This is a genomic window from Sphaerothrix gracilis Ecp01, from assembly GCF_030405905.1.
Taxonomy (GTDB): domain Bacteria; phylum Cyanobacteriota; class Cyanobacteriia; order Phormidesmidales; family Phormidesmidaceae; genus Sphaerothrix; species Sphaerothrix gracilis.
The window spans coordinates 111,801-164,061 of the sequence record NZ_JASATW010000001.1; the positions used below are offsets into that span (position 1 = coordinate 111,801).

Genomic DNA, 52,261 nt, shown 5'->3' on the forward strand with positions numbered 1-52,261 from the left:
GGAGGGCGTTCCTGCGATTGAGCAGGCCATCAGTGAGGGCATCAACGTCAACGTGACGCTGCTGTTTTCTGTGCAATCTTACAAAGACGCTGCCTGGGCCTATGTGCGCGGTCTAGAGAAGCGAGCCGAGCAGGGCAAAGACATCAGCAAGATTGCCTCAGTCGCCAGTTTCTTCCTCAGCCGGATTGACACTAAGGTAGACGATCGCGTCGATGAGCTGCTGGTAGGAGAAGACAACCTTAGCAAGAAAGCCAAGCTGCAGGAAGTCAAGGGCGAAGTGGCGATCGCCAATGCCAAGATTGCTTACCAGGAATACAAAAAGATTGTTGAGAGCGATCGCTGGCAGGCTCTGGCTAACCAAGGAGCCAACGTGCAGCGGCTGCTCTGGGCGAGCACCAGTACCAAAAATCCTGAGTACAGCGACGTGATGTATGTTGACGAGCTGATTGGCCCAGATACGGTCAATACGTTGCCGCCTGACACCATCGAAGCCTGCGCCGATCACTGCGATGTTGACAACCGGATTGAAACTAACGTCGATCAGGCATACCAGCTAATTGAGAGCCTGCCTGAACTCGGTATCGAGCTTGAGCAAATCATGGATGAACTCCTCGAAGAAGGCATCGATAAGTTTGTTCAACCCTTCGACAAGCTGATGGACTCACTGGTTACTAAAGTCAAGCAGCTATCGCCTGCTTAGACTTGAACTCACGAAAAGCGGGTTTGGAGAGAACTGATTATCACTTACAGATCTTCCATCCCGTTTTTGCCATTGTTCTTTTACCTGTGCCCTTTCCTAATTCCTCTTGTCTATGGTCACCCTACTCGAAAATCCGCTACGCGTTGGTTTGCAGCAGGATCCAATCCCCGATCCCCAAATTTTGGTTATTTTTGGTGCCTCAGGCGATTTAACCCATCGCAAATTGGTACCCGCCCTCTATCAGATGCGCCGCGAGCGACGGCTGCCGCCAGAAACAACCATTGTGGGGGTTTCTCGCCGCGATTGGAGCCACGACTACTTTCGCGAGCATCTCAAGGAAGGGGTGGATGAGTTCGGTGGCGGCATTGGCAGTCAAGAACTGTGGGATGACTTTGCCAAAGGGCTTTTTTATTGTCCGGGCAACATTGATCAGCCAGAAAGCTATCACAAGCTCAAGGCTTTTCTCTCAGAACTGGACGAAAAACGAGGAACTCGCGGCAACCGGGTCTTTTATCTGTCCGTAGCACCGCGCTTTTTTGGCGAAGCTGCTCAGCAGCTAGGGGGCGCTGGAATGCTGAACGATCCCAGTAAGCAAAGGCTAGTGATTGAAAAGCCCTTTGGTCGCGATTTATCCTCTGCCAGAGTCTTAAATCAAACCGTGCGCCAAGTCTGTGACGAAAGCCAGATTTATCGTATTGATCACTACTTAGGCAAAGAAACGGTACAGAACCTAATGGTTTTCCGTTTTGCGAACGCCATTTTTGAGCCGCTGTGGAACCGTCAGTTTGTCGATCATGTGCAAATCACGGTGGCGGAAACGGTAGGTTTAGAAGGACGGGCTGGCTATTACGAGACGGCGGGTGCCCTACGAGACATGGTGCAAAACCATCTAATGCAGCTCTTTTGTCTGACGGCGATGGAAGCCCCCAACTCTCTAGACGCTGACAGCATTCGCACCGAAAAGGTCAAGGTCATTCAGGCTACGCGCCTAGCTGACCTAAGTGAGCTAGAGCTATCGGCGGTGCGCGGCCAGTATTCTTCCGGCTGGATGAAGGGCAAGTCAGTGCCGGGCTACCGCGACGAGGAGGGAGCTAGCCCAGAGTCCACGACGCCAACCTACGCCGCTATCAAACTCAATATCGATAACTGGCGCTGGAAGGGCGTCCCTTTCTACATGCGTACGGGCAAGCGAATGCCCAAAAAGATTACCGAGATTTCTATTCACTTCAAGGAAGTGCCGTATCTGATGTTCCAATCCGCAGCCAAGCAGATGAACCATAACGTCCTGGCGCTGCGAATTCAGCCAGATGAAGGCATTTCTATGCGATTCGAGGTTAAAACGCCCGGCAATTCCCTGCGAACCCGCTCGGTTGACATGGATTTTCGCTATGATGCTGCTTTTGGTAAAGCGAATACAGACGCTTACAGCCGACTTTTGGTGGACTGTATGTTAGGCGATCAGACGCTCTTTACGCGGGGCGACGAAGTAGAAGCCTCTTGGCGAGTTTTAACGCCTCTGCTGCAGGCATGGGATGCCCCCGCACCGGCAGAATCTATTCCCATGTATGAAGCGGGTACTTGGGAACCTGTCGAGGCTGAACTGCTGCTCAACCGCGATGGTCGTCGCTGGCGTAGGTTATAATCCCGAACTTAATGGAGAGTCGATAGCATAGAGATAGCCTCAAATAGTTCAGCGATTCAGCTTCATAGCGAATAGCCCCAAATCTCTCCATTGCCTTGCTTTGATTTGTCCTTCACAACTTCCCCAAAGCCTAACCTTACGATCCCTTACTCTATAGACTCTATGACTACTACTCCCCTGGTTGCGCTGCAAAATCCCAAAGACATTTCTGTTGACGAGATTGAGGCCGAGCTGCGCCAAATCTGGCACAGTCAGGACTCAGGTAAGTCTGCTCCTGTGGTAACCCGGGCAACGACCTTCAGCATGGTAGTTTATGAACCGGAAGAATTTCAGCAGCTACTTGCGGCTTTAGGGTTCTATCAGGGGCCTATTGATGGTATTCATGGCCCTCTGACAAAAGAAGCTGTCAGAGAGGCGCAAACCGTTTACAAGCTATGGGTGACGGGGCGCGTCGGTCCGCACACGCTGCAGCGGCTGCGAGACGAGTACAAAGCGCTGCCAGCCGAGAAGCAGAGTATTTCTAATGAAGATCGGCGCGGATTTACCCTCAGTGATGCGATCGCCGCCCACAATCCTTGCCGCGTCATTACCCTCTCTCCCGTTCTAGGCGAGGACACTGGCGTCACTGCTCAGGTATCAGCCTACTGTCCGGTGCAAAAAAGCAGCGGTAGTAATTTGGTTTGCTCGGAGTACATCACCTTACAGGGCACCAAGGCAGCTTTAGAGCGCGTCGGCAATTTGGTTTCTTCTTTAATGATTGCTGATTTGCCCAAGTTTGTTTGGTGGAAGGCAACCCCCAATCCAGAACAGGCTCTGTTCAACCAGCTAGCAGCAACCTGTAACTGTATCGTGGTGGATTCTAGCTATTTCAGCGATGCTGAGTCTGAACTGCTGAAGATGCAGGAGCTAACTGAGAAAGGAACCTACATTGCCGATCTCAACTGGCACCGGCTTTCTCCCTGGCAAGAGCTGACCGCTGCCGCCTTTGATCCGCCGGAACGGCGAGCTAACCTGCTGGAAATTGACAATATCAGCATTGATTATGAAAAAGGTAATGCAGCTCAGGCGCTGATGTTTTTGGGTTGGTTTGCTAGCCGCTTAGAGTGGAAACCCAGCGAGTTTGTCGAGGAAGGCGGCGACTACGACATTAAGAAAGTCTATTTCACGGGAGCTAATAATAGAAAAATCGAAGCCGAGCTAGCGGCGATTCCCACTGCCGACTGGGGAGAAGTCACCGGCGACTTGACCGGGCTACGGCTGACCTCAAGCAATTTGGCCGCAGACTGCTGCACCATCCTTTGCTCAGAGACAACGGGCTGTATGCGTATGGAGGCAGGCGGCAGCGCTCAGTCCTGCCGGATTGAACAGGTGACGGCGCTTTCAGATCAAAAGGCGGAATTTATTCTGGGGCAGCAGCTACAGCGTTGGGGGCAGGATGTTCTCTACGAAGAGAGCTTGGCCATGACTACCCGCATCTTGAAGCTGAAAAAGTAGCGTTCCGATCTTTTTGTTCCTTTTGGACTCACCTGCATGAAAGTTCAGTATGACTCGGATGCTGACATTGTTCGCATCGTTTTTCAGGATGTCTATGTTGAAGAAACGGCTGAAGAAGTTCCTGGCATTGTGATGGAGTTCGATCAAGACGGCATTATTGTTGGCATTGAGATTCTCAAAGCTTCGCAGCGAATTGAAAACCCACACAGCATTGAGTATGCCTGCTTAAAGTCTTCTCAATAGCTCTAGGTAGGATTTGCCGCACACAAAGAAAAGGAGCAGGTTCACCTGCTCCTAAGTTGGCTATCCGACTGGGTTGAGAGAGGAGAAAACTGTTAGCTAAGGGCTTCTAGGTAATCGCGAATGCGGTTACGTCGCTTGGGCTGGCGCAGCTTTTGTAAGGCTTTAGATTCAATTTGGCGGACTCGCTCCCGCGAAAGCTCTAGAGCGCGGCCAATTTCAGCAAGAGAATAGGGAGTACCATCTCCAAGGCCGAACCGCATTTGGATCACTTCGCGCTCGCGGGTGGTCAAGTCGGAGAGGAGCTGCTGCAGATCGCGGCGGAGGGCTTCCCGCATCAGACTCTCTTCTGGCGAAATGCTGTCGGTTTCTAGCAAATCGCCTAGCTCTGTGTCTCGTTCCTTACCGACTTTGGTTTCCAGGGAAACAGAACGCGGCACCCGCAGCAGCACTTCCCGCACCTGCGGCGGCGTCATCTCTAGCTCTTTGGCGATGTCCTCAACGGTTGGCGTACGTCCTTGATCTTGGGAGAGCTTACGCTGGGCTTTCTTAATTTTGTTGAGCTTTTCGGTGATATGAACTGGCAGACGAATCGTCCGACTCTGAGTCGCGATCGCCCGCGTGATCCCCTGACGAATCCACCAGTAGGCATAGGTGCTAAAGCGATAGCCCTTGGTGGGATCAAACTTCTCCACGGCTCGCTCTAGTCCTAAAGTCCCTTCCTGGATTAGATCCAGCAGCTCTAAACCGCGATTTTGATACTTCTTGGCGACCGAAACAACCAGGCGCAGATTGGCCTTGATCATATGCTCTTTGGCCCGAATCCCTTCGGCGATCGCCTGATCCAGCTCCTTGGTATTGATCTCTACCAGCGCTGCCCACTCCTTTTTGCCCTGGGAGAGTAGCGGCTTTAAGTCTGCTGCTGACATTTCTGCTTCTCTCGCCCACCGCTCTAGAGAGGGCCGATGGCTAAGATGAGAGGTGAGGCGATCGCGGATTTCTATCAGCTCTACATAGGTTTTGAGCAAACCGCCTCGCTCCTCAGCCGCCTGATTGAGTAACTCAAGCAGTTGCATATAGCGCTGCACAAACTGAGCTTCTGAGACTTCTTCGTCCCGGCGTAGCAGTCTAACTCGGCCAATCTCTTGGAGGTATAAACGAACTAAATCTGTTGTGCGACGAGTACCTGCTTTGCTAGCAGCTAATTCCTCGGCAACCTGATTCAGTTCAGCATCATCGAAACTGTCGAAGGAAAGGTCTTCAGCAGTATCCTCAGGATCGGCTTTTTCTAAGTCAACAGCAGAGGGATCTTGGTTAATATCTAAACGCTCTGTGTCTTGAAAATAAGAGGTAGCTATCATAGCGACTGCTTTCAGTTGCTCCAGTTTGGCGAACAAAGGTCTAGCGAGGCTAGGCTCACGGTTAGAGTGCCCACGTATTTATTAGACTAGCGATCAAACGGCTAAAGTTCCGCCTGCAGTCGTAGCCTAAACAATTAATAGGGAAGAAGCCGAGAATAGATAAAGAGTCAATAAAGCGATATCCCTAATCTGCATAAGCCGTTAATGAGCAATTTTTCAGGTAGCCTCATTGACTACCCCGAAAAAGCGACTCGCAGCTTGAGCAGAGCAATTGTTTGCTGTAGACCTAATCAAGTGCTACAGGCAGTACCCGCAAAATTCCGGAGAAACTATATTTATTTACGCCTCATCAATAATGGCGCTACGGTCGAGCAGCAGCAAATTGCGCAACTGGTCTGAATCAAATTCAGTCAGCCACTGCTCGCCTGAACTAACGACCTGTTCCGAAAGCGCCTTCTTACTTTCAATTAGCTCGTGAATACGCTCTTCCAAAGTGCCGGTGCAGACAAACTTGTGAACCTGCACATTACGGGTTTGACCAATGCGGAAGGCTCGGTCGGTGGCCTGATTCTCCACGGCTGGGTTCCACCAGCGATCGAAATGGAAGACGTGATTGGCTCTAGTCAGGTTTAGGCCCACGCCACCAGCTTTGAGCGACAAGATGAAAATCTTGGGGGCATTGGGATCATGCTGGAATCGATCAACCATCGCCTCGCGCTGCTTCTGCGAAGTACTGCCGTAAAGAAACAGCGTTTCCTGCCCCAAATAGCTCTCCAAATGGGCCTTCAGCAGTTTGCCCCATTCCGAAAACTGGGTAAAGATCAAAGCGCGATCGCCTTCAGCAATTAGCTCCTCTAACATTTCATCTAGGCGCATTAGCTTAGCAGAGCGATTGACTTTGCCAAGACTCTTCTGCTTCAGGAACTGAGCCGGATGGTTGCAAATTTGCTTCAGCTTCACCAGCAGTGACAAAATGAGGCCGTGGCGCTGAATCCCTTCTGACTCTTCGATCGCGGCTAAGGAAGCGTCAACCGTTTCCTGATAAAGACTGGCTTGTTCAGCCGTCAAACCGCAGAAGACCGTCATTTCCTGCTTCTCTGGCAGCTCTTGAATAATGGTGCGATCGGTCTTGAGCCGTCGCAGAATGAAGGGCTGTACCAGCGATCGCAGGGTTTTGAGCGAAGCCGTATCGCCATAGCGCTCAATGGGAGTGGCAAAGCGACGCTGAAAGAAATTGCGTGGCCCCAAATAGCCCGGATTCAAAAAGTCTAAGATGGACCACAGTTCGGAAAGACGGTTTTCCACCGGGGTACCCGTGAGGGTGATGCGAAAATCGGCCTCAATTTCGCGGACAGCCTGAGACTGCTTGGCTTCCGGGTTCTTGATATTCTGAGCTTCATCGAGGACGATTCCCTGCCAGCTTACAGCTTTGAGGTCTTTAACATCTCGATGAACCAGGGCGTAGCTGGTAATCACCAAATCAACCTCAGCCGTTGCCTTGACCAAGGCTTTACCGTGAGGTCGTTTATCGCCGTGGTAGACCAGCGTTTTTAGCTTGGGACCGAACCGCCGCACTTCTCGCTGCCAGTTGCCAATCACAGAAGTAGGACAAACCAGCAGCGTCGGCTGCTCTAGCAAATTTTCTGCGCGCAGATAGAGCAAAAAGGCAATGAGCTGAATGGTTTTGCCCAAGCCCATATCATCAGCTAGGCAAGCGCCCAAACCCCACTGTTCTAGAAAGGCCAGCCAGGAAACCCCTCTAGCCTGATAGGGACGCAGCGTACCCGCAAATCCGTCCGGTTCGGGAATTGGCTCTAGGGTTTGATTACCTGTGGTCAGCGTATTAATCAGTTCTTTCAGTGCCCCGGAAGCCTCAAAACTGACCACGGGCAGCTTTTCAATCATCTGGGTATCGCCCGTGCTAATGCGCAAGGCGTCCTCTACTGAAAAGCTCATCTGCTCCGGTCGCTGCTTGAAGAAGGTTTGAGCTGCTTTTACGTCCTGAGGCCGCAGCTCCACCCATTTGCCATTGACCTCAACTAGGGGAGACTGCTGGGAAATGAGTTTTTGAAATTCTTTTTGTGACAGGGTTTCCCCGGCCAAAGTCAGCTCCCACTGAAAGTTAAGCAGGCTCTGCAAGCCTAGGCGCTGTCGCTGTCGGCGTTGGGGCGCTTCAGCTTGGATGCTCAGTCCCAGGCGGTTATCCAAATCGGCCTGCTGGCTCACCAGGCTGGGGGGCAAAATTACCCCAAAACCGCTATCTTGCAGTCGCCAAGCGGCAGCTTTAATGAACTCGAATGCCTGAATGGGGTCTAGGGAGCAGGCTTGCGGTCGCTGAGTTTGCAGACTGTCGTGAATGGGCTGGTAGAGCCGCGCAGCTCGTCCTAAACCGGCCAAAAAGTTTTCTTGGGGATTTTCGAGGACCCGATCTTGATACGTCAGTTCGTCTACCGGATTTTCCCAAATGGTGGCGGCCTCTAACAAAACAGTAGCTTTGTCAGTGGCCTGCATACAGTAGCGGAGCAGCCATGGCTGCTCCACTGAGGCAGGTGGCTCTAGGACAAAACAAGTCCGGAAGGCGGCTGTCTCGCCTGCCTGCAGATTTTGCAGCGGTGCGGTCCAGGTAGCGATCGCCTCGTGCAGTCTCAGCGCCGCTAGCAGATGGGTTTCAAAGCTACCCTCAGGACTACCCAATGCCGTCAGCCAGTCCTGAATCGGCATGTCGCTATCGAGCGGAATATTAGTGGGCAGCGGCTGGCTCTGAGCGATCGCCTTAACCTGAGAGTTAACCAAGGTGCTCAGAAAGCTCAGCAGCAGTTCTTGAGGCTCGGCCAGCAGGCTGATAGCGCTATCCGCTTCAGTCACTGAAGCCTGATAGGTCCGGCAGACAGCGGGCATCTGCTGCATGTAGTTGCGCAGTCTGCCTTGATCAACAGCGCTGTCGAGCAGCAGCTGCCAGGTGGCGATCGCGCCGTCAGCAGCCGGATGCACCTCCGGCAAAAACTTGGCGCGGGCCAGCAAATCTAGCACCCAGCGGGCAATATGCGACCAGTAGCAAAGATCAGAGCCAATCACGGTGGATTCTGCCTGTGCCTGTCCCAGCGGCAGTCCCTCAAAGAAGGTGATTGCCTCAGCAGGGCTAAGCTGCAGACCGTCTACCCGCCAGGGAAACAGGGCCAGGTCGCCCTGCTCGGCGTCATCCGTCTCCAGCGAGGCATTGGAGAGCTGAGGCAAAAAGGTGTCCGCCCGGTAGCAGGTTGGCAGCGCGATTACTTGCGATCGCCAATACTGAGCTGATACCGCTCGCGGGGGAAGCTGGGTTGCGGTCGACTTAGCGGAGCGGCGACGGCTAGGAGTTTTAGCGCTGGCCGTCGTCGCCTGCAAGACAGCCGCAGGCACCTGAAATAGGGGTTCTAGCTTGCCCGTCTGTTCTGAGCGGCTGGTAGAAGACTGCAAAAAAGCCACCAGTTCATCTGGGGTGAGGCCATAGGGATGCTGAGCAACGCCATCTGACTGAATCGGGTGAGTTTCGAGGTGTCGCCAGGTTTCCCCCCAAATCAAAAAGCAGCGGTCTTTTGCTATCCAGTTGCCGTGTAAAGTCGCCATGCGCAGTCAAATCGTTCAAAACAAAGAAAAGGGCTGATTTTGCCAGTTAGGTAGAGAATTTAGCTCTCTCAAGCCCTCCAGACAAACTTGCTGAGAAGAGACTGTTTGAGCAAAAGTCTCTCAGCCTGCCAAAAGACTCCATTATCTAGAATTTGGGGCAGGGTCTAGCTCAGGCATCCGAAATAGAGACATCAAAACACCGCCAGAAAGTCTTGACGCCCAACTCTTCTCCAGTCTTTCTAGGCGGATAGTCACGTCTGTGAATACTGGCCTCATTGTACCGCCTGGCTTGACGTAGAATATCTGCTCACAAGATAGTCTGATAAACTGAACGCGAATCCAGCGGCTAAACATAGAACCCATGGAAATCAATCTGCCTGAGGTTGTTGCTGAAGTCGAGGCGGCCTTTCAGCGCTACGAGACCGCCCTGATCAACAATGACGTAGCCGTTTTGAATCAGCTATTTTGGCAGCATCCAGCCACTATTCGCTACGGAGCTACTGAAAATTTATATGGCTACGAGGCGATCGCTGAATTTCGCGCCCGGCGATCGCCGCAAAACCTAGCCCGCAAGCTTACCCAAACGGTGATTACAACTTACGGGCAGAACTTTGCCACTGCCAACACAGAGTATGAAAAAGCGACTGGTATCCAAGGCCGTCAAAGTCAAACCTGGATGCGTACGCCTGCAGGCTGGCGCGTTGTCAGCGCTCATGTCTCATTTCTGGCTGACTAGTCCAGCTTATACCTGTGATAATTGAGGCAGAACTCACTATTGCCCTTCGTGAATTCCTGATATTTATCCCGCAGAATTTCAAAAGCTTCGTCGCAATTGCGCACTAAAAACAGGAGTTCGTAATCTTCTGGGTCGATTAGCTGCTTTTGCAACGGCCACTGTCGCACCCAGGCCAGCAGGTCGGCCCACATTTCGCCTACTAGAACAATGGGAATATCGCAAATATGTTCTACCTGCAAAAGCTGCCAAGTATAGACCAGCTCTAGCAATGTCCCGACCCCACCAGGGGCCACCACCACCGCATTTGACAAGTTCATAAAATGATCAAGGCGATCCGAAAAGCGATCAAACTCGCGCTTGATATCGACATGATCGTTCACGCCTTCTTCAAACGGCAGCTTAATACTCAGACCGTAGGATTTGCTGGCCGGATCGGCCCTGCCTTCCTTATGGCCTCGGTTTGCCGCCTCCATCAGACCAGGGCCCCCTCCCGTCACCACATCCATCCCTTCACGCCCTAGCAGCCGGGCTAGACGACGAACCTGTTCATAAATAGAATCTCCGGCATGAATACGAGCTGAGCCAAAAATAGCCACACGAAAGCGATCGGAGTCAAGCATAAACCTGAATGAATTGCTGATGGGTGTAAGCGCAAAACCAGCCTAATACAGACTAACTACACCCTACAGCGAAATGTTCCCCTGTTAAGCGTTATTCTTCGCACCGAGGTTTATATTTGGAGTTCTGACTTTCTATCAGCTAAAACACCTCAGGTCTGTTCTGCTAAAGTGCCTGCTTAGCGCTTGAATCTAGGCATCAGAAATAGCCAGCTGATGAAGAAGAAAGCGGCTGTAAAGAGTTGGGCAATATCGACGGCTGATAGATAACCGTCTGCAAACGCAGCCAAAGTGCGATCGCTAATACCAAACAGCCAAGCGGCATTACCGAAAGACCAAATACCGATTCTCAGGTAGTAAACAAAATCGTCTGATATTTCTGCAGACTTGACTGCTTGATTCGCTTGTGGATTCATTGCAAAGTTTAGAAGTTGAGGTATCAGAGTTTGGCAGTTTAAGCAGATTACAATCAGAGGTTTCGACTGCAGCTTTCGGCTAAGTCTAATTCAGATCGCGGTCCGAGCTGAAAAAACTGCCGCTGCTCAAATAAACATTTCGTTACTTTCTGTTGTAGCGAATTAAATTGTGTTATGCACTCTACCCCAGGCCTTATTCTTGACCGCAGCGCTGAGGGGATAAAAATAGTCTCTTCTCGAAATCTTCTCGTTTGCAGCCTAAGCTAGCTTCATTGCGAGGTGTTCCTGTCATCTTCAGCAGAGGGGTAGTTCATGACCGTTGAGTCGGCAAACAAAGGCGATCGCCAGCAGGAAACTCTAGCAAAAATGGCGATCGCCTTGGCTACAGTCAGGGAGGCAGTAGTTTGGGTCAATCAGGCCCATCAGGTTGAGTGGAGCAATCCGGCCTTTGACCGTTTAGTCCGGCGATCGCCGGCGGAGACACAGGGACAAAATTTTGATCACCTGCTAAAGCTGGTGGCAGCAGGCCAGCCCGTAACCGCCGAGCAGTCCCCCCCTCGGCGCATATTGCGGGAATGCTACGAGACAACAGAGTACCGGCTAGACTGCGATACGCTACATCGAGTTTTGCGGATTACAGGCACAGCCGTCTCTCCCGGAACCGCTACAGCTACGGCAGTGCTAACAATTCAAGAAATTAGCTCTGGCCCAACCGAGGAAAAGGTCAAGACGTCGGCTATGACCTCGCTGCTGCAGGCCACCCTAGAAGCCACTGCCGACGGCATTTTTGTGGTTTCGCCTCAGACCGGGCTGCTGACCTACAACCAAAAGTTTGCCCGCATGTGGGGCCTGCCAGAAGCGCTGCTGCAGTCCGAGACCGACTGCGCGGTTCGCTTTGATCTTATGGCCCAGCAAACAGCTGATCCAGAAAGCTTCAAGGCCCGGGTGCGAGAAATCTACAGCCAGTCCCCAGAGGCAGAGACATTTGACTTTGTAGAACTTAGGGATGGCCGCCTCTTCGAGCGCTATTCCCATCCACAGCAAATCGATGATCAAGTCGTAGCGCGGGTCTGGAGCTACCGGGACATCACTGCCCGCCGCCAGCAGGCCTATTTTCTCGAACAGCAGGCCGCCGCGATTCAGGCATCCATTGACGGAATTGCCATTTTAGATGCCCATCAGAAATATGTTTATCTCAATGAGGCCCATGTCCGTATCTATGGCTATGACAGCGCCGCAGAGCTGCTAGGCCACAACTGGCACCTGCTCTACGAGGCCGACGAGCTACAGCGATTTGAGCAGGAGGTACTGCCAGAATTTGCTCAGCATGGGCACTGGCGGGGAGAGGCTGTCGGGCGGAAGAAAGACGGCAGTTGTTTTGATCAAGAAGTTTCGCTGACGCGGTTGGACAACGGCGGGCTGATCTGCGTGGTACGCGATGTCAGCGATCGCAAGCGTCAGGAACAGGCACTGCGCCTGATTGTTGAGGGCACAGCCGCTAAAACAGGGGATGAGTTTTTTCAAGCCTGCGCTCGCTATCTGGCTGACGTGATGCAGACTCAGCACACGCTGATTGCAGAAAAGCTGGATGCCTCGGTGAAGCGATGTCGGATCCTAGCCGTTTGGAACGACTTTGGTTTTCATGCAGGCGAAATTTATGATCTCAGCGAAACCCCCTGCGATCGCGTCTTGCAGGGTGAGCTTTGCTATTTTGCCGAAGATACTAAGGGAGCGTTTCCAGCAGATGAACCGCTACAGGCTTCAACGATTGAGAGCTATTTGGGCATTCCCATGCGGGGGGCGGCAGGGCAAATCTTAGGCCACATTGCCGTTATGGACGATCAGCCGATGCGGCCTAATCCTCAGCGGGAACTCATTCTGCGGATCTTTGCGGCTAGGGCGGGGGCTGAGCTAGAACGGCTGCGGGCAGAAGCACATCTGCGACAGCAGCAGGATATTTTGCGGCTGGTCATTGACGCGGTGCCCAATCGCATTTTTGTCAAGGATTGGCAAGGCCGCTATCTAATTGCCAATCAGGCGGCGGCTGAGTTTTATGGTCAATCGGCTGATCAGGTAATCGGCAAGCGAGATACCGATTTACATCCTTCCCCTGCTGCGGCAGCTCAGTTTGTAGCTGAGAATCGACGCGTGATTGCAACAGGCCAAGATCTCTTCATTCCGGAAGAGAAAGTTGCTCTAGACACAGAATCGAATGAGTGGCTGCAGTGGCAAAAGCGGCGCATTCGGCTACCAGGTCGCTCAGACTACTGCGTACTAGGGGTAGGTGTCAGCATTACAGAGCGTAAGCGCATAGAAGCGGCGCTGCAGGAAAGCGAAGCCAAATTTCGCCAGATTGCGGATAATATCCGCGAGGTTTTCTTTCTGTTTACGCCAGATGGGACAGAGATTCTCTACATCAGCCCTGCTTTTGAAACCGTCTGGGGGCGAAGCTGCCAGGAAGTGCAGGCTCAAACGGCTGAAAATGACCTTTGGATGACCTGGATTTATGCGGCAGACCGCGATCGCGTCCGTACCAGCGTTCGCAATAGTCTGCATCTGGGCCAGAGCTATCAAATTGACTATCGGATTGTCCGGCCCGATGATTCAATCCGCTGGGTGCGAGAAAGCGCCTCACCCATTCGCAACTCGCAGGGCGACATCTATCGCTACGGCGGACTGGCTGAAGATATCACGGAGCAAAAGCAGGCTGAAGAAGCGCTACGCCGCAGTGAACTCAAGTTTCGCAACATTTTTGAAAATTCCTACGTGGGTATCTTTCGCTCCCGTCTGACCGACGGCCTGATTCTAGAGGCGAATCAGCGCTGCGCTGAAATTGTAGGCTATGCCTCCCCCAACGAAATGGTCGGAAAACGCTTTACCCGCGACTTCTATGTCGATGTGGCAGATCGAGAGCCGCTGGTGGAGCAGCTGATCAAGTACGGCAAAATTAGCAACTATGAGACTCGCTTTCGCCACCGCGACGGCTCAATCCACTGGGGCCTTTATTCCATGCGGCTGAATTTAGAGGAAAACTGCATTGAAGTGGTGCTGGCAGACATTAGCGATCGCAAGCAGGCAGAGGCTGAACTGCAGCAGGCTAAAGAAGCCGCTGAAGCCGCCAACCGAGCCAAAAGCATTTTTTTGGCCAACATGAGCCACGAACTGCGTACCCCCATGAACGCTATCTTAGGCTTTGCCCAACTGATGGAGCGCGATGATTCCCTCAGCCTGCGCCAGCGAGAATCGCTAGCCATCATTAACCGCAGCGGCGAGCACCTGCTGGATTTGATCAACGACGTTTTGGAAATGTCGAAAATTGAGGCAGGCCGTACCACCCTAAACGCAGATCCCTTCAACTTGCATCAGCTTCTGCAAACCCTCCAGGAAATGTTTCAGTTCCGCGCCGAGGCCAAGCAGCTCACCCTCCAAGTCCACATCGCGCCTGACGTGCCCCAGTGCATTGCCACCGACGAAGGCAAACTGCGTCAGGTTTTGATTAATCTGCTGGGCAATGCGATCAAGTTTACGCAACAGGGCGGGATAGAGGTGCGGGTACGGATCGCAAATCGAGACGGTAGAGGACAGAAAATAACGCTGCGCTTTGAAGTCACTGACACTGGCCCCGGCATTGCAGCAGCGGATTTGGACAAGATTTTTCAGCCGTTTGTGCAGACCGCGCGGGGGGTGCAAGCCGGGGGCGGTACGGGGCTGGGGTTGGCTATCAGCCGCCAGTTTACTCAGCTCTTGGGCGGCGATATTGCCATTGATACAGAGCTAGGCCGGGGATCGACCTTTGGCTTTGAAATTGCAGCCGCGATCGCTCTAGAGTCCTCTGCGTCAGCGCCCTACCGTCGAGTTTTGCGGCTGCTACCGGAACAGCCTACCTGCCGCGTACTGGTAGTTGACGATCAGCCGGAGAATCGGATGCCGCTGATGCAGCTTTTGATCTCAGCCGGATTTGCCACGCGGGCGGCGGCGCAGGGAGAAGACGCGATCGCCCTCTGGCGAACCTGGCAGCCGCACCTAATTTGGATGGATATGCGGATGCCCGTGATGGATGGCTACGAAGCCACCCGCCAGATTCGGCAGTTGGAACAAACCCGGCAAAGCGATCGCACAAACGCCGACTTTCGTTCTGATTCCCGCCCTTTTCCCGCCGCCACTAAAATCATCGCCATTACCGCCACCGCCTTTGACGAACAGCAGACGCAAATATTTGAAGCGGGCTGTGATGACTTCGTGCCCAAGCCATTTCGGGAAGACGTGATTTTCAACAAGATGGCTGAGCATTTAGGCGTGCAGTATCTCTATGCTGAGACGGCTCGCTCGGTTTCTCTTTCGCCCCAAGCGATCGCCCAGCGCTATCGACTTAGCCCGGAAAGCCTGGCTCAGCAGATGCCAGCCACCTGGATCGCAGACCTGAACCGCGCCGCTGTTCGGGTAGACGGAGATTTAATCAATCAGCTAATTGAGCAGATCCCGGCCGAGCAGACAGCACTCAGTACGGCCTTGAGAACCCTAGCTCAAAACTACGGCTTTGACGAGATTGCTGAACTTACCCAGTCCCCTGATTAGTGTCGTCGTCAGCAGGTCAACGCAGGTCAACACCATGAACAGTCAGCGACAATTACAACCTCCGCTTGCACACCCCAACTCGATCTATCGGCTAGGACTGCGAGCTGTCACAGCGTTTCTGATGGGGGCCGGGGCGATCGCCTGCGGCTCATCCGCCCAAGTGCCCACAGCGGATCAGGCACCAGCAAACAGCGAGCAGACAACAGGGGAGCTGACGATTTTGTGGGATAAGGGCTATGTGATTGAGGAAGACGAAGCAATTGAAAAAGTTGTCCGCGACTGGGCAGCCCAGACCGGGGTGGATGTTAACCTGTCGTTTTACAATTCGGCGGAGATTGCGCCTAAAACTTTGCGATCGCGGCAGGCAGGCAATCCGCCAGATATCTTGCTTTCTGTAAAATCGGCCTATCCTATCTCCGACTGGCAAGGCAAGCTTGCCGACGTATCCGAGGTGATTCTACCGATGCGGCAGAGCTACTCAGCAGATGCGCTGGCAGCCGCCAAGATGTTTGGGGTGAAGGTACCCGATCGGGAATATTACGGCGTGCCCGTGAATCAGTCGTCTATGCATGTCCACTACTGGCAGGATCTGCTGGCTGAGGTCGGATTTACGCCCGCCGATATTCCCAAAGACTGGGACAGCTTTTGGACTTTCTGGCAAACGGTGCAGACCCGGCTACGGGCCAGTCAAAACCGGGATATCTACGGTTTGGGGCTGCCATTTTCGACTTCAGCCGCCGATACCTATCAAATTTTTGAGCAGGTGTTGCGAGCCTACGACGTGCAGCTTTTAAATCAAGCGGGGCAGCTACAGGTCAGCGATCCGGCTGTGCGCCAGGGCATTATCGACAGCCTCAACTGGTACGCCCAGTTTTACCGCCAGGGCACTGTGCCACCAGCCGCCGTCAGTTGGCTAGACTCGGACAATAACCGGGCTTTTCTCAACCGCGATGTGGTGATGACGCTCAACCCAACCCTGTCGATTCCGGCAGCGGTGCGCAATGATGCCGACACCTACTTCAACCAGCTTGGCACCCTCGAACTGCCTAATAAACCCGACGGTGAGCCTTTAGATCATCTAGTTGTAGTCCGCAAAGCGATCGTCTTTAATGATGCGCTTAACCAGGCTGCTGCTAAAGACTTTTTGGCTTATCTAATCCAGCCAGAGGTGCTAAATACCTTTCTAAAAAGCAGCTACGGTCGTTTCTCTCCGCCAACTAACGCGATCGCTCAAGACGCGTTCTGGCTAGACCCGGCAGATCCGCACATTTCCACCGTCAATCGTACGCTGACTGCAGGGCGGGTGCAGGTTTTAGAAAACGTGCAGAATCCGGCCTATGGCGTTTTTTTAGAAGAGAATGTCTGGGGTCAGGTGTTAGAGCAGATGGTAACAGAAGACCTAGGGGCCGAACAGGCAGCAGACCGAGCGATCGCCCGGCTGCAGGAAATTTTTGCGAATTGGCAATAGCCAGCTTAGGACGCAAGCACGCTTATGAGACTTTGGCAGACCAGTAGTTTTACCACCCGCGTGGCCAGCGCCTTTTTATTGCTGTCTTTGCTGAGCGTCGCCGGGGTGGGGGGAATTGCCTTTGTGCGGGCACGGACTGCCTTAGAGCGGGCCGCTTACGACCGTCTCAGCGTTGCCGCCACTCTGAAAGAACAAGAAATTGCCCGCTGGTTTGAAGCCTGCGAGCGAGACTTTTTGATGATCCGCCAATTTCCCGATATCCAGAAAAATTTGCAGCAAATCCTAACCCATCAGCCCGATAGTCCGGCTTATGAGCAAGCCTATGCAGACTTGCAGCGCTACTTTAACGAATACGCCCACATCAAGCCTAAATTTGCTGAGATTTTCCTGCTTGATCGCAGCAATCGCATCATTCTCTCTACAAATCAGTCCCATGAAGGCCAGTATGAAATCGCCACCAACCTGACCTATTTTGAAACCGTGCAGCCGGGAGAAGCCTTTACCCCCGTTTTTTACATCTCAGGCAAAACCGGAAAACCCGCCATTACCTATGCCGCGCCTATTCGAGACAGCAACGGTCAGCGTCAAGGCGTCATCTTGGCAGATTTGAACTTAGGCCGCATTGACCAAATTATCAGTGAGCGGACAGGGCTAGGTGAAACCGGCGAAACCTATGTCGTTGGCTCCCTCAGCAACCGCAACTCTTTCATTTCCAAAGCTACTGCTGACGCACAAGAGCTAGAAAACCTCAGCAGTCAGGGGATTAACCAGGCGATGCAGGGCATCAGCGGAGCCGATCTCTACCTCAACTATGTCAAGGTGCCAGTCATTGGCGTCTATCGCTGGCTGGACAGTCAAAATATTGCCCTGCTCGTAGAAATGAGTCAGGAAGAAGCCCTGTCTAGCCCGGCGCGTCAGCTCGCCTTCACAATCATGATTGTGGGGCTAGGCTCAGCCGGGATCTTGCTGGCCGGTGTGAGTCAGCTCGCCAGACAGCTTAAGCGATCGCGCGAACAGCTTGAAGATTACAGTCATCAGCTAGAGAAAAAAGCGGAAGAAGCCAGCACCGCTAATCAGGCCAAAAGCCAGTTTTTAGCCAACATGAGCCACGAGCTAAGGACGCCCCTGAACGCAATTCTGGGGTTTTCTCAGCTTATGACCCGCGATCCCAGCATTGACGAGGCTCAGCTAGAAAACCTCAGCATCATTAGTCGCAGCGGCGAACATTTGCTAACGCTGATTGACGACGTTCTCTCCATGTCCAAGATTGAAGCAGGCTTAACGACGCTGCACCTCACCAGCTTTGACTTCTACAGTCTCTTAGAGTCGCTGGAGATCATGTTGCGGGTTAAAGCCGATGCCCAAGGATTACAGCTTGTCTTTCAGCGATCGCCCGACGTGCCCCGCTATGTCAAAACTGATGAAGGCAAGCTGCGTCAGGTGTTGATTAACCTGATTGGCAACGCAATTAAGTTTACGCCGAAGGGGCGGGTGGAGCTGAGGGTGAGCTGCGTTGAAAGCAGGACAGCGCAGGCGGATGAGGCAGATAGAGCAATTGAGGAGGAGAGGGCCACTCAGGCAAGTCACAAACAGGGCTGCCCGACTCATCACTTGCCGCTTACCACTCACCACTCGCCTCCCCCTCTTCTCACCCGCTGCCGTCTTCACTTTGAAGTTGCTGATACGGGTCCTGGCATTGCGGCTGAAGAGCTAGCGGAACTGTTCAATCCCTTTGTCCAAACGGCTACCGGGCAGAAATCACAGCAGGGAACTGGCTTGGGTCTGTCTATTAGCCGCAGCTTTGTGCGGCTGATGGGGGGAGACATCACTGTAAATAGCGTCTTGGCTCAGGGTTCCGTTTTTGCTTTCGATATCGATACCTGCCTAGCCCAAACGGCTGAGGTGCAGCAGCGATCGCCCCATCGCCGCATGATTGGGCTAGCTCCCAACCAGCCCGCCTATCGGCTGCTGATTGTGGAAGATCGCTGGGAGAATCGTCAGCTCCTGCTGAAAATGCTGCAGCCTTTGGGCTTTGAAATCTGCGAGGCCGTCAACGGTCAGGAAGGCTTAGATCTTTGGACCATCTGGCAGCCCCATCTAATCTGGATGGACATGCGAATGCCCGTGCTGGATGGCTATCAGGCAACGCGGCAGATTCGTGAGATTGAACAGCAAACAGATCGCCCGCACACCAGAATTATTGCTATCACTGCCAGCGCCTTTGAAGAACAGCAGACCCAAATATTTGAGGCGGGCTGCGATGACTTTGTGCGCAAGCCATTTCGGGAAGAGGTGATTTTCAACAAGCTGGCCCAGCATCTAGGCGTTCAGTTTGTCTATGAATCTTCCCTGCCTGCCTCTCCGCTTTCTCCGCCTGCCATCGCTGCGCCGTCTGTAACGCTGATAGCTGAGCAGCTAGCAGAAATGCCCCAGTCCTGGATTGATAAGCTCTATGCTGCAGCCGTGAGCGTAGACGCAGACTGGATTAATCAGCTTGCCGCCCAAATTCCAGATGACTGCACTGATCTAGCCCAGCAGCTAAATGATCTGCTCCACCGTTTTGACTTCGACACCCTGATTGAATTAACCCAAGCCAAGGCTGATGCTAGCGTCCTCCATGAACACTCCCAAAGCTGACATTCTAGTTATTGATGACACACCTGAGAACCTACACCTTCTCTCTGACATGCTGACCCAGCAAGGTTACAAAGTCCGCAGCGTCACTAAAGGCGCGACCGGGGTGCGAGGGGCGATCGCCGCCCCGCCCGATCTGGTTTTACTCGATGTCAACATGCCACAGATGAATGGCTATGAGGTGTGCCAGCAGCTCAAGGAAAGCGATCGCACTCAGGCCATCCCCATCATTTTTATCAGCGCCCTAGGAGACGTGCTAGATAAGGTCAAGGCTTTCTCTGTCGGCGGCGTAGACTACATCACCAAGCCTTTCCAGGTGGAAGAAGTGTTGGCCCGCATCGAAACCCACCTGACTATCTGCCGTCTACAAAAGCAGCTCCAAAGCCGCAACCAGCAGCTACAGCAGGAAATGCAGGAGCGCCACCAGGCTGAAGAGAAGTTCACTAAAGCATTTCGGGCTAGCCCTAGTCCGGTTGCCATTACAACCCTGAGCGATAACCGCTTCGTGGAAGTCAATCCCAGCTTTGTTACCCTAAGCGGTTACAACAGAGAAGATATTTTAGGCCAGACCCCTGCCAGTTTGGGGCTGGGATTTCGCTCAGCAGCCTATGAGCAAGCCGTACAGACGCTTTTGACAACGGGATCTTTTTGCAACCAAGAATTTGAATTCTATACCCAGGGCGATCGCTGCCGCACCGTACTCCTCTCGCTCGATCGCATCAACCTGACTGGCACACCCTGCATTTTACAAATCATCAATGACATCACAGAGCGCAAGCGTCTAGAAAACGAGTTTATTGCTCTAGTGAGCCATGAGCTTCGCACCCCCATGAGTTCAATTATTGGTGCCTTAGACATTTTGAGTACCGGTCAGCTCGGTGAGCTGCAGGAGCAGGGCAAGCAGGTGCTTAAAATGGCCACAACAAATACTGAAAGACTCATGCGCCTCGTCAATGACATTCTCGACCTAGAACGGATGAAGTCCGGCAAAATCAACATGCACAAAAGCCATTGCCAGATTGCCGAGCTATTAGCTCAGGCGGCAGAAGCGATGCAGGCAATGGCGCAAAAGTCGCAGGTGAGCTTAGTCATCAATACCGTAGCGGCTCAAATCTGGGCCGATCCCGATCGCATTCTACAAACCCTCACTAACCTGCTTAGCAATGCAATCAAGTTTTCTAAACCGGGCGGAACCGTGTGGCTAGAGGCGCAGTCCCTCACCTGCTCTCAGCTTCTTATCACCGTCCGCGATGAAGGCCGGGGCATTCCTGAAGACAAGCTACAGAGTATCTTTGAACGATTTCAGCAGGTAGATGCCTCCGACTCGCGCCAAAAAGGCGGTACCGGGTTGGGCCTGGCCATCTGTCGCAACATCATAGAGCAGCATGACGGACGCATCTGGGCTGAGAGGGCAGCCGGTGCGGGGAGCGTGTTTAAAGTATCGCTACCCTCAGCCATAGCTCAGCCGCAATCAGGCTAGAACCTCAGCTAGCTGAGCTCAGCTTTCTAAGCTCTTGCTCAGAAAATCTGGCTTCAAGTTCTCTCAAAGACCTGCAGCTTGATTGTATTACTTCTATTCCTTTCAACTTCAACCTCAACTTTATGGCTAAATGCGTACTGCTCGTTGATGATGAACCCGATGTACGGGCGATCGCCCGCTTAGGCTTAGAAATGGGGGCAGGCTGGCAGGTGCTTGACGCCACTTCCGGCAAGGAGGCGCTGCGCATGGCTGCTAAGCATCAGCCCGACGTAATTTTACTAGACATGATGATGCCGGATATGGACGGGCGATCGACCCTCAAAGCGCTCAAATCGAACGCAGTCACCCAGCAAATCCCCGTCATCTTAGTCACGGCTAAGGTACAGCAGAGCGATCAGCAAAATTTTGCCGACCTAGCCGTAGCCGCCGTTTTTGCGAAGCCGTTTCGCCCGCTACAGCTTGCCGAGCAAATTCGGCAGACGCTAGGCTGGTCGGTCTAAACCCACAGCCAGCAGTCTGATTCAACAGAAACGCCGCTATATATTAGTAGACTAGCTTTGATTAGTTTCAGGACGTTGACGGTATGACTCAACCAGTTGAATCACTTTTTGACGCGGGGATCAAGCGCTATCAGGCAGGTGAACCTACAGCCGATTTAATTCCTATCTTCAAAGAAATTTGCGATCGCGCACCCAAAAATAGCGCAGCCTGGACCTGCTTGTCCTGGCTCTATCTGCTGGCAGACAAGCCCAACTCCGCTCTAAAAGCCGCTCAAAAGGGCGTCAAGCTAGCACCTCAAGATCCTCAACCTCGCATCAATCTGGCGATCGCCATGTTGGAAACTGGCAAACCTGGCGTGCGCTCTCACGTAGAAATGGCCGGACGCGCTGTTTCAGCGATCCCAGAAATTCGTCAGGAAGTTGAGCGCAATTTTAAAGAAGGATTAAGCCGAAAACCGGATTGGCCTAGCCTCCAACGGGTCAAAAACTGGCTATTTGAAAATTAGGAACCAGCAGCTAATCGTCGTTTGAGAATACTTTTGCGCCACCCCTCCTGCGGGATTTCAATGATTAATCTTGATTAAGTTTTGCCGAAATTGCTTAATCAAACTCAGACTGGGGATCAAGCTTTAATCGGTAAAAACCATCACTCTGCCAGCCCTGAAGACAATACAAGACGGGCGATCCCCAGATTCTGAGCCGCAATATTTGATTAGATAACTTAATGAGGGAACCGGAAAGCTAATGATAGGATTTAGTGAAGACAGCGATAAGTTTTGCTTGTCTATCACACTGCTGCTATCGCCCTCATGGAGTAAGAAACATGGCTACCCGTACTGTAGAAGTTAAGCCTGAGACTCGTAATCATAAAGGCTTCTTTGTTCAAGAAGCTGCTTATAAGCTAGTCGGCATTGAAAAATCTGGATGGGCTTTGATCTGTATTGATGAGGCCACATGCCACTATGTTGATCCCGATAACCTAGAATCTTCCATCCTTTTAGAAAGTAAAGATTCGGAATAATTTAGTGGTGACTTGACTGACTTTAGCTAGATAAGAACATACATCAAGTCTAAAGTCAGTAAGAATAATCGTACAATTTAGCTTCTACGGTATGGCTGTCCTAAAATCTAGGATGCGGCCATACTTTTTTGTTATGAAAGATAAATTGCTCAACGCGCTCAACTGGATCTTAGTTGTTAATCTTTTCTTTGTTCTCTTCAGCTTTTTTTGGTTCGCGGCGGCTTTGATCGCCCGCTCTTTCAAATTTGATCTGGGCTTTGACCTTTGGTACTCCCTTTGGGATCCCGTGTTTATGCCTGCCATAGGCATTCTCATGGCAGGGGCTATTCTCAGCGGTGTGATTAGCTGGATTAGCCGACAGTTAGCAGCTAAGGAAGGCTAGCTTGCTATTCAAGATTGTTTCCAACTTCATGTTTCTCTGCCACCCGTAGCTTGGCCGATCGCGATCGCGGATTTGTCTCGACTTCTGCAGTCGTCGCGGTGATCGGCTTTTTGGTGATGATTTGTAGCTGTGGCTGATGGCGAAAAGCCTGCTTGACGCGGCGATCTTCTAGGCTATGAAAGCTGATGATGACCAGACGTCCTCCTGGTTTTAGCCAGCAAGGCGCTTTTTCCAGCAGCGTGTCTAAAACTTCTAGCTCTTGGTTAACCGCAATGCGCAGGGCTTGAAAGCTGCGGGTAGCCGGGTGAATACGACCGTAGCGATATTTTTTAGGGACGGCATAGGCGATCGCTTCTGCCAGCTCAGTTGTGGTTTGAAAGGGACGCTGCTCTACAATTCTGCGGGCAATCCGGCGAGAGAGTCGCTCCTCACCGTAATGATAGAAAATGTCGGCTAGTGACTTTTCATCCCAGTGATTGATGATTTCAGCCGCCGTTAGGCTTTGCTGCTGATTCATCCGCATATCTAAAGGGGCTGCTTGGCGAAAGCTAAAGCCGCGCTCAGCAATGTCAAACTGAGCTGAACTGACCCCCAAGTCTGCCAGCACGCCATCAAAGCGGCGATCGCCCGGCTCAAACTGACTAAAGTTACCCTGCCAAAAACTGACGCGATCGCCATAGGGCATTAGCCGGGCCTGAGCCGCCGCGATCGCCTGGGCGTCTTGATCAATTGCCCATAGATGGCTCTCAGGCATCGCTTCCAACAAAAGCAGGCTGTGCCCGCCCCCGCCGACGGTCGCGTCTAAATACTCGCCGTCAGGGCGCAGGGCTAAATGCTGCACCACTTCCTGCCCCAACACGGGTACATGATGAAATTTGCTAGAAGAGGTACCTTCGGGCGATCGCGCAGTCATAAGTAGCTATAAATCGAAGCAATCATCTAAAAATTGGCCTATCGTTTAACCTAACCCGACTAGGCAGCCTTGATCAGCTTACTGCTTGTCTATACAGCACTGCTCAGGAGAGAAATTCAGGCCCACTGGGAAAGCCTGCCGAAATAACTTTGGCTCAGAGAAGCCTTGGTTTCTCAGTCCGCCTAATGGACGTTAGCTGCGCGCCAAGCAGTTTTAGCCCCTGGCAGATACCCAAATTCTCAAATCTAGCGTTGATGGTTTGAAACAAAAGTATAACAATAGAGATAGGCAACCTATGACGGCAAAGGCTCCTGTTAGGCTCATCTGGCTGTAGACTTTGCTTTAGTGTCATCCTGAATTGATCATCAAGGCTGTTGCTTACACAGAAAGCTTTACTGAAAGCCTCTAGGGAGAGAACGCTCATTTATGACTAGGCTCGAAACCAGAACAGAGCCAATGGTGCTCAATATGGGGCCGCACCACCCGTCAATGCACGGCGTGCTGCGTCTCATTGTCACCTTGGACGGCGAAGATGTCGTTGACTGCGAGCCTGTAATTGGCTATCTCCATCGTGGTATGGAGAAAATCGCTGAAAACCGCACTAACATCATGTTTGTCCCCTACGTCAGTCGGTGGGACTATGCGGCAGGTATGTTTAACGAAGCCATTACGGTAAACGCGCCAGAGCAGTTAGCAGACATCGAAGTACCCAAACGCGCCAGCTACATCCGCGTCATCATGCTGGAGCTGAACCGTATTGCCAACCACCTGCTATGGCTTGGCCCTTTTCTAGCAGACGTAGGCGCACAAACGCCCTTCTTCTATATCTTCCGAGAGCGGGAGATGATTTATGACCTGTGGGAAGCGGCCACAGGAATGCGGTTGATTAACAACAACTACTTCCGGATTGGTGGCGTAGCCGCTGATCTACCTTACGGATGGATTGATAAGTGCCTAGACTTTTGCGACTACTTCGTCCCTAAAGTGGACGAGTACGAGCGCCTAATTACCAACAACCCGATCTTTCGCCGCCGGATTGAGGGAATTGGCACCGTGACCCGTGAAGAAGCGATCAACTGGGGACTTTCCGGCCCTATGCTGCGCGGTTCCGGCGTTAAGTGGGATCTGCGAAAAGTGGATCACTACGAATGTTATGACGACTTCGATTGGGAAGTCCAGTGGGAAACAGCAGGGGACTGCATGGCCCGCTATCTGGTGCGTATTCGCGAGATGAGAGAGTCTGTCAAGATCATCAAACAGGCTTGCGAGATGATTCCGGGGGGGCCTTACGAAAACTTGGAGGCCAAGCGCATGGCCGAGGGGCCAAAGTCCGAGTGGAACGATTTTGACTATCAGTTTATCGGCAAAAAAATTCCACCCACTTTCAAGATTCCCGCTGGCGAACATTACGTCCGCATGGAAACGGGTAAGGGAGAACTCGGCGTCTTCATCATCGGCGATGATAACGTCTTCCCCTGGCGCTTCAAAATTCGTCCGCCCGATTTCAATAACCTGCAGATTCTGCCGCACTTGCTACGCGGCGTCAAGGTGGCTGACATTATGGCAATCTTGGGCAGCATTGACATTATTATGGGTTCCGTCGATCGCTAAGCAGGTTCGTCTATTCAGTTAGAGTGATCAAGCAGGTTCAAAACGGGCCTGCTTTTTCATTGAGAACTACCGCTGAGATATTGCGTCAATTAGCTGAACTTTCAGGAGTTTGCAGCTTCCTTTATAGTCAGGGGCACTTTAAATTTAGTCTGTTCTGGAAAGCAATAGATAGCGAATTCCTTTTATCCTAGTCCGCAACTTTCCAGAGCAGTTGTTGTCCTCGTCTTGAGTAGACTGCTTTGAAAACTTCTAAGTTTATTGCTTCACAAACAATTTTTGATCAGCAAAATCGCCACATTCAGCTACTACAGCAAATTATGGCGATTGTGCAGCAATCCAGCGGTGTCCAGGCTTACCAGGCGATCGCTCAGCAGATAAGCTCGTTCTTAGCAATCAATCACTGCGTCATCTGGAGCAGCCAGCCGGGACAGCTTACACTCCAGGCTGACTATCGGACATCGGATAGTTCGGACTTTCCTCATACCTGTTTAGAAGCAGCTCAGACCTACATTGCAGAATCTTCCAGTCTTGAAGCTGGCGCTTTTATCGTCTCTAGCGACGGCAACATTACTGATTTTCAGCTCTCAGAGCAGTGGACCCAAACCGAAGCTTACCTAATCGTCCCTACCTATTCCCAGCAGCGTCTCAACGGCTGGCTAGGGTTGCAAATGCATCAAGCTGTATGGATTTCTTTACCCGTTGGCTGGATTCAAGATATTTCAATTCAGCTAGGAATTGCGATCGCTCAGAATCACCTGTTTGACTGTGAGCGTAAGCTAAAACTATCAAAAATTGAAAGCATTCAGGCAGAACAGGCTTGGCAGGAAAGCCAGCGCTTTATTCAAAACATTACAGATGCCAGCACAAATATTCTTTATCTGTACGAGCTAGAACCGCAATACTTGACCTACGCCAATCAACAGTTTGAGAAGATCTTGGGCTATCAGCTCAGTGAGATTCAAGATTGCCTAAATCAGATTGTCCATCCTCAGGACTTGGAAGCGCTCGACAGCCAGCGACAGCGCTCCTATGCGCTCCAAGATGGAGAAGTTTTAGAAGGCGAGTATCGCCTGCGGCATAGCAAGGGCTATTGGCGGTGGCTATTGATCCGCGAAACCGTACATAGCCGTTTGGCCGATGGTACACCCTGTCAGTTATTGGGCACAGCAACAGACATTACAGCCCTTAAGCAAACTAGCTCAAACTTAGAGAAGGCCAACGAAACGCTTGAAAAACTAGCGGCTACCGACGAACTCACTCAGCTAGCCAATCGCCGCTACTTGATGCATTATCTCGCTTGTCAGTGGCAAAGCCTGTTGGAAACTCAGGAACCGTTGACGATAGTTCTGTGTGACGTTGACTATTTCAAGCTTTATAACGATACCTATGGTCACCAGTGCGGAGATAAATGTCTCAAGCAAGTTGGGCTAGCGCTGAAAGCTTCTGTTCGCCGTTCTAGCGATCTAGTGGCTCGCTATGGAGGAGAAGAGTTTGTCTTGGTCCTGCCGCAGACCTCCGCCAAAAACGCTATTCAGGTGGCTACGCGAATTCGATATAACGTTCGGCAACGGGCCATCGAACATCAAAAATCTAATATCAGCCAGTATCTGACCGTCAGCTTGGGAATCGCCAGCATGATTCCCGACAACGCTCAAACCATAGAAACCCTAATTGAGCAGGCCGATCAGATGCTCTACACGGCGAAGTGTAAAGGCCGCGATCGCGTCTGCGTTACTGACGCCAGCATAGTCGATCAGCCGCCCATCGTCTCTGTGTAACCGCCAAACTCAATCTTGGCAAAAGGCGCGCCCCGATTGCTCGCAACGGCAAACATACACTAGTCATTCAGTCCAAAAATCTTAATCCGATAATCAGCTTATTCTCAGAACAATAGACCAAAATAAATCGTCAAAGACAATTAACTCTGCAACTTTTGAGCTACTATAGCAGACTAATAAAACAGCTGATTCTGTTACATTCTCATGACAAAGGGGAAGGCTAAGCTCAATCAGCTTGCCGCCAAGCCAGTTGAGTTCGGTTTTCCGATTGGGTTCCCCTCCCCCAACTATTCATCGGGGTGAGTGATGATGAATGAAACTACAGCACTGGCACGATTAAGATTTTAGTCCAACGCTTGAAAGCGTTTTATGAAGAGCGTTTCCAGCCTTGACTAATTCAGTGCCAAAGATAAAAAGGAGCTAGCGTTTCAGCACTTTACGCAACCGAGGAAATGTTTTACTATATAAACACGAAGTCATTACGATTTTGATTACGCGATCCACACGTTAAGTCATTTTCGGTAATTACCGGACAGGTTTAGGGGTTCTAGGCTGGTTTTGCTCCCCAAGCAAATTGCAGGTTTTGGGAGTGGTTGCTACAGCTTATCTTCCTAGGCCAGAGCTGCCCGGTTTCAGTTCTAGAAACTGTTCTAGAAAAGCGAAGCTCTTCTATTCCGATAGTTGCCTCTAAGTCTACTGGTGTAGTTGTGTTCTCTTCAAAGCCTGAGTTATCAGGCAGATATCGGCATTTTCAGCGGAGGCGAGTTATTCATGTCCAAAGTCAAAGCGCGCCAAACAAAGTCTCGTAGTAAGGCAAAGCCTCTCTATACGACAGATGCGGTTCGCACCTATCTTCACGAGATTGGCCGGGTTCCTCTCTTAACCCATGAGCAAGAGATTATCTTAGGCAAGCAGGTGCAGCAACTGATGGCCCTGCTCGAAATTAAGGAGACGCAGGAAGAGGATTTAGACCGCGAAATCTCTGAGCCGGAATGGGCCGAGAAAAGTGGTTTAAGCCTAGAAGAGCTGCGCCGACAGTTGCGCAAAGGTCAGCGCGCTAAGCGCAAAATGATTGAAGCCAATCTGCGGCTAGTGGTGGCGATCGCCAAGAAGTACCAGAAGCGTAACCTTGAGTTTCTCGATTTGATTCAAGAAGGTACGCTGGGACTAGAGCGTGGCGTTGAGAAGTTTGATCCCACTAAAGGATACAAGTTTTCGACCTATGCTTACTGGTGGATTCGCCAAGCCATTACCCGGGCGATCGCCCAGCAGGCCCGCACGATTCGCCTGCCTATTCACATCACCGAAAAGCTCAACAAAATCAAGAAGGTGCAGCGAGAGCTAGCGCAAAAGCTGGGCCGAGCCGCTTCTCCAGTTGAAATCGCCGAGGAGCTAGATTTAGAGCCCAAGCAAATTCGCGAGTTTTTGCTAATGGCACGACAGCCTATTTCGCTCGATGTGCGCATTGGTGATAACCAAGACACTGAGCTGCAAGAGCTGTTGGAAGATGATGGAGCTTCACCGGAAGATTTCACCGTGCAGGAATCTCTGCGGCAGGATATTCGGGGTATGCTCTCAGAGCTGACGCCGCAGCAGCAAGAGGTGATTACGCTGCGCTTTGGTCTGAACGACGGCAATGAGCTGTCATTGGCGAAAGTTGGCCAGCGTATGAGCATCAGCCGGGAACGAGTACGCCAGCTAGAGCAGCAAGCTCTGAAGCATCTGCGACGGCGCAAATCTAACATTCAGGGCTACTTGGCTAGCTAGCTCAGTTAGACGGTAAGAGCAACGGGATGGGCGGTAGCAATGCTGCTCATCCCCTTGCTGTATTTGTCACATTATTGAGCAATAGCAAGCATCTCAAGCATCTCTTTTAGTTTTGACCCACTCTGCCTGAGGTTTCCGCAAGGCACTTAAGTATAGGGGCACCTTAGCGGCAATATAGAGTGGAATCGATATTAGCTGCTGGAAGGACAGCTCACTGCGGCCAAACTTAAGCCAGGCACTTAAAATAGCAATCCCAATAAAACTGCCGCTTACCGCTAGCAGAGCTAGGGGCCACCAAAAACTCGTCAGGATCCCCACGATTGCGGCTGTGATCAAGCAAGAAGCCCACAGCACAACCAGCAGTGAGAGCGGTGGAATACAGAGGTCTAGCCCCATCACCAGCAGGTCAAAGCGCCATCGACTGATAGCCGTTGCTAGGGTGGGCAAGCCGTAAGCTTTAATCATCTGCAAGTGTCCGTGTTCCCAGCGGGTTCGCTGGCCTTTAGCGGCAGCTTCCTCCTGAGGGAGCTGTCCGAGTACCTGGGCCTCAGGGCAAAAAGTAGGCGGATAACCTGCGATCGCTAAATCGAGTCCCAGCTTCATATCTTCGACAATGTGACTGCTGGCTAAATCAACCGTTTGGAGAGCCTGCCAGGGAAAGGCCATGCCGGTACCTGTCAAAGAACAGGGCAAACCTAACTGCCGCAGTCCTTTAAGTCTCACTAAGTTCTTAACTTTGAAAGCGAATGCAGACACGGCGTCTTTTAGGCTGGGCTGGGCCGGTTTTTCCATCAGGTAGGTTGCCTGTACAGGACGCTGCGTAGCGATCGCCTCGCAGACCAGTCTACCCACAGCACCCGGCTGAGCCAAACAGTCTGCGTCTACGATGACGACTACATCAGGCGACAACTCAGCTAAAGCCTTGAGTCCATAATCAAGGGCATAGCCTTTTCCCCTCTGACTGGGATTGCTACGCTCAACGACGGACACGCCAAATGAGCGAGCAATTTCAGCCGTATCATCAGTGCAGTTATCAGCTACGACTAAAATGTCCTGAAGCTCGGATACCTGAGAGACTAGGCATTCTAAGGTTTTATGAATGCAGATAGCTTCATTATGGGCTGGGACTAAAACGGCTGCTCTGACTGACGTATCAACCATCGGCTGCGGTGAGCGGCGAGCTAGAGCCGCAAGGCACTCTATTAACAGCAGCCCTGAAAGTAACAAAAAAAGAATAGCTACTATCAGCATACCGACCGCAGCAGGCAAAATAAGCAGATGGCTGAGTCTCAACACGTTTAGTTAAAGCTATAGTGGGCAAGCAAGTTAAAAGCTGGTCAAAAAATCTAGCAGGCTCAGCGGCGCCAACACTCCCCTAGAAACCCGACCTAGGAAGTCTAGGATTGAGGGGAATGACCGTTTAGCGACGAAAATCACGTCGCCGTCCTGTACCTGATAGTTATCAACTAGGTCATCAAGGTCAACCACCTGTTCCTCAATCAGCCCTTCTTCATTGATGCGGATGAGCGCGACTTCAGACAGTCTTGCATCTTGAGTTGGCCCCCCTGCTACCGCCACAGCACTTGAAATAGAACTATTAGGGGGAACCTGGACTTCGCCGGGACTTCTGACTTCTCCCACTACTCGCACGCGAATCTCAGCGGGAGCTAAGCTCGAACTAGCAATCAAACGCTGATCAACCTCGACCGGCTCTGTGAGTTCTGGCACAAAAACAGAATCGCCATCCCTCAGTAGAATATCTTTCGCTTCTGTGTTGGAGATGAGCGCTTCCCAAAAATTAACCGTAATCAGCTCTCGCCGTCCAATCGCATTGGTTCTCTCAACTGATACCTGGCGAATATCTGCATCTTGCTGAATCCCGCCCGCCGCAATCAGGGCCTGACTCAGCGTTGGAACCCCCGTCGAGCCACCTGTGCCAGTCAGCTGAATGGGGCCGGGGCGATGGACTTCACCAGCCACGCTAACAATGACTGGGCGGGTTTCTGTCAGGCTGATGCTGACAACCGGATTGACCAGAAAGCGGCGTAGGCGATCATCTAGCTCAGCTCTGACGGTAGGCAGCGTTTTACCAGCCGCCGGGACAAAACCAAGCAAGGGTATTGAAATTGAGCCATCAGGTAAGACAACGCGCTCAATCTCAAATTCTGGATAGCCTAAGACGTTGATCGATAGAGCATCGCCTGATCCGAGAATATAGTCTTGCGAGACGGCGACTGGCAGTGGGGCGGCCTCACCGTCCTCAATTGGTGGCAGCGGTCTAATCAAAGACTGGGCAGCCGCAGGCGGTAAAAACCGGCTATTGCTCAGTAAACCTGCAGCTAGTAGAGCTGCTAAAGGAAGCCGTTTCAAGGTTGAGCCACAAACCATAGCTTTTAAGCAAAACTCAAGAAAGTTTTAGGGTAAAAATCAGTTGGAAAATATCTTTGGCAGCTTGGAAGAAGACGCCGACTTATTAGCGCCGCCAATGCGATACTCTTCCGGCGCTCTAGAGTAGTAGGCATAGACGCTCTGAGGCTCGTCTTTGGTATCAACGCCGTTAGCAACCAAACCTAAAACATTGGCGCCTGAACGAGCGAGCAAGGATTTAGCAGCGGTGGCGCTGGCAGAATCAACGAAGCGAGTCCGAGCTACAAGTAACACACCATCGACAGCAGTGCCTAAGACGGCAGCATCCGCAATTCCCGTCAGAGGAGGCGTATCAAACACTACATACTCATACTGACCTAAAAAGTCTTGCACCAGGGATTTCATCCGTTCTGAGTCAATTAAAGCCAGGGGATTGGGGGGAATAACGCCTGCCGTCAGAACGAAGAGGTTCTGAGAAATGGTCTGTATCGCTTCATCTAGCTTCCCTTCGCCAACCAAGACATGACTTAGACCTACAGAATTGACTAGGCCCCACAGATGATGCTGCGAAGGCGATCGCATATCGGCATCAACCAGCAAAACGCGATCGCCGTTTTGGGCTAAAGCCGCTGCTAAATTGGCCGAAACTTCTGATTTGCCCTCTTTGGGCACCGAGCTGGTAATTGCGATCGCCCGATTTTTCTTATCAGAACTCATAAACTTCAGGTTAGCCTGCAGCATCTGGTAGGCCCCATAGACAAATGAGCTAGAGGTGCTAGAGGCATCGAAGGTGACTATGCGAGGCGAGATTTGCTGATTTGATTTTTGAAGAGAAAGGTCATTTAGAATTGGTAGCTCTTCTGAATCAATATCAGATTTGGGGATAACTCCCAGGAGCGTATAGCCAAAGAGGGCTTCGGCATCTCGAACGGTCTTTACGGTACGATCAATTAGATCTAGGAAGAAAGCAACGGCAATACCTAAGAAAATGCCCGCGCCCGCACCCGCCACTAGCAGCTTCTTACTATCGGAGGACACTGTCGTGGGACTAGAAGCTGCTTCAATGATTTGGGCGGTACCAATGCTTTGATTTTCACTAATGGAAATCTCCTGCAGCCGAGTCTGTAGAGATTCGTAGATGTCTGTGGCGGCTTCAAATTTGCGTTCAAGACTACGCTGCCGCTTTTCCAGTACGGGAAAGGCATTAGCTCGCTGCTGAAAGCGCGATCGCGTATCTACCAGACTATCGATACGGGGCAATAGGCTTAGTCGCTCAATTTCCACCGCTAGCAGTTCTGAAGTCAGACCCTGTTGTAAGCTGACCATCTGCAGGCTAGCCGCCGGAACAGCCAAAGTTTGACCCAGTACCTGAGCTACCCGTTCTTGCAAAAGCGTATTGAGTGAGTCAACTTGACGCTGAAGGTTTTCAATAACCGGATGGCTGTTAGTATAAAGGGCCTGCTGGCTGGCTAGCTCAGTCTGAGCTGTCTGCAAATCGGTCAAGACCTGTTGAATCCCAGGAGCCTGACTGAGGGTGCTGGCTGTCGCCGCCTGCTGAGGTGACATATCAAGCTGCCGCTGTAGCTCCGAGGAGCGGGACTCTAGCTCAGCCAATCTGGCCTGAATCTGATTAATTTCGTTTGTTAAAGCGGCAATGGTTGTCAGCGTTGTTGAAACTTCTTGCTCAAGCGCAACTACCTGGTTTTGCGCTTTGAACTGCCGAATTTCTTCAGCAGCCTCTTCTGCTTCGGTCTGAGCGACGGGCAGCTCTTTTTCTAAAAACTCACGAGCGGCTACAGCCGCTGCCCGGTTAGTTAAAACATTCTTCTCGATATAAGTCTGCATCACCTGGTTGACGATATCGACCGTCAGCGCCGGGTTGCCAGACTGATAGGTAACAACTAAGACATCTGAACTGCCCAAATTGTTAACGTTGAGTCCTCTGGCTATAGATCCAGGAGAAACAAGATCGCCGTTGTCGTCTCTGATATTGAGTTCTTCTACCACCTCTTCTAAGATGACGGGCGATCGCAGCAGAGCCGCCTGGGTCTTGAGGGGATCGGTCTTACCGACTGTATCAAAATCGCTGAGATCTTGTCCAACGCCTCCGGTCAGCGAAGCCGAACGGTCAACCTGTAGCAAAAGCTGGCCGCTAGCCTGGTAAGCCGGATCTTCTGCCAGCGTTAACGCAGTTGCAGCCGCTACGGGCACCATGAAAGCTCCTGCCGCTGCCCACCATCGCCGCTTTAGTACTAGCCAGTATTTCCGCAGATCTATTTGTTCAACAGCATCTGCTGTCTCTTCTTTAGCTGTCTTAGATTCCATAGAAACAAGTTGCGGTTGAGGCTGTAGTGACACCAGGTTTGTTGCTAGGTGCTCTGTAGAAACTACTCTCTAGCTTAAGCAAATCAATAACTTAGCTGCCAACAAGATTTCGTAAATTTTGGAGCCAAGGACCCTCAAAAGCTAGAGCAGCAGGTCGGCGAGCATTTATTTAATCGAACCGGAATTGGCTAGAAAAGTTCCTGACTGTAGTCATTCACTGTAACTATTTTACGATTGACTGGCAGAGTCAGTTGAACCTACAGCCTATCTTGCCAAACTCACAAGGTTCTACTCGCAAAAGGATCTTGATAGCAGTTTAGCTTTTGCTGCACAATCAGCTTGAAAAAAGGCAATCCGTCAATCAAATAGCGTCGCCACAGCCGCCGAGGTTCGCGCAGTAAGCGATGTAGCCATTCTAAGCCCAGTTCACTCATCCAGCGAGGTGCCCGGCTGAGAGTACCCGCTTCAAAGCTGAGAGCTGCCCCAAGAGCCAAAAATACTTTTATATGTTTGAGTGAGTCTTTGTATTTAAAAATCCACTTTTCCTGCTTCGGCGCTCCCAAGCCGACTGCTAATACATTGGCATTAGACTGATTAATTAGCTTCAAAATTTGCTGGCATTCTCCTGCTTTGACCTCAAATCCATATGAGGGAGAATGAGCCGCCACGACCAGTTCGCGTCCAATGCGACGGTTGATATTCTGCTGGGCTTGCTGAGCGACACCGGGAGCACCCCCTAGAAGAAAAATCTTGACTGCTGGGTCAGCTCCGTACTTTTGGCAGAATGCCGGAAATAAGTCAGAACCTGAAATTTTTTCGCTAATGGGCGTCCCCAAGAATTTGGAGGCATACAGCAGAATCTGGCTATCACAGATGCGATATTGGGCAGCCTGATAAATATCGTAAAAATGACTGTCATTTTGTAGCTTCATCAAGTGATCCACGTTTGGAGTCAGAACAATGCCCCCCCAAATAGGATTTAAGCGTTCCAAAAGCTCCGTTAGCGAAAGATTATCGATTCTGATATTGAGGAGCCTAATTTGATTCATCAAAGTTACCGTTAGTCGCTTTTAACTCAAGAACCAACAGAGTCTCAGGAACGTGCTGTACCCTCAAAATTATTTTTTGAGCACTAAATTTAGCAAAACGACAAAACCGCCGTCGAGTAAACAGGTAGGCGCAGCTAAATATGAGTAAATGTAGGTTGCGATTAAGGAACGAAACTCAACATCTACAAATAATTAGGTCCGCCTACTTATCAGAAGAATTGGTAGTACAATGACTCGGCTAAAAAGCTCAGTTTTAAGAAGCTATTTTGCTCAATTGAAAAATTTCGCAGAAGCCGCTGTGATCAGCGCTTCCCTCTCTAGGTAGAACCACGGACTGACTGCATTCTTAGAATATTCTAGGCTCAACGCTAAAATTAACCTTAAAGACTTTGAAGGTCGATCTTAAAGACTCTTTAAAGGCGCTGAGCAGGACTGTTTTATTCTCAATGGAGAAAACATGGCAAGGCGTTTTTAGATTTTCGGCAGAGAAGCAATCTCTATTGATCTAAAGCCTACGGGCTGACAGGGGGTTCCACGGCAAATTTGCTGTGGGGGTTGATCTCTAAAAACGCCGCTGCGAGCACCTATGAGAGCATTTGCGCCAATTCTGACGCCTGGTCCTATAAAGCAGTCAGTCGCGATCCAAACGCCATTCTCGATAAAAATGGGCGCAGTTTGTAGCTGAAAGGTGGGGCTGCTAGCGCTATGGCTGCCCGTACACAGATAGGTTTCTTGAGAAATGACGCAGTGACAGCCCACATAGATAGGGTCGAGGCTGTAGAAGACAACATCATCACCGATCCAGCTATAGTCGCCAATAGAGATCTTCCAGGGATAGGTAAATCTCGCCGTTGGACGAATAATTACGCCTTTGCCAATTTTGGCCCCGAACCAACGCAATAGGGTGCGCCGAGGCGCGTGATGAGCATGGAGCGTAAGCGGAAAGGCGATCGCCTGAACCAGCCACCAGAGCATGATCAGCCAGCGCGGGCGGCCTGGATCAAACCAGGACTGATCGTACCGCCGCAAATCTACTAGAGCTTCAGCTCCCAAACTCAGGGCTGAGGTCGGCAGGGATACAGATGAGTCAGACTTCTCGTTGGCAGAATCGGGCCGCGACATTTTGAACTGGCTCAGGCATCGGGTTGAGGACTTGAGGGCGCAGGTAGCTGAACAGATGGCTCCACAACAGAGATCCTTTCAGCCGCTTGAACGTTTAGATGACCGCTAAACTGTCGCAGCTCGTAAAGCTTCACGCCAATCTGATATTCGTATTGGCTGAGCAATCGCCCGTAGATGTAACCGGCTTTGCCGTCCAAAAAACCTAGCTGTACGAAATAGAACAAAATGAAGCGCAATAAAGGGCGGAAGGGCAGTCTGACCCAAATTTTCTTCAAGAAGCGCTTACGCTGAACGGAATCACCAAACAGGCTGGCCCCGATGGTGCCATCTTCCCCCATCCCCGTCAGCAGGTTGTAATAGACTCTGGCTTCCCAGTTGGAATAGCGATTGTGACGCGCTAGCCACTGATAGAGATCGCGGAAGTCAATATGGAGCATATCGTGTTGAAGATAGCCGATTGTTCCAGGCACAATCACGTGTTCGTGTACTTCGTTGTCGCCGGTATTCTGGATATCTTCGGTATGCAGGTTTTCGTAGCGGCCCAGGCGATGACGAAAGAGACGCAGGTTCCAATCTGGATATTTGCCGCCGTGCCGAATCCACTTGCCCAAAAAGTAGACGCGGCGGTTGAGATAGTAGCCGTTGTGGTCAGAAGATTTAATCACTGCGGCGATTTCATCCCAAAGTTCTGGGGTAATGCGCTCATCACAATCTACAATCAGAACCCAGTCGTTGCGAAAGGCGATATTTTCAAGCGACCAATTTTTCTTTTTGGGCCAGCGACCATTGAAGTGAAACTGAACAACTTCAGCGCCTGCTGCTTGGGCAATTTCAATAGAGCGATCGCTGCTTTGAGAATCTACTACAAAGATTTCGTCTGCTCTAGCAACGCTCTCTAGGCAAGCAGGTAGGTTAGCCTCTTCATTCTTAGCGGGAATAAGAACAGAAACCGGAATCTTGGATGAAGCAGTAGACATTTTGAGGGTTAGGCCAACTATAAGGGCAAACAATAACGGAGGAAGACGCTAAGCTGCTATTGGCGATTCACCGAGCAGCTACTAGGTCGATCGCTTAGTCGTCGCTGGACGAATTATGCCCTGCAGAGCGCTTAAAAGATAACCAATTTGCCCATAGGCATAGGCAAGATTGGCAAAACGCTCCGCCGGATCTTGACAATATTTGATCACTTTGTAGCTGCCTCTGAGCAAGCGTTCGCCGCCGCGCTGCAGTTGGTGCCAGCCAGCACGACCGGCAATCTGTTCGCGGTAGCATTCACTAATACCCTGCCACCAGCTGCGGTTTAGGTGCCAGGAGGGTTTTAGGCGATCGGGGGCTACATGATGAGCCGCTAATGCCTCCGGAACATAGGCAACCTGCCAGCCTGACTGCAGGGCTAGCGCAGTCATGTGCATTTCTTCATTGGAGAGTAGATTTTGCCCGACACGACCCAGGTTAGGATCGAAGCCACCAATACTGGTCAAGAACGATTTGCGAATGGAGTAATTCAGGCCGCGCGGAGTCAATCCCGGCTGTTCAATATAGATCAGCTGCTCGCCTAAGTCGTAGGTGCCTAAGCTGGCTGAGAGTTCGGCAGATAGCCAGCGGGGAGGTGTGGTTTCCGGGGGCCAGATTAGGGTCACTTTACCGCCTGCGATCGCCAACTGAGAATTCTGCTGATAGACCTGATAGAGCGTCACGAGCCAGTCCTGACTGGCCTCAGCATCGTCATCTAAATAGGCTAAAATCTCACCCTTAGCTGCAAGCGCACCGGCATTGCGAGCGGTGGAGAGACCAAGCTGAGGCTCATAGAGATATCGCAGCCGCGAGTCACCCAGGCGAGCTTCCACCACAGAGCGGGTATGATCGCTAGAAGCATTATCAACCACAATCACCTCATATGCGGTGAAGGTCTGCTGTAGCAAGCTATCAATTGCGCCCCCTAAATAGGCAGCTCGGTTGTGGGTGCAAATGATGGCGGATATCTGAGGCTGGGGCATAAAAAGTTAAGGCCGTTTATGAGAAATACGCCAGATAGCGAGACTCGATCTCTAATTTAAGATGCCCATTTTGTACAGTGACTTTGCTATCTACTGACAAAGTTAGCTAAAGCGACCAGGACAATCCGTTTTGCACTAACATTCCAGTTAAGCCCGGATAAATCTTAGTGCAATCTAGCGTGTTTACCAAGCCAGAAGAGATTGATGTTGCGCCTTTTATTGACCATGCCCTACTGCAGCCGACAGCAACTAGCCGTGAGGTAGAGCAGGTCTGCTATGAGGCTGACCGATTCGGCTTTGCCGCCGTATGCCTCTATCCAACCCATGTGCGGCAGGCGGCTGAATTACTGCACAACAAAGCGCCCAAAGTTTGCGCCGTGATCGGATTTCCCACTGGAGCAACCACGTCTGCGGCCAAGCTCTATGAGGCTCAGGAAGCAGTTGAAAATGGCGCTACCGAGCTAGATGTTGTAATCAACCTAGGCTGGGTCAAACAGGGGGCAGTACATCAGCTACATCAGGAAATTGCTGAAATTTGCGAGTCAACCGGACAAACCGTTAAGGTGATTCTGGAGATGGCACTGCTGACAGCTGCAGAGCAGCAGACAGCCGTAGAAGCCTGTTTGGATGCCGGGGTTGCTTTTTTGAAGACCCATACGGGCTGGTTTGGCGGCGCTAGCGTAGCCGATGTGCGCCGACTGAAGGAGATGGCTGGCGATGCCATGGGAATTAAGGCATCCGGCGGAATTCGCAATTGGCATCAGGCGGTCGAGCTAATTTTGGCGGGGGCTACCCGACTAGGCACTTCAAGAGGACCCGAGATTATACGCGATCGCGGTATCCTAGAAGAATAGCCGCTACTAGATTTTGCTGATATCTCTAGCTTGAGAAGCTGCTGTTTGTCTTCTTTGATTTGCTCTGAATGAGTCGCACTTATAAAGCAACCGGAATTAATTTAAAGGGCACTCCTTTGGGAGAGTCCGATCGGTTGCTGACAATTTTGACGCCAGAGCAGGGGCTGATTCGAGCTGTCGCTCCCGGTGCCCGTAAGCACAATTCCCGTTTGGCAGGTCGCAGCGGCCTTTTTGTCGTCAATCAGCTGCTGCTGTCTAAGGGCAAAAGCTTAGACAGAATTTCACAGGCGGAAACTGAGCGCTCCTATGCGGGACTGAGCGCTAACTTAACTAAGCTCACCGCTAGCCAATACCTGGCTGAACTCACTCTCTATCAGGCTCTGAGCGAACAGCCTCAAGAGGCCTTATTTTGTCTGCTGCTAGAACATTTGGAGCGGCTAGAGCAGGCGGCGGCGGCAGCGGTGCTTCCCTGCCTAGCGCAGGCAACTTTTCACCTGCTGGCACTAGCGGGGATTGCTCCTCAGGTTCATGTTTGCTGCATTACGCAAGAGCCAATTGTTCCCGACTTGCTAGATCCAGACTGGCAGGTGGGCTTTAGCCTAGCGGCTGGTGGAACCGTGCAGATTTCTAGGCTAGAGCAGCTTGGCGATCGCGCTGCGGCAGAGCGACGACCCGCCATAGTTCCGGCTAAAAGCCCAGCAGCTAGGCAAGCAGACGCCTCTGGCTCTAAAAAAACGGATCTGAGGCAAAAGGCTAGCGCAGCAGGACGGCAACCTAAAGCAGATCGGATATTTCACCTGAGTGCTTTAGAATTAGCCCTCTTTCAGCAGCTCAGTCATCCCCAGTTACTGGTTGCTCAGCCAATGACAACGCCGCTGCCATTGGCTGTAACCGCCAGCCCGCATCATCTCTGGTATCGGCTCGAAAAGTTTCTCAGACATTACGCTCAATATCATCTAGACAGGTCTATTCGCTCAGCCGCGCTGATTGATACCTGTTTTTCTACAGCCTCACTATCGTTCAACTAAACTTTCTCATCTATGTTTCAAGAATCTGACGCAGACATGGCAAAAACGGTGGCTGCCACTGATGAGCGCCCTGATCAAGAAGGGGCTGCTCAGATGTCTGCTTGTACCCCAGATTCGCGAAATCAGTCTGAGTCGGCGAGTCAAGCAGCAAACGGCAACAGTCAACCGGCGGTATCGCAGCCAATTAGGGGATTTTGGCCAGTTTTACAGAACGCTAATTTTTTGACCCTCTGGAGTGGTCAGGTGTTCTCTCAGCTAGCCGATAAAGTTTACTTAGTGCTGATGATTGCTATCATCGCTAGCCAGTTTGAAGCACCGGGGCAAACCATCAGCGGCTGGGTTTCAGCCGTCATGATTGCTTTCACCATTCCAGCCGTCTTGTTTGGCTCGCTGGCTGGCGTTTATGTAGATCACTGGGCCAAGAAGCCGGTGCTGGTTGTCACTAATCTGCTGCGGGGTCTGCTGGTAGTCTTGCTGCCGGGATTGCTGTGGCTGTCGCAAGACTGGGGCACCCTCTGGGGTCTGCCGGCAGGATTTTGCTTTCTCCTCGCAACGACTTTTTTAGTGTCCACCCTAACCCAGTTTTTTGCACCTGCAGAGCAAGCGGTTATTCCGCTGGTGGTGAAGCGAGGGAATTTACTTTCAGCCAATTCACTTTATACGACTACGATGATGGCCTCGGTGATCATTGGCTTTGCCGTGGGCGATCCGCTGCTGGCGATCGCCGATCGCCTGTTGGCCCCCTTGGATGGTGGCTCAGGACTGGGCAAAGATATTTTAGTAGGCGTTAGCTACGGCATCGCTGGCCTGCTGCTGCTGCTGCTGCAGCCCCACGAAAAAAGAGAAGCGCAGCAAAGCGATCCCCACGTTTGGCAGGATATTCGAGAAGGTCTGCAGTACATAAAGGGGCAGCCTGCTGTCCGCGGCGCTCTGATTCAGCTCGTGCTGCTTTTTTCTGTCTTTGCCGCTTTGGCGGTGCTGGCAGTGCGCCTAGCTGAAGTCATTACGGTGCTGAAATCCTCCCAGTTTGGCTTTTTGCTGGCGATGGCGGGGGTTGGCATGGCTATAGGCGCAGCGCTGATTGGGCAGTTTGGCCAGCGGTTCGCTCGCAGCCAGCTCAGCATCTTTGGCTCTGCAGGCATCACCACCACGCTGCTGGGGTTGGCATTTTTAGCCGAACAGCTTTGGCTCTGTCTGCTTTTAATCGGTTTGCTAGGCGTCTTTGCCGCCATTGTGGGCATTCCGATGCAGACGACGATTCAAGAAAAAACGCCTGAGGATATGCGAGGTAAGGTTTTTGGACTGCAAAATAATTTAATTAATATTGCTTTAAGTTTGCCATTGGCGCTAGCTGGCGTAGCGGAGACGTTTTTGGGACTGCGCACCGTATTTCTGGCGCTGGCAGCGCTGGTTGCGGCAGGAGGAATTATTACCTGGTATATTGGCCGTCCCCAACTGACCGCTTGAGAATCTGCTGAGAAGCGGCTATATACTTGTTAAGTTCTCATAAAGTCATGGCTTGACGATTTTTAGTCGACTTTCCTGGCAGCCGTTAGCTATCTCTATTAATTGAATGCACATCGCTTGGCTTGGTAAGAAATCTCCTTTTTGCGGCAATGTTACCTATGGTCGGGAGATCACAAATGCCCTACTGGATCGAGGACATCAGGTAACTTTTTTACATTTTGCCCAGCCGGAGGAGGAGACGCTAAGCGATCGCCCAGATTGTCAAGAGGTTTCGCTGCCTTTCATTTTTAAGTCGCAGATCCTGACAATTCCTTCTTTTCGATCAGGCAAGCTGCTGGCACAGGCCTTAAAGCGACTCAAGCCTGATATTGTTCATGCTTCGTTAACCCTGTCACCGCTCGACTTCCGCCTGCCAGAAATTTGTCAGGAATTGAGCATTCCATTGGTTGCCACTTTTCATCCGCCCTTTGATCGGCGACGGCGCAATTTGACCTCTGGCACCCAGCATCTAACCTATCAGATTTATGCGCCCTGCCTAGCCCATTACGACTGCGTAATTGTCTTTTCTCAGCTCCAGCGAGACTTGTTAGTGAAGCTAGGGGTGCCGGCAGGGCGAGTCAGCGTCATTCCCAATGGGGTCGATATTCAGAAATATGCGCCCGGACCTGCTGCAGTCAAGCAGGAGTTTCAGGCTGAGCGGCTGTTTGTCTACCAGGGGAGACTTGCCATTGAGAAAAACGTGGAGTCTCTACTACGGGGGTGGAAGCAGGCCAAACTAGCGCCCAGCAGTAAACTGGTTATTGTGGGCAGCGGGCCTTTAACTGCTTCGCTACGTGCTTTTTACGGCTCTGCTGAAAACGTGATTTGGCTGGGGTTTGTAGCAGACGAGCAGCGGCGCATTGAGATTCTGCGCGGAGCGGACGTGTTTGTGCTGCCCTCTTTAGTAGAGGGGTTATCTCTCTCGCTGCTAGAGGGTATGGCCTGTGAGGCTGCCTGCATTGCCACCGATGCAGGAGCTGACGGCGAGGTCTTAGAAAATGGGGCTGGGGTGATTTTAGATACGCAGCGGGTTTCGACCCAGCTCCAGGCATTGCTGCCTGTATTCCAAGATCATCCTGAAATGACCACGCTACTAGGGCGTAAGGCCCGCCAGCGGGTACTAGAGCGCTATACCCTAGGCGGCAATATTAGCCAGCTAGAAACGCTCTATGCTGAGATTTTGCGCACTTCGCGGCTTTATCTGAGTCGGGGAGCCTGATAGCGCCCTTCAGCCTGACGCAAGCTCACTAGCAGCAGTCAAGGTGGCATCTATTTCAACAGGTTCAGGCTGGTCTAAAACTTGCCAGACTGCTTGCATTAGCTCGTTTAGGCCGATGCCTGCAACAGCAGAAATGCAAAAGACGGGAGTGTGAGCGATCGCCTCTAACTCAGCCGCGATCGCGGCTACTGTTTCCGCTGGCATGGCTTCAACTTTGTTGAGCGCTAAAATTTGAGGGCGATCGCCCAGGGTATCACTATAAGCCTCTAGCTCTTGCTGAATCGTCTGATAGTTGGCCAGCGGTTGCTCAGCAGTTACGTCTACCAAATGCAGCAGGAGCCGGGTGCGCTCGACGTGGCGCAAAAATTCGTGGCCTAGCCCCAAACCTGTATGGGCTCCCGCAATCAGTCCGGGAATATCGGCAAAGACGGTACCATCGCCGGTGGCTTTGCGCACAACGCCTAGATTGGGGACCAGGGTAGTAAAGGGATAATCAGCAATTTTAGGACGAGCGGAAGATAGGGCCGCAATTAGAGTAGACTTGCCCGCGTTGGGCAGCCCAATAATTCCCACTTCTGCAATCAGCTTCAGCTCTAGGCGAATGCGACGTTCTTCGCCTGGCAGACCCGGCAATGCTCTTTCGGGTGCCCGATTGCGATTGCTGAGGAAGTGGCGATTGCCCAAGCCGCCCTTGCCGCCCTGAGCGACGCAGAGGCTTTGTCCCGGCTGAACCAAGTCTCCCAAAAGTTCGCCCGTTTCAGCATCATAGACAACAGTGCCACAGGGAACTTCAATCTGGCGATCGCGCCCGGCCGCGCCAGTCTTGTTTTTAGGTCCGCCGCGCTCTCCGCTGGCCGCTTTGAAGCTATGTGCATATTTAAAGTCCAGCAGCGTTTGCAGGTGATTGACTGCGACCAGATAAACTGAGCCACCAGGGCCACCATTGCCGCCAGCAGGCCCGCCCGCTGGCACGTACTTTTCGCGCCGAAAGGCCACTAGGCCGTCGCCGCCGCTGCCCGCCAGCACCTCTACTTCTGCTTGGTCAATAAACTGCATTACTGCTGTAACTCAATCATGGCTTGACGAATCTGGGCTTCAAGTGTTGGCTGCTGCTGATGGGCGGCTGTCATTTGGTTGAAACGATTAACGCTCAAACCGTTATTGACCACAATTTCAGCGGCTTGGGAACAGTAGCCAACCACAATTTCTCTCACCTGGGAGCGGAGGCGGCGAGGCACGTTGGGAAGATTGTTGGCATTGGTGCAGGTGAGATTGAACTGGCTAGCATCTAAGTTTTCTGCCATTAGAATGTCTTTAACTTGGGTATAAGCCGCTGTTCTCAACCTATCCATCTGCAAGACTGCGCGGGCATAGCCAACAATTTCTTCAGAGGTGATGGTAGCGGGCTGCGATTGTGCCTGTACCGCATTATCAACAACCTGAAAATGAGACTTTTGCCAGTCGATGCGAGTGCCGGACACTAACGAAGCCGCAACCAAAAGGCTACTCAATGCAGAAACCGAGCGCAGGAACCGCCGACGGAACTGGAACAAACGAGGAGATACTATTTGAATTGACATCTGGCGCTCTAGATAACAATTGAAACTATCTTGAAAACTCATAGTTGCCCCAGACCATTCTACTCAAAGTGAAGTTCCGGGAAGCTAATGGTTTTATACTTTACTGAAAAAGCTGCGAAATTTCGATAACTTTCGTTTGCAGTGTAGGCATTTCAGCTTTGCCCTGCTTGAGGCTTGCTTCTAATTCTAGAAGCTGCTGCAGCGTTTGTTGTAGGCTCGGCAGGGAAAGATACCGAACTTCTTTTTGTAGGAAATAAATTCGCTTAGGATTGCTCACCTCAGCCGCCTGGGCGATCGCCCGCTCGTCGCGCTCACCGGCCTGCATCATAATTTTGACCCAAAGCCAAGTCCGAAACTGACCTACTAGTGTCGATACAATGCGGAGGCTGGGTTCGTTGCGGTTCACCAGATCGGTGACCAACTGTAGAGCGTTGGGAGTATCGCCCTGACGCAGGGCAGCCGCTAGCTGCAGGCTGTTTTGCGTATTGACGACTACCAGTCTAGCTACGATATCAGCAGCTAGCGGCTGGGGCTGATTGCCCTGATAGAGTTTCAGTTTTTCTATTTCATTGACGAGCTGGCGCATATCATTGCCTACCGACGCGGCTAGTAGCTCAACAGCGTCTGGGGCTAGGCGCAGCTTGGCCTGCTCAGCGGCCTGACGCACCTGCTGCTGGATCTGCTCAACTTTCCAAGGGGGGATTTTAGCAAACTCTCGCACTTTGCCATGCTTCTGCAACAGCTTAGTCGATTTGAGCCGACCGTCTGGCTTTTGGCTATTCGTAAACAGCAAAACGCTGCTGTCGGGTATGGCCGGCAATGTTCGGGTCAGTTCCTGCAGGGTGGCCTCGCTGCAGCGCTGAAAAATAGGGACATTGTGCAGCCAAACGACTCGTTGACCCAGGCCGAAGGGAGGAGTCATGGCCTGGTTTAGCCCCTGAGTGACGTTTTCTGCCTGGTCGGCACTGAGCTTGTCATAGTTGAAGCTGCTCCACTGAGGATCTAGGCTGCGATCGCACAGTTCTTCGACTGCCCGATCGAGCCGAAAGTCATCATCCCCCCAAAACAAATAAACTGGCATGGCTAAGGTCACAATAGGAGAGCAAAAGAGTTTTCGAGTTATGGCTTTCCTGTTTCAACATCCGATCCTGCGGCAGAGCTTTGCCATCATTGACGCTGAAATCGGCTCTCATGACTTTACTGATAGTGAATATGCAGTCGTGCGCCGCGTAATTCATAGTACGGCTGACTTTGACTTTAAGCAGGAGCTGCAGTTTAGCACAACGGCGATCGCCGCGGCCAAAACGGCCTTGGCGGCAGGATCTCCGCTGATCTTAGACGTCAATATGATTAAACAGGGAATTCGGACAATGGTTAGCCGTACTTTTCAAAATCCGGTAGTTGTGGCTGTGGATCAGGCTAAGGCGGCTTTGCCGGGTAAAACCCGAACGGCGACCGGAATGCTGACCTGCTGTCGCCAGTACCCCACCGGAATTTATGTAATTGGCAACGCGCCTACGGCGCTATCGGTGCTGTGCGAAGCGATCGCCGCAGGGACAGTACAGCCTGCTCTCGTCGTTGGTGTGCCTGTGGGTTTTGTCGGGGTCGAAGCCGCTAAAGCCCAGCTAGCCCACCTAGACGTGCCTCAGATTCTAGTTAACGGTCGCAAAGGGGGATCTAGCGTGGCGGCGGCAATTGTCAACGCGCTGCTGGTACTGGCCTGGGAGTCATCATGAACTGTCTACCGATACAGGTTGTAGGGGTCGGGGCGGGCGGGGCGGCAGATCTATCACCCGCCATTCTGACCGTGATTGAGCAGGCAGGGATACTGGTGGGCAGCGATCGCCATCTAGCTTATTTTCCTGACTGTTCGGCGCAGCGCTGGCCGCTCAGCCCGTTCCAGACGGCCCTCGAAGCCATCCGGTCTGAGCGGCAGCAATATCCCCAACGGTCAGTAGTCATTCTGACTTCTGGAGATCCGCTCTTTTTTGGCCTAGGACGGCTGCTGCTACAGCATTTTGCGGCTGAGGAGTTAGTCTTTCATCCCCACCTAAGTTCTGTGCAGCTCGCCTTCAGTCGGCTCAAAGTTCCCTGGCAGGAGGCCAAACTGGTGAGCCTCCACGGGCGATCGCTCGACAACTTGCTGCCCCCCCTGAAACAGGAAGCCGAAAAGATTGCCGTTCTGACCGATAGCCACAATACGCCTGCGGCGATCGCGGAGCTGCTGCTGGCGCTAGCGGCGCCCTACCAGCTTTGGGTGTGCGAAAATCTGGGGGCTAAGTCTGAACGAGTGCGCTGCTTTTCAGCGGCGGCGGCGACTGAGCAGACCTTTGCGCCGCTCAACCTAGTGATTCTGCTGCGACAGCCCCCGGCTGCGACCCTGGATTTGTCAGCCCTGCCGGGGTTTGGGCTGGCAGATGATTTGTTTTTGAGTTTTCGCGATCGCCCCGGCCTGATAACGAAGCGAGAAGTGCGGATGTTGATTTTGGGTGAACTGGCCCTCCAGCCCCATCAAGTTATCTGGGATATCGGGGCAGGAACAGGATCAGTCAGCATCGAAGTGGCTCGGCTGCAGCCCAGCGCCAAGGTGTATGCCATTGAAAAAACGGCGGCAGGGGCCGCCCTGATTCAGCAAAACTGTCAGCGTTTTGAGACTCAGACTGTCGAGTTAATTGCCCAGGCGGCCCCTGCCGCCCTGGCAGCGCTGCCAGATCCCGATCGCGTATTTGTGGGCGGCAGCGGTGGCTATCTGACCGATATTTTGCAGGTCAGCTCTCAGCGGCTCAAACCCGGCGGCCTTATTGTGCTGGCTCTAGCGACGCTAGAACACCTCGGCACTGTCCTTGCCTGGCGGCAGCAGCATAGACCAGACTGGCGCTATCGGCTGCTGCAGGCCCAGCTTTCCCGTTCTATTGGTGTGGCCGCTCTGACCCGGTGGACGCCGCTCAATCCGGTAACGCTGGTCATTTTCAGTCGCAGTCCCTAAGCAGTGCTGCTTTAATGGTAATTTTGTCATTAGTGATAAATAAATTGGCGATGGCAAAGGCGATCGCGCTGTTGAGCTTACTGCTGTGGCTGGCGATCGCGGCTCCAGCCCAGGCGTTTTCTCGCTGTCAAAGGCAGACAGAGCCAGAAATTTGTATCCTAAGCCTCAAGCGCAGCGCCAAATACTACTGGCAGTATCGAGCTGAGGTCAGCATCGGCGGTGTCAAACGCCCGGTCGAGGTCTATGACTGTCGGCGGCGGATGCGGACGCGCTCAGACGGCGAAACAGTCCCGTTTCAAGCAGACGGACCCGGTTCCTTCATTTGTAGCTTTTTCAAGCAGTGATAACTCCAGCCTATCCCGTTGAGAATGTTCTAACTGCCAGAGCCAGACTGGGAGAAGGGCCAACCTGGGATACAGCGCAGCAATGTCTCTATTGGGTCGATATTTACAACCACCGGGTACACCAGTTTGATCCAGTTACCGGCCAATCGCGCTACTTTGATGTGGGCCAGGTAGTCGGCTGCTTGGCGATCGCTGCCGCCCGTCGCCTGCTCCTCGCCCTGCGCCATGAACTCGCTATTCTAAACCTGGAAACAGGACACCTCAGCCCTCTCCTTTCTTTAGAAGCTGATAAGCCCCACAACCGTTTCAATGACGGGAAGTGCGATGTCGCGGGGCGGTTCTGGTTCGGCTCTATGTCTACCCAGGGACCAGAAGCAAGCCTTTATCGCTACGATCCCGACGGTTCATTGCATTCTATGGAAACTGGATTAACCATCTCGAACGGCATCGGCTGGAGTCCAGACAATCAGGTCTTTTACCTAACTGACTCAGCTCAAAAGATTATTTATGCCTACGAGTTTGACTTAGCCAGCGGCGCGATCGCCCAGCGGCGCGTTTTCATTGACTTGAGGCCAGCAGCGCTGACGCCGGATGGTTTAACGGTAGATGCCGAAGGCTGTCTTTGGTCAGCTATGTGGGACGGCTGGTGCGTGATCCGTTTTAGTCCCCAGGGGGAGGAAATGGCTCGTTTTTCTCTCCCTGTCCAGCGCCCAACCGCCTGCACCTTTGGCGGTCGTGACTTAAAGACCCTGTATGTGACTACGGCTTCGGTGGGGCTGAGTGAGGCCGAAATTCAGAACAGCATAGCCTCTGGTGATTTGTTCTGTATTCAAACAGATGTCGCTGGTTTACCCAGCAGTGCTTTCGCCGGACGGCTAGAGCCGTAGGCTTTAATCTACAGGTACTATGGACGAGGAAAAAAGGATGCAGCGAGTTGAGCTAATTGTCCACGGCGTAGTGCAGGGAGTGGGCTTTCGCTATCACACCTGTCAGCAGGCGCTGCAAATGGGCCTCAGCGGCTATGTGAAAAATCTGGCTGACGGTACCGTTGAAATCGTCGCTGAAGGCGATAGCCAGACCTTGCAGGCGCTTGTAGCTTGGGCACAGCAGGGGCCAACCGCTGCCCGCGTCACCCAGGTTGAGTCAGCTGCAAAAGCCGCGACGGGAGAATTCGACAGCTTCGCGATCGCTCACTAAGTCAATCTGATGATCCATAAGATGCATTTCGACGCTCAATACTTAATCCGTAGCTAAGCAGAGGGTTGAGCGAAGTCGTTCACGAAGTGTCTCCCGAAGGGAGAAAACCCGGCAATCTAAATCGGACTTGATTTGGCTTCTCCTGCTGAGTGATTAGGATTCGACGGCGGCCTGAGCCACGGCCTGAGATACCTGAACCGTGGGGATCAAAATTGTAAAAAGGCTGCCCTGACCTAGCTCCGACTCGCAGATCAGTTTGCCGCCATGCCGCTCGGTTACCACCTGATAGCTAATAGAAAGCCCCATGCCTGTGCCTTTGCCTACAGGTTTAGTCGTGAAGAACGGATCAAAGAGCCGCTGCCTAACGGTGTCAGACATGCCCCAGGCATTATCTGACACCATAATTTTTACCTGATTGTCCTCTGTCGGTTCGGTCACGAGGCAAATGACCGGCTCAAAGTCTGTTTCTGCTAGACAGCGTTCCTCTAAGGCATCGATGGCATTCGACAAAATATTCATAAAGACCTGGTTGAGCTGTCCCGGATAGCACTCGACGGGCGGCAGTAAGCCATATCGCCTGACCACGCCAATCGCCACGCGGTTATTCTGCGCCTTGAGACGGCTCTCTAAGATCTTCAATGTGCTATCTATGCCCTGATGAATATCGATTGCTTTAACTTCCGCTTCGTCCATGCGCGAGAAAGTCCGCAGAGAGGCGACAATACCTTGAATGCGCTGAGCGCCCAGCTTCATAGAATCCAGCACTTTAGGGAGATCAGTTGTGACAAAATCGAGATCGATGATTTCAATCTCGTTTTGAATAGCAGGCACAGGTTCAGGATAGTGCTGCTGGTAGAGTGACATCAGCTTCAGCAGGTCACCAGTGTAGGCATTCATGTGGGCTAAGTTGCCGTAAATGAAATTCACCGGATTGTTGATCTCGTGGGCAACGCCGGCGACAAGCTGGCCCAGGCTAGACATTTTTTCGGTTTGAATTAGCTGGAGCTGCGCCTGTTTAAGTTCCTTCAGGGTGGTCTGTAGCTGATCATTTTTGATCTGCAGCTCCTGTGTTCGTTCGGTAACCTGCTGTTCTAGGTTGCGGTTGTAAGTTTCTAAAGCTCTGTGAGAATGTCTCAGGTGCCGGGTCATGCGGTTGAAGGTGCCCGCTAGCGCCCCAATCTCATCCTGGGAGGTGATGGGCGCTTTGACCGTGTAGTCCCCTTTGGCAATGTTGGCGGTCACTTGGGTGAGGCGTTCAATTGGCATGGCGATCGCCCGTCTGAGGGCCAATGCTGAGGCGATCGCTAGAGCCAGAGAGGTCCCCCCCCCTAGCAAAGTTTGCCACTGTGCCCTGGCCAAATTAGTATGGCTAGCTTCTAGCTCGAACAGCAAGGCGTTCTGTTCTGCAACTACGATTTTATCTAGCTCCTCCAGCATCCTGGCCGCTAAAGGTTCTGCCTGCGTTTTAAACAAAAAGAGATCGTTACGGTAGCGATCGCCTTCAACAATGCTAAAAAGCTGGGCGGGTAGCTGCGTAAAAGCCGTATAGGATTTTTCTAACTGGCTGAGCGTGACTTGCTGCTCAGGACTAAGCTGGGAGCGTAGCTGCAAAATCTGTGCCCAAGCGGCCTGGTTGTTTTTATTTTGAGCGGCGTACTCAAAACGAAAAGTCGGACTGCGCGTGACCAGGTAGCTTCGCAGCGCCGCTACGGCTAGGGCAAAAGAACCTTTAAACTCAAAGAAAGCCTCTAATCGGGTTAGATCGCTGGAGGTAAGAGTCTGCTGTAGCTGCAGATTGATCAGCTCAGTAGTGCTGTTTAAAGTAGAGTTAATTTGAATTTCGCCTTCAGACTGAAGCTGCTTGAGAGCAGGCTGATTCTCAATCACCCGGTCTTTCAGCCCAAACATGTCTTCGGGTAAAAACAGCCACTGCTGATAAAGCGTTTCTAGCCTAGCCAGTCTTTCCATCTGACCCGCGTTAGCAGTATTTCGCATCTTTTGAACGATGGCGGGGTCACTGATCAAGTTTTTGAGCTGTTCTAAATCGGCCTCAAAAGCCTGACGTGAAGCCTGATACTGGTTGCGAAATTCAGACTCCGCAGTCGCCAGGTAGCCTCGCACATTCGACAGCATACTTAAAAGGTTGGACTGGGCGCGGGCCGACGCTAGGGCCGAGGGAAAATGGTACTGCTGCGTTTTATCAATGCTGACATTAGCCCGGTATCCTTCGCCATAGGTGATCCCCACAACTAAAAACGTCACTGCCACCAAAAGGCCAAAGCTCAGATTGAGCTTTTTGCCAATGCTGAGCTGACTGTATTTAGATTTCAGCCTCTTCTGCTGGGTGCGAAGCCCGCAGCTCAACCAATCCCGATAAGACTTACTTCGCAACAGCAGCGATCGCCAGAACATAAAGATTCAGACTTAAAACAACAGGGAAAACACATCAAAAAGATTTAGTCTATAAACTGGGCTAGGCTCAACTCATTAGCCTGATTCCAACCATAAATTTCGGCACGAAAAGTTCGCCACTGAGTATAAATTTTCCGAAAATCAGCATCTTGACTCGCTGTATCTTCGTAAAGCGCAAACGCTTCCTGCTTCGCAGCCCGTAGAATCTCTGGGCTATAGGGTAAAAGGCTGGTTCCGCTCATGATGAGCCGCTGCAAAGATTCTCCATTGGCCGCATCATATTTGGCTAGCATCAGGGTATGAGACTCTAGAGCAGCCGAACGCAGTGCTTCCTGATATTCCAGCGGTAGCTGCTGCCAGGCAGATAAATTTATCTGCACCTCGTAGGTAGTGCCCGGTTCCCACCAGCCTGGATAGTAATAGTAAGGCGCAATGCGGTTAAGACCCAGCTTTTCGTCTTCATAGGGGCCAACCCACTCAGCGGCATCAATCAAATTTTGCTCTAGCTGTTCAAAGATTTCATTGCCCGCCAGCACGCGCACGTCTATGCCTAGGCGCTCCATTACCTGCCCGCCCAGCCCCGGAATCCTCATTTTTAGTCCCTGCAGTTCCGTCACAGAGTTAATCTGCTGCTTGAACCAGCCGCCCATTTGGGCGCCCGTGCTGCCGGCGGGAAAATTGATAATGCCATAGTCAGCATAAAGGCGCTGAATGCTTTCTAAGCCGCCAGCACTCATCAACCAGGCAATTTGCTGCTGAGCATTCAGGCCAAAAGGCACGGTTGTAGCAAAGGCTAGGGCTGGGGTTTTATCGATGTAATAGTAGCTAGCTGTATGGCCGCACTCTACGGTTCCTGCCGCCACGGCATCCATAACATTTAGGCCAGCCACTATCTCATCTGCCGCATAGGGTGTGATCGTGAAGCGACCATCCGTGACCGTGCTGACGTGGCGACAAATAGCATCAACGCTGCCGAAAACAATATCAAGAGATTTAGGCCAGCTCGTGGCCATCCGCCACTGAACGAGCGGAGCAGAGCCGTCAACGGCAGCCGAATTGCTTTGAGCATAGCTCCGCTGTGCCAATAAACCTCCGCTAGCAGCAGTAGCAGTTCCCACGAAATGACGACGTTTCATAGTGTCTTGAGGCTTCCTAATGCGAGCAACAAATTTTGCCAAAGCCAATGATCAAAGCTGCAATAGCTGATTGTCCTCAAAAGCAAATTCAGCAAAGCTGAACTCGTTGATACGATTCCACTGAGAAATCTCTTGTTTGAACTTCCGCCACTGCTGATAAATTTGGCGGAAATCTGAGTTTGCCTCAGCCGTTTGCGC

The 52,261-nt window shown here is 51.9% G+C and carries 42 protein-coding genes (1 of these 42 running past the window's edge); 25 read left to right on the forward strand and 17 right to left on the reverse strand.

Annotation, left to right across the window (positions count from 1 at the left end; all coding sequences use genetic code 11):
- The 4 genes from tal to QJQ48_RS00545 all read left to right on the forward strand — a co-directional run.
- Nucleotides 1-700, forward strand: partial view of a transaldolase gene (gene tal / locus QJQ48_RS00530; RefSeq protein WP_346289218.1) — the 3' portion only. Its footprint begins 446 nt before the window's first position; only the last 700 of its 1,146 coding nucleotides appear in the window; the start codon falls outside the window, past its left edge; it ends in the stop codon at nucleotides 698-700.
- Nucleotides 701-812: 112 nt separating this feature from the next.
- Nucleotides 813-2,342: a glucose-6-phosphate dehydrogenase gene (gene zwf, locus QJQ48_RS00535; protein ID WP_346289219.1), complete on the forward strand. Its 1,530-nt coding sequence runs from the start codon at nucleotides 813-815 to the stop codon at nucleotides 2,340-2,342.
- Nucleotides 2,343-2,504: 162 nt separating this feature from the next.
- A complete protein-coding gene (opcA, locus tag QJQ48_RS00540) occupies nucleotides 2,505-3,836 on the forward strand; it encodes a glucose-6-phosphate dehydrogenase assembly protein OpcA (protein ID WP_346289220.1) in 1,332 nt (443 codons plus the stop codon).
- Between the two features lie 36 nt (nucleotides 3,837-3,872).
- Nucleotides 3,873-4,079, forward strand: coding sequence for a DUF2283 domain-containing protein (locus QJQ48_RS00545; protein WP_346289221.1), 207 nt, complete (start codon nucleotides 3,873-3,875; stop codon nucleotides 4,077-4,079).
- A 92-nt stretch (nucleotides 4,080-4,171) separates the two neighbouring features.
- Here the strand turns inward: QJQ48_RS00545 and sigC are convergent, their stop codons facing one another.
- Together sigC and QJQ48_RS00555 are read right to left on the reverse strand one after the other, a co-directional pair.
- Nucleotides 4,172-5,437, reverse strand: coding sequence for an RNA polymerase sigma factor SigC (gene sigC, locus QJQ48_RS00550; protein WP_346289222.1), 1,266 nt, complete (start codon nucleotides 5,435-5,437; stop codon nucleotides 4,172-4,174).
- A 339-nt stretch (nucleotides 5,438-5,776) separates the two neighbouring features.
- Complete coding sequence (locus QJQ48_RS00555) at nucleotides 5,777-9,043, reverse strand: DEAD/DEAH box helicase (RefSeq protein WP_346289223.1); 3,267 nt, start codon at nucleotides 9,041-9,043, stop codon at nucleotides 5,777-5,779.
- A 361-nt stretch (nucleotides 9,044-9,404) separates the two neighbouring features.
- On the opposite strand from QJQ48_RS00555, the gene hpxZ reads away from it, so the two are divergent.
- The gene (gene hpxZ, locus QJQ48_RS00560; RefSeq protein WP_346289224.1) at nucleotides 9,405-9,779 is read left to right on the forward strand and encodes an oxalurate catabolism protein HpxZ; all 375 of its coding nucleotides are present in this window, start codon (nucleotides 9,405-9,407) and stop codon (nucleotides 9,777-9,779) included.
- Here the strand turns inward: hpxZ and QJQ48_RS00565 are convergent.
- Together QJQ48_RS00565 and QJQ48_RS00570 are read right to left on the reverse strand one after the other, a co-directional pair.
- Nucleotides 9,776-10,399, reverse strand: coding sequence for an LOG family protein (locus QJQ48_RS00565; RefSeq protein WP_346289225.1), 624 nt, complete (start codon nucleotides 10,397-10,399; stop codon nucleotides 9,776-9,778). The two genes, hpxZ and QJQ48_RS00565, sit on opposite strands and share 4 nt — an antisense overlap.
- Nucleotides 10,400-10,575: 176 nt before the next feature.
- A complete protein-coding gene (locus tag QJQ48_RS00570) occupies nucleotides 10,576-10,812 on the reverse strand; it encodes a hypothetical protein (RefSeq protein ID WP_346289226.1) in 237 nt (78 codons plus the stop codon).
- A gap of 312 nt (nucleotides 10,813-11,124) precedes the next feature.
- On the opposite strand from QJQ48_RS00570, the gene QJQ48_RS00575 reads away from it, so the two are divergent.
- From QJQ48_RS00575 to QJQ48_RS00610, 8 genes are all read left to right on the forward strand, one after another.
- The gene (locus tag QJQ48_RS00575; RefSeq protein ID WP_346289227.1) at nucleotides 11,125-15,387 is read left to right on the forward strand and encodes a PAS domain S-box protein; all 4,263 of its coding nucleotides are present in this window, start codon (nucleotides 11,125-11,127) and stop codon (nucleotides 15,385-15,387) included.
- Between the two features lie 34 nt (nucleotides 15,388-15,421).
- Nucleotides 15,422-16,855 (forward strand): ABC transporter substrate-binding protein, encoded by a 1,434-nt coding sequence (locus tag QJQ48_RS00580; RefSeq protein ID WP_346289228.1) that lies wholly within the window; start codon nucleotides 15,422-15,424, stop codon nucleotides 16,853-16,855.
- Between the two features lie 24 nt (nucleotides 16,856-16,879).
- Complete coding sequence (locus QJQ48_RS00585) at nucleotides 16,880-19,492, forward strand: hybrid sensor histidine kinase/response regulator (RefSeq protein WP_346289229.1); 2,613 nt, start codon at nucleotides 16,880-16,882, stop codon at nucleotides 19,490-19,492.
- On the forward strand, nucleotides 19,473-20,969 hold the full coding sequence (locus tag QJQ48_RS00590; protein WP_346289230.1) for a hybrid sensor histidine kinase/response regulator: 1,497 nt from the start codon (nucleotides 19,473-19,475) through the stop codon (nucleotides 20,967-20,969). The genes QJQ48_RS00585 and QJQ48_RS00590 overlap by 20 nt, the downstream gene beginning before the upstream one ends.
- Nucleotides 20,970-21,091: 122 nt before the next feature.
- On the forward strand, nucleotides 21,092-21,469 hold the full coding sequence (locus QJQ48_RS00595; protein ID WP_346289231.1) for a response regulator: 378 nt from the start codon (nucleotides 21,092-21,094) through the stop codon (nucleotides 21,467-21,469).
- Between the two features lie 83 nt (nucleotides 21,470-21,552).
- Complete coding sequence (locus QJQ48_RS00600; protein WP_346289232.1) at nucleotides 21,553-21,975, forward strand: tetratricopeptide repeat protein; 423 nt, start codon at nucleotides 21,553-21,555, stop codon at nucleotides 21,973-21,975.
- Between the two features lie 317 nt (nucleotides 21,976-22,292).
- Nucleotides 22,293-22,490 (forward strand): hypothetical protein, encoded by a 198-nt coding sequence (locus QJQ48_RS00605; RefSeq protein WP_346289233.1) that lies wholly within the window; start codon nucleotides 22,293-22,295, stop codon nucleotides 22,488-22,490.
- A 133-nt stretch (nucleotides 22,491-22,623) separates the two neighbouring features.
- Nucleotides 22,624-22,872 carry a hypothetical protein gene (locus QJQ48_RS00610; protein ID WP_346289234.1) on the forward strand — a complete coding sequence of 83 codons (249 nt, stop codon included), beginning with the start codon at nucleotides 22,624-22,626 and terminating at the stop codon, nucleotides 22,870-22,872.
- Nucleotides 22,873-22,876: 4 nt separating this feature from the next.
- On the opposite strand, the gene rsmH is transcribed toward QJQ48_RS00610, so the two are convergent.
- Nucleotides 22,877-23,785, reverse strand: a complete 909-nt coding sequence (gene rsmH / locus QJQ48_RS00615; protein WP_346289235.1) for a 16S rRNA (cytosine(1402)-N(4))-methyltransferase RsmH — start codon at nucleotides 23,783-23,785, stop codon at nucleotides 22,877-22,879.
- Between the two features lie 426 nt (nucleotides 23,786-24,211).
- Between rsmH and QJQ48_RS00620 the strand changes: the two genes are divergently transcribed.
- The 3 genes from QJQ48_RS00620 (at nucleotide 24,212) to QJQ48_RS00630 (ending at nucleotide 28,941) form a co-directional block, all read left to right on the forward strand.
- Complete coding sequence (locus tag QJQ48_RS00620; RefSeq protein ID WP_346289236.1) at nucleotides 24,212-25,396, forward strand: NAD(P)H-quinone oxidoreductase subunit H; 1,185 nt, start codon at nucleotides 24,212-24,214, stop codon at nucleotides 25,394-25,396.
- Between the two features lie 239 nt (nucleotides 25,397-25,635).
- Nucleotides 25,636-27,174 (forward strand): GGDEF domain-containing protein, encoded by a 1,539-nt coding sequence (locus QJQ48_RS00625; protein ID WP_346289237.1) that lies wholly within the window; start codon nucleotides 25,636-25,638, stop codon nucleotides 27,172-27,174.
- A 771-nt stretch (nucleotides 27,175-27,945) separates the two neighbouring features.
- Nucleotides 27,946-28,941: an RNA polymerase sigma factor, RpoD/SigA family gene (locus tag QJQ48_RS00630; RefSeq protein WP_346289238.1), complete on the forward strand. Its 996-nt coding sequence runs from the start codon at nucleotides 27,946-27,948 to the stop codon at nucleotides 28,939-28,941.
- A gap of 93 nt (nucleotides 28,942-29,034) precedes the next feature.
- Here the strand turns inward: QJQ48_RS00630 and QJQ48_RS00635 are convergent, their stop codons facing one another.
- The 7 genes from QJQ48_RS00635 to QJQ48_RS00665 form a co-directional block, all read right to left on the reverse strand.
- Complete coding sequence (locus QJQ48_RS00635; protein ID WP_346289239.1) at nucleotides 29,035-30,102, reverse strand: glycosyltransferase family 2 protein; 1,068 nt, start codon at nucleotides 30,100-30,102, stop codon at nucleotides 29,035-29,037.
- A 165-nt stretch (nucleotides 30,103-30,267) separates the two neighbouring features.
- On the reverse strand, nucleotides 30,268-31,311 hold the full coding sequence (locus QJQ48_RS00640) for a polysaccharide biosynthesis/export family protein (protein WP_346289240.1): 1,044 nt from the start codon (nucleotides 31,309-31,311) through the stop codon (nucleotides 30,268-30,270).
- A gap of 57 nt (nucleotides 31,312-31,368) precedes the next feature.
- Entirely contained in the window at nucleotides 31,369-33,633 is a 2,265-nt protein-coding gene (locus QJQ48_RS00645; protein WP_346289241.1) for a GumC family protein, read from the reverse strand.
- A gap of 278 nt (nucleotides 33,634-33,911) precedes the next feature.
- Nucleotides 33,912-34,682 (reverse strand): WecB/TagA/CpsF family glycosyltransferase, encoded by a 771-nt coding sequence (locus QJQ48_RS00650; RefSeq protein ID WP_346289242.1) that lies wholly within the window; start codon nucleotides 34,680-34,682, stop codon nucleotides 33,912-33,914.
- A gap of 471 nt (nucleotides 34,683-35,153) precedes the next feature.
- Nucleotides 35,154-35,804, reverse strand: a complete 651-nt coding sequence (hpsU, locus tag QJQ48_RS00655; RefSeq protein ID WP_428843006.1) for a hormogonium polysaccharide biosynthesis acetyltransferase HpsU — start codon at nucleotides 35,802-35,804, stop codon at nucleotides 35,154-35,156.
- 11 nt (nucleotides 35,805-35,815) lie between these two features.
- Nucleotides 35,816-36,781, reverse strand: a complete 966-nt coding sequence (locus QJQ48_RS00660; RefSeq protein ID WP_346289243.1) for a glycosyltransferase family 2 protein — start codon at nucleotides 36,779-36,781, stop codon at nucleotides 35,816-35,818.
- An 81-nt stretch (nucleotides 36,782-36,862) separates the two neighbouring features.
- A complete protein-coding gene (locus QJQ48_RS00665; protein ID WP_346289244.1) occupies nucleotides 36,863-37,801 on the reverse strand; it encodes a glycosyltransferase family 2 protein in 939 nt (312 codons plus the stop codon).
- Nucleotides 37,802-37,968: 167 nt separating this feature from the next.
- Here QJQ48_RS00665 and deoC point away from each other — a divergent pair, with 167 nt between their 5' ends.
- From deoC to QJQ48_RS00685, 4 genes are all read left to right on the forward strand, one after another.
- Nucleotides 37,969-38,655, forward strand: a complete 687-nt coding sequence (deoC, locus tag QJQ48_RS00670) for a deoxyribose-phosphate aldolase (protein ID WP_346289245.1) — start codon at nucleotides 37,969-37,971, stop codon at nucleotides 38,653-38,655.
- Nucleotides 38,656-38,723: 68 nt separating this feature from the next.
- Entirely contained in the window at nucleotides 38,724-39,683 is a 960-nt protein-coding gene (recO, locus tag QJQ48_RS00675; RefSeq protein ID WP_346289246.1) for a DNA repair protein RecO, read from the forward strand.
- A 12-nt stretch (nucleotides 39,684-39,695) separates the two neighbouring features.
- Nucleotides 39,696-41,150, forward strand: a complete 1,455-nt coding sequence (locus QJQ48_RS00680; RefSeq protein ID WP_346289247.1) for an MFS transporter — start codon at nucleotides 39,696-39,698, stop codon at nucleotides 41,148-41,150.
- Nucleotides 41,151-41,256: 106 nt separating this feature from the next.
- Nucleotides 41,257-42,408 (forward strand): glycosyltransferase family 4 protein, encoded by a 1,152-nt coding sequence (locus tag QJQ48_RS00685; RefSeq protein WP_346289248.1) that lies wholly within the window; start codon nucleotides 41,257-41,259, stop codon nucleotides 42,406-42,408.
- Nucleotides 42,409-42,417: 9 nt separating this feature from the next.
- Here the strand turns inward: QJQ48_RS00685 and obgE are convergent, their stop codons facing one another.
- The 3 genes from obgE to holA all read right to left on the reverse strand — a co-directional run bounded on the left by obgE (nucleotide 42,418) and on the right by holA (nucleotide 45,069).
- Nucleotides 42,418-43,464 (reverse strand): GTPase ObgE, encoded by a 1,047-nt coding sequence (gene obgE, locus QJQ48_RS00690; protein WP_346289249.1) that lies wholly within the window; start codon nucleotides 43,462-43,464, stop codon nucleotides 42,418-42,420.
- Entirely contained in the window at nucleotides 43,464-43,907 is a 444-nt protein-coding gene (locus tag QJQ48_RS00695) for a DUF4168 domain-containing protein (RefSeq protein ID WP_346289250.1), read from the reverse strand. The genes obgE and QJQ48_RS00695 overlap by 1 nt, the downstream gene beginning before the upstream one ends.
- Nucleotides 43,908-44,088: 181 nt before the next feature.
- Nucleotides 44,089-45,069, reverse strand: a complete 981-nt coding sequence (gene holA / locus QJQ48_RS00700; RefSeq protein ID WP_346289251.1) for a DNA polymerase III subunit delta — start codon at nucleotides 45,067-45,069, stop codon at nucleotides 44,089-44,091.
- A gap of 40 nt (nucleotides 45,070-45,109) precedes the next feature.
- Between holA and QJQ48_RS00705 the strand changes: the two genes are divergently transcribed.
- From QJQ48_RS00705 to yccX, 5 genes are read left to right on the forward strand one after another with little or no spacing between them, the layout of a single operon-like run.
- The gene (locus tag QJQ48_RS00705) at nucleotides 45,110-45,724 is read left to right on the forward strand and encodes a precorrin-8X methylmutase (protein ID WP_346289252.1); all 615 of its coding nucleotides are present in this window, start codon (nucleotides 45,110-45,112) and stop codon (nucleotides 45,722-45,724) included.
- Nucleotides 45,721-46,974, forward strand: coding sequence for a precorrin-6y C5,15-methyltransferase (decarboxylating) subunit CbiE (gene cbiE, locus QJQ48_RS00710; protein ID WP_346289253.1), 1,254 nt, complete (start codon nucleotides 45,721-45,723; stop codon nucleotides 46,972-46,974). Before QJQ48_RS00705 ends, cbiE begins: the two co-directional genes overlap by 4 nt.
- A gap of 50 nt (nucleotides 46,975-47,024) precedes the next feature.
- Nucleotides 47,025-47,318 carry a hypothetical protein gene (locus tag QJQ48_RS00715; RefSeq protein WP_346289462.1) on the forward strand — a complete coding sequence of 98 codons (294 nt, stop codon included), beginning with the start codon at nucleotides 47,025-47,027 and terminating at the stop codon, nucleotides 47,316-47,318.
- The gene (locus tag QJQ48_RS00720; RefSeq protein WP_428843010.1) at nucleotides 47,318-48,205 is read left to right on the forward strand and encodes an SMP-30/gluconolactonase/LRE family protein; all 888 of its coding nucleotides are present in this window, start codon (nucleotides 47,318-47,320) and stop codon (nucleotides 48,203-48,205) included. Before QJQ48_RS00715 ends, QJQ48_RS00720 begins: the two co-directional genes overlap by 1 nt.
- A 19-nt stretch (nucleotides 48,206-48,224) precedes the next feature.
- Complete coding sequence (gene yccX / locus QJQ48_RS00725; protein ID WP_346289255.1) at nucleotides 48,225-48,515, forward strand: acylphosphatase; 291 nt, start codon at nucleotides 48,225-48,227, stop codon at nucleotides 48,513-48,515.
- A gap of 153 nt (nucleotides 48,516-48,668) precedes the next feature.
- Here the strand turns inward: yccX and QJQ48_RS00730 are convergent, their stop codons facing one another.
- The gene (locus tag QJQ48_RS00730) at nucleotides 48,669-50,927 is read right to left on the reverse strand and encodes an ATP-binding protein (protein WP_346289256.1); all 2,259 of its coding nucleotides are present in this window, start codon (nucleotides 50,925-50,927) and stop codon (nucleotides 48,669-48,671) included.
- Nucleotides 50,928-50,971: 44 nt separating this feature from the next.
- Complete coding sequence (locus tag QJQ48_RS00735; RefSeq protein WP_346289257.1) at nucleotides 50,972-52,063, reverse strand: TRAP transporter substrate-binding protein; 1,092 nt, start codon at nucleotides 52,061-52,063, stop codon at nucleotides 50,972-50,974.
- Nucleotides 52,064-52,261 lie beyond the last annotated feature (198 nt).

Excerpts from the sequence above, each read along its gene's own strand:
- QJQ48_RS00565 (WP_346289225.1), bottom strand. The coding sequence starts at position 10,399 with ATGCTTGACTCCGATCGCTTTCGTGTGGCTATTTTTGGCTCAGCTCGT.
- QJQ48_RS00650 (WP_346289242.1), bottom strand. The coding sequence starts at position 34,682 with ATGAATCAAATTAGGCTCCTCAATATCAGAATCGATAATCTTTCGCTA.
- QJQ48_RS00660 (WP_346289243.1), bottom strand. The coding sequence starts at position 36,781 with ATGTCTACTGCTTCATCCAAGATTCCGGTTTCTGTTCTTATTCCCGCT.
- QJQ48_RS00575 (WP_346289227.1), top strand. The coding sequence starts at position 11,125 with ATGACCGTTGAGTCGGCAAACAAAGGCGATCGCCAGCAGGAAACTCTA.
- QJQ48_RS00610 (WP_346289234.1), top strand. The coding sequence starts at position 22,624 with ATGAAAGATAAATTGCTCAACGCGCTCAACTGGATCTTAGTTGTTAAT.
- QJQ48_RS00555 (WP_346289223.1), bottom strand. The coding sequence starts at position 9,043 with ATGGCGACTTTACACGGCAACTGGATAGCAAAAGACCGCTGCTTTTTG.
- obgE (WP_346289249.1), bottom strand. The coding sequence starts at position 43,464 with ATGCAGTTTATTGACCAAGCAGAAGTAGAGGTGCTGGCGGGCAGCGGC.
- QJQ48_RS00595 (WP_346289231.1), top strand. The coding sequence starts at position 21,092 with ATGGCTAAATGCGTACTGCTCGTTGATGATGAACCCGATGTACGGGCG.
- QJQ48_RS00705 (WP_346289252.1), top strand. The coding sequence starts at position 45,110 with ATGGCTTTCCTGTTTCAACATCCGATCCTGCGGCAGAGCTTTGCCATC.
- QJQ48_RS00545 (WP_346289221.1), top strand. The coding sequence starts at position 3,873 with ATGAAAGTTCAGTATGACTCGGATGCTGACATTGTTCGCATCGTTTTT.
- opcA (WP_346289220.1), top strand. The coding sequence starts at position 2,505 with ATGACTACTACTCCCCTGGTTGCGCTGCAAAATCCCAAAGACATTTCT.
- hpxZ (WP_346289224.1), top strand. The coding sequence starts at position 9,405 with ATGGAAATCAATCTGCCTGAGGTTGTTGCTGAAGTCGAGGCGGCCTTT.
- cbiE (WP_346289253.1), top strand. The coding sequence starts at position 45,721 with ATGAACTGTCTACCGATACAGGTTGTAGGGGTCGGGGCGGGCGGGGCG.
- zwf (WP_346289219.1), top strand. The coding sequence starts at position 813 with ATGGTCACCCTACTCGAAAATCCGCTACGCGTTGGTTTGCAGCAGGAT.
- QJQ48_RS00685 (WP_346289248.1), top strand. The coding sequence starts at position 41,257 with ATGCACATCGCTTGGCTTGGTAAGAAATCTCCTTTTTGCGGCAATGTT.
- QJQ48_RS00735 (WP_346289257.1), bottom strand. The coding sequence starts at position 52,063 with ATGAAACGTCGTCATTTCGTGGGAACTGCTACTGCTGCTAGCGGAGGT.
- QJQ48_RS00600 (WP_346289232.1), top strand. The coding sequence starts at position 21,553 with ATGACTCAACCAGTTGAATCACTTTTTGACGCGGGGATCAAGCGCTAT.
- QJQ48_RS00665 (WP_346289244.1), bottom strand. The coding sequence starts at position 37,801 with ATGCCCCAGCCTCAGATATCCGCCATCATTTGCACCCACAACCGAGCT.
- sigC (WP_346289222.1), bottom strand. The coding sequence starts at position 5,437 with ATGATAGCTACCTCTTATTTTCAAGACACAGAGCGTTTAGATATTAAC.
- QJQ48_RS00645 (WP_346289241.1), bottom strand. The coding sequence starts at position 33,633 with ATGGAATCTAAGACAGCTAAAGAAGAGACAGCAGATGCTGTTGAACAA.
- QJQ48_RS00715 (WP_346289462.1), top strand. The coding sequence starts at position 47,025 with ATGGCAAAGGCGATCGCGCTGTTGAGCTTACTGCTGTGGCTGGCGATC.
- QJQ48_RS00580 (WP_346289228.1), top strand. The coding sequence starts at position 15,422 with ATGAACAGTCAGCGACAATTACAACCTCCGCTTGCACACCCCAACTCG.
- QJQ48_RS00730 (WP_346289256.1), bottom strand. The coding sequence starts at position 50,927 with ATGTTCTGGCGATCGCTGCTGTTGCGAAGTAAGTCTTATCGGGATTGG.
- QJQ48_RS00620 (WP_346289236.1), top strand. The coding sequence starts at position 24,212 with ATGACTAGGCTCGAAACCAGAACAGAGCCAATGGTGCTCAATATGGGG.
- QJQ48_RS00630 (WP_346289238.1), top strand. The coding sequence starts at position 27,946 with ATGTCCAAAGTCAAAGCGCGCCAAACAAAGTCTCGTAGTAAGGCAAAG.
- QJQ48_RS00635 (WP_346289239.1), bottom strand. The coding sequence starts at position 30,102 with ATGGTTGATACGTCAGTCAGAGCAGCCGTTTTAGTCCCAGCCCATAAT.
- QJQ48_RS00680 (WP_346289247.1), top strand. The coding sequence starts at position 39,696 with ATGTTTCAAGAATCTGACGCAGACATGGCAAAAACGGTGGCTGCCACT.
- holA (WP_346289251.1), bottom strand. The coding sequence starts at position 45,069 with ATGCCAGTTTATTTGTTTTGGGGGGATGATGACTTTCGGCTCGATCGG.
- QJQ48_RS00605 (WP_346289233.1), top strand. The coding sequence starts at position 22,293 with ATGGCTACCCGTACTGTAGAAGTTAAGCCTGAGACTCGTAATCATAAA.
- recO (WP_346289246.1), top strand. The coding sequence starts at position 38,724 with ATGAGTCGCACTTATAAAGCAACCGGAATTAATTTAAAGGGCACTCCT.
- QJQ48_RS00585 (WP_346289229.1), top strand. The coding sequence starts at position 16,880 with ATGAGACTTTGGCAGACCAGTAGTTTTACCACCCGCGTGGCCAGCGCC.
- QJQ48_RS00590 (WP_346289230.1), top strand. The coding sequence starts at position 19,473 with ATGAACACTCCCAAAGCTGACATTCTAGTTATTGATGACACACCTGAG.
- yccX (WP_346289255.1), top strand. The coding sequence starts at position 48,225 with ATGGACGAGGAAAAAAGGATGCAGCGAGTTGAGCTAATTGTCCACGGC.
- QJQ48_RS00570 (WP_346289226.1), bottom strand. The coding sequence starts at position 10,812 with ATGAATCCACAAGCGAATCAAGCAGTCAAGTCTGCAGAAATATCAGAC.
- rsmH (WP_346289235.1), bottom strand. The coding sequence starts at position 23,785 with ATGACTGCGCGATCGCCCGAAGGTACCTCTTCTAGCAAATTTCATCAT.
- hpsU (WP_428843006.1), bottom strand. The coding sequence starts at position 35,804 with ATGTCGCGGCCCGATTCTGCCAACGAGAAGTCTGACTCATCTGTATCC.